Here is a 55,872-nt window from a genome sequence, read left to right on the forward strand (position 1 = left end):
GATGTAAGCCTGCCGGTTCGTCAGTCTCCTGCCGAGCGTGGCCGCATTCATCCAATCAGCCAGATCATTGATGAGATCACTGCGATTTTCGCCGATATGGGTTTTTCCATCGCGGAAGGCCCGGATATCGAAACCGACTATTACAATTTCACCGCGCTGAATTTCCCGGAAGGTCATCCGGCCCGCGAAATGCACGACACGTTTTTCTTCCCGCCGAATGAAAACGGTGAGCGTAAGGTGCTGCGCACGCACACGTCTCCCGTGCAGATCCGCACCATGGAAAGCCAGAAACCGCCGATCCGCATCGTCATTCCCGGCAAGACCTATCGTCAGGACAGCGACGCCACTCACTCGCCGATGTTCCATCAGGTCGAAGGTTTGGTCATCGACAAGAAGTCGCATGTCGGAAACCTGCGCTGGATTCTGGAAGAATTCTGCAAAACCTTTTTCGAAGTCGACAGCGTCGTCATGCGCTTCCGCCCATCCTTTTTCCCCTTCACGGAGCCAAGCTTCGAAGTGGATATCCAGTGTGATCGCTCCGGCCCCATCGTCAAATTCGGCGAAGGCAAGGACTGGATGGAAATCCTCGGTTGCGGCATGGTCCATCCCAACGTGCTGCGCGCTGGCGGGCTGGACCCGGATGAATATCAGGGCTTCGCCTGGGGCATGGGGCTGGACCGCATCGCCATGCTGAAATACGGCATGCCGGATTTGCGCGACTTCTTCAACGCCGATGTCCGCTGGATGAACCATTACGGCTTCCGCCCGCTCGACCTGCCGACCTTGTTCGGCGGTTTGAGCAGTTAAGGAGAAAAAACGATGAAATTCACACTCTCCTGGCTGAAAGAGCATCTGGAAACCGATGCCTCTCTGGAACAGATTTGCGAACGCCTGACCGCCATTGGCCTTGAGGTCGAAGACGTGGATGACAAGTCTGCTTACAAGCCTTTTGTCATTGCCAAGATTTTGACGGCTGAAAAGCACCCGGAGGCGGACCGCCTCAAGGTGCTCTCCGTTGATGCGGGTGATGGCAAGCCGGTGCAGATCGTGTGCGGTGCGCCAAACGCGCGTGCCGGTCTGGTTGGCGCGCTGGCGCGTCCCGGCATGTATGTGCCGGGCATCGATGTGACGCTGGCGATTGGCAAGATCAGAGGCGTGGAAAGCCACGGCATGATGTGCTCTGAAAAAGAGCTGAACATGTCGGACGATCATAACGGCATCATCGATCTGCCGGAAGATGCGCCAATCGGCACGTCTTTCGCGGCCTATGCCGGTCTGGACGATCCGATGATTGAGATCAATCTGACGCCAAACCGCCCGGATTGCACCTCGATCTACGGTATCGCCCGCGATCTCGCAGCCTCCGGCCTTGGCAGGCTCAAGACGAAGCCTGCCCCTGATTTCAAGGTAGAAGGCGTAACGCCGGTTGACGAGACTTTGGAACTGGACGATGCGGCCCTTTGCCCCGGCTTTTCGTTGCGTATCGTGCGCGGCGTGAAGAACGGCCCAAGCCCGAAATGGATGCAGCAGCGTCTGTCGGCCATTGGCCTGCGCCCCATCAATGCGCTGGTGGATATCACCAACTACATGACCTTCGATCAGGGTCGCCCGATGCACGTCTTCGACGCTGCGAAGGTGACGGGCAATCTCGTCGTGCGCCGCGCCAAGGAAGGCGAAACCATTCTGGCGCTCGACCAGCGCGAATATAAGCTCGGCCCCAACAATGTGGTCATTGCCGATGATAACGGTCTTGAGTCCATCGGTGGCGTCATGGGTGGCGAACATTCCGGTTGCGACGAAAACACCGTCGACGTGCTGATCGAATCCGCCCTTTGGGATCCGATCAACATCGCCAAAACTGGCCGCGCGCACGGTATCATCACGGATGCGCGTTACCGGTTCGAGCGTGGTGTCGATCCTGAATATATGGTGCCCGGTCTCGAGCGCACGACCGAACTGGTGCTGGAGCTGTGCGGTGGTACGGCGGGTGAGGCCAAGGTTGTCGGCTACAAGGGCTTTGAACCGAAGTTCGTCGACTTCCCATTGTCGGAAGTGAAGCGTCTGACGGGTCTGGAAGTTTCCAGCGAAGAGAGCTTGAGTATTCTTAAGGGTCTTGGTTTCGGCATCGAAGGCTCGGGCGAGCGCGTCAGCGTGTCCGTTCCTTCATGGCGTCCCGATGTGGATGGCAAGGCCGATCTGGTGGAAGAGGTTATGCGTATTCATGGCGTCGATAACATCAAGCCGGAGCCGCTGGAAAACCTCGGTGCGGTCAATGGCCGTATTCTCACCACGCTGCAAATCCGCACCCGCATTGCGCGTCGTGCGCTGGCCAGCCGTGGAATGCTGGAAGCGGTCACATGGTCCTTCATCCCGGAGGCACATGCAAAGCTGTTCGGCGGCGGTTCGCCCGCGTTGAAACTGGCAAACCCCATTGCTGCCGATATGTCGGACATGCGGCCTTCACTGCTGCCGGGTCTTTTGACCGCTGCACAGCGCAATGCCGATAAAGGCCATGGCGACGTGGCAATTTTCGAAGTGTCGGGCACCTACGAAGGTGATACGCCAGAAGCCCAGCGCCGCGTTGCCGGTGGTGTTCGCCGTGGTACTGCATCTCTGGCAGGATCTGGCCGGGCATGGTCCAACGTTGCCAAGGGCGGCGGCAAGCCGGTAGATGTTTACGATGCAAAGGCCGATGCGCTGGCTGTCATCGAAGCCTGCGGCCTGCCCATGAGCAATGTGCAGATCGAAGCGGGTGGACCAGACTGGTATCATCCGGGCCGCTCCGGCACCATCAAGATGGGGCCAAAGGTCATCCTTGGTTACTTCGGCGAATTCCACCCGAAAACCCTGTCCGAACTGGATGTCTCCGGCGTGTACAGCGGCTTCGAAATCTATCTCGACGCCATGCCGGAGCCAAAGAAAAAAGCGACCCGCACAAAGCCAGCATTGGAACTTTCACCGTTCCAGACGGTCAAGCGCGACTTCGCTTTTGTGGTGGATAAGACAGTTGAAGCCGGTGCCATCATCAAGGCAGCAACCAGTGCCGACCGCAAACTGGTAACGGGCGTCAACGTTTTCGACGTCTTTGAAGGTGCATCCGTTGGCGAAAACAAAAAGTCCATCGCCATCGAAGTGCAAATCCAGCCGGTCGACAAAACCCTGACGGATGAGGATTTCGACGCGCTGACAGCCAAGATCGTCGGCAATGTCGAGAAATCGACCGGTGGTGTTCTGCGCGCCTGAGACCCGTATCTTGTGAAATCAAAAAAGGCCGAGGAAATGCTTCCTCGGCCTTTTCGTTTAGCGGTTCGCCATCGCCGCCATTTGCTCAGGATATCGCCCGCCAGCCACCTTGGCAGGAGATAAGAGATCACCGAGTTTGGCGGCTTCTTCTGCGCTCAGGGACAGGTCGGCGGCGGCCACGTTCTTTTCCAGGTTTGCGATCTTGGTGGTGCCGGGAATAGGCACGATGAAATCGCCTTGTGCCATGACCCATGCCAGCGCCAGTTGACCGGCGGTCACGCCTTTCTCTTCCGCCATGTCTTCCAGCAGCGTAATCAGCGCCAGATTGGCGTCGAAGTTTTCGGCCTGAAAGCGAGGCAGGGAGCGGCGGAAGTCGGTGTCTGACAGACCATCGAGTTTCTTCAAGGCGCCTGTTAATACACCGCGACCAAGCGGGCTGAACGGCACGAAGCCAATGCCGAGTTCACGGCAGGTGTCCAGCACGCCGTTCTGCTCCACGTCTCGCGTCCAGAGGGAATATTCGCTCTGGAGCGCGGCGATGGGGTGAGTGGCATGGGCTTTGCGGATGGTTGCGGCATTGGCTTCGGAAAGGCCAAGGTGTTTTACCTTGCCCGCTTGCACCAGTTCCGCCATCGCGCCAACCGTCTCTTCAATGGGCACATTCGGATCGACGCGGTGCTGGTAGAACAGATCAATGACGTCGACGCCCAAACGTTTGAGGGATGCTTCGGCGACGGCGCGAACGTTTTCCGGTCGGCTGTCGGTTCCCACCATCATCTGCCCGGCTGGTTTGGTGGCATCGATCTTGAAGCCGAACTTGGTGGCGATTGAGACCTTGTCGCGATAGGGCTTCAGGCCTTTTCCGACCAGAACTTCGTTGGTGTGAGGACCATAAACCTCTGCCGTATCGAAAAAGGTCACGCCGAGTTCCACGGCCCGGTGCAGCGTCGCAATCGCGCCCACTTCATCTCCCGAAGGGCTGTAGGCGTGGCTCATGCCCATGCAGCCGAGGCCGAGGGCGGAAACGGAGAGATTGTCTCCGAGAAGTCTGTTGTGCATCTGTCTGGCCTTTCCATAAAGGAACCGCCCGTCGTTACGAGCGTGAGGACACGATACTCCGCCAAGACGGCAAAAATAATCGCTGCAAATCCACTTAGCTTGTTCTATTATTTAGAACAATGAACCGTGTGCAACTGTCCCAACTGGCTGTTCTGGCCGCCGTCGCAGAAGGCCGAAGCTTCCGAAAAGCAGCGGCAGAGCTTGGCATTGCGCCTTCTGCCGTCAGCCATGCTGTGTCTTCGCTGGAGGCAAGCCTTGGCCTGCGCCTGCTTCACCGCACCACGCGCAGTGTCTCTCCGACGGAAGAGGGCAGGCGGCTGCTGGAAACGCTGGCACCGGCTCTGGCCGATATCGATGCCGTCATCGGCGCGCTTGCCGAACATGGAGGCCGTCCTGCGGGGCCGCTACGCATTACCATGCCGCGCCTTGCCGCTGAAGATTTGATCGTGCCGAAGCTCGGCGAATTTCTACGCCTCTACCCGGATATTTCTCTCGAAATTTCCACCGATGACCGGTTCGAGGATATCGTTGCCAAGGGATTTGACGCGGGCGTTCGGCTGGGCGAAAATCTGGAGGCCGATATGATTGCCGTTCGCGCCAGCGGGTCTTGGCGCGGCGCAATTGTCGGTTCACCCGCTTATTTTGAGGACCACGCCATCCCGCAGCATCCGCGGGACCTGATGCAGCATCGCTGTATCCGCCGCCGGTTTTCAAGTGGCCTGCCATATCGGTGGGAACTGGAAAAAGACGGAAAGCCGCTGGTGGTGGATGTGCAGGGGCCGCTCATCCTCTCGGATCAAAGCCTCATCCGTAGCGCCGCGATTGATGGCGCAGGCCTTGCTTTTGTTTTCGAACAGCGGATCGAACAGGATATAGAGCAAGGAACGTTGCTGCGCGTTTTGGGAGACTGGTGCGCGCCGTTTGATGGCTTTTACATCTATTACCCCTCGCGCCGGCAGATGCGCCCGGCGCTGAGGGCTTTTGTGGATTTTTTCCGCTTCAAAACTTGATGCGATAACGAATATGGCCATCGCTTGTCGTGTAGCTATCATACAGCTTGCGGGCTTGGGCGTTGTCCTCATTGGTGTGCCAGTAAAGACGCGACCATCCCTTATCTTTGCAGATGACAATCAGGTCATCGATCAGCGCCCGGCCAATGCCTTTGCCGCGAATGGTCGCGTCAATGAACAGGTCTTCCAGATAACAATCCGGCGTTTTGACCCAGGTGGAATCATGGAAATGGTGGATGGCAAAACCCACCACCTGTCCATCGAGCACTGCAAGGCGTGCGGCAACCCGCGAGTCGGGATCGACGATCCGCGCCCATGTGTGGGCGGTGACATCGTCGGCCAGATCGACATTATAAAAAGCCAGATAATCATTCCACAGCTTCAGCCATTCCGCCCCATCTTCGGGGCGGGCATCACGAATTGAAAGGACCATTTATGCGCCAGCCTTGTCGAGAAGAGATATCATTTCGTCCGTCAGTTTTAGATCGACGGCCCGCTTGAAGCTTTCAAGCTGCGAAAGGCTGGTGGCGCTGGCAATCGGTGCAGTCACGGCCTTTTTGCTCAACAGCCAGGCGAGCGCGATGTCGGCAAGCTTCGCGCCCGTTTCGACGGCAATCGTATCCATAACGCCGAGAATGGCCAGACCGCGGGTGTTGATATAATCGCCAACGCGATAGGAACGGGCCACACCTTCCGTATCCGCCTTGCTGCGATACTTGCCGGTCAGAAAACCGGCGGCAAGGCCAAAGTAATTGATGACGCCAATATCCTCTTTTACGCTCAGATCAGCCAGCGGCCCTTCGAAGCTTTCGCGCGTGTAGAGGTTATATTCCGGCTGAATGACATCGTAACGGGACAGATTGTTGTTTGCCGCTACGTCAAGCGATTCCTGAAGCTGTTCGGCATTATAGTTGGAACAGCCGATAGAGCGAATTTTGCCCTGTTCCTTCAACTTAGAAAAGGCGTGAAGCGTTTCCTCGAGCGGGACATCCGCATCCGGCTTATGGGCGAGATAGAGATCGATATAATCCGTCTGCAACCTTTTCAGCGAAGCATCGACAGCCTCGGCGATCCATTGGGCGCTCAAACCCGTCTTGCGTTCATTATTGTCGAACCCGACCTTGGTAACGATGATGGCATCCTCCCGGCGAAGGCTGCTCTGCTTCAGCCATTTGCCGATGATGGTTTCGGACTCGCCGCCCTGATGTCCCGGAACCCATGCGGAATAAACATCTGCCGTATCGATGGCATTGAACCCGGCGTCGAAGAACGCATTCAGCAATTGGAAAGAGGTTTTCTCATCCGCTGTCCACCCAAACACGTTTCCGCCGAAAACAATTGGGGCAATGGAAAGGCCGGTGCGGCCAAGTGCGCGTTTCTCCACGAAAAATACTCCTTATCGGGTTTCTGTTGCGCGCGACGTTAGCAACCGCGCCAAGACATAACCATCGAATTTCCTTGATGGCTGGGTATAGCCTGCGTGATGGAAACGTTATTCAGCTTGAAAGGGTTCGGTAAAAACTTGGCGGCTCGGCGTGATGCTGTTGCCAGACGCGGCGAAGATGGCGCGCAGACGCAAAACCAGACCGCTCCGCCACCGCTTCCATATCCAGCCGCGAGTGTGCGAGAATATCACGGGCAAGATTGACGCGCATGAGATTGATGTAGTCCACCACCGTCATATCTGTGTGCTCTCGAAACAGCCGCGAGAGATGCCGTTCGCTCAAATGGGCCGTTCGCGACAATATCGGCAACGACCAGTCATGGGCGGGGTCCGCCATAATGGCATCCTGCGCCTTGTGGATGGCGGGGTGAATATGGTTGCGACCAAAAAGCCAGGGCGAAATTTGCGGATCGTGTCCGCTGCGGCGCAGATAAATCACCATTGTTTTGGCAATGCCAGCCGCAACCACCGGGCTGGTCGCAGCCGCCACGAAATGCAGCAGAAGATCAATGCCCGTGGAAATGCCAGCACTGGAGAAACATCGGCCATCCTCCACGAATAGCCGGTTTTCCAGCACCTGTGCCAAGGGCGCGATGCGCCGCAACTCGGCGATACAATCCACATGGGTGGTGCATTGATGGCCATCCAGCAATCCGGCTTCGCCCGTGATCAGGGCACCGGAGCAGATCGAAATTATTGTCGTGTCGTTTCTCACGGTCTTGCGGAGCCAGTGGGACAATACCCGCCGCTCTTCGATAGCGCCGGGGTCTAATGCATTTTGTGAGGCACCGCCAGAAATCAGAACCATGGCGTTTTCTGGCAGCGTTTCGGGCAAAGGCTCCAAGCCTGCCAGAGAAAGGCCAATGGTTGTCGTTTGGCTCGGGCTGACGGCCACATAATGGCAATCGAAGTGAATGTCGTTCTGTTGCTGGTTGGCATAGCGCAACACTTCCAATGGACCTGCCACATCAAGCAGCAATGTCTGCGGCGGCAACACCACAAAAACGGGGGTGATTTGGGTGGGCATGCCGCCGCTTGTCATCATCAGGCCACTTCTTTTCGGTTTTCCAACACCTCGTCCACAGTGACGATGCGCGCAAAACGACCGGCAAGAACCAGTTCTGTACGGGTCGCAATCTGTGCCGCAGAAAAGACCTCGCCAGACGCATGTGTCATGGGGAAGGTCAACGTCGCCTCAGTCACGAAATCCACCGCGTAGCCCAGATCAGCACCTTGTCGCGTTGTTGTTTCGCAGCATTGTTCGGTGCGAATGCCGGAAACAATTAGCCTGTTGATGCCGTGTTGCGTCAACCAGACATCGAGCCCCGTGCCGATGAAAGCGGAGTGGCGGTTCTTGCGGAAGATGGCGGCAGGTGCAATGCGAATGCCATCCAGCGCCCGAACAAATTCACTGTCTTCGGCAAAAGCGCTATCCCCATCCACATGGAAGATTTGAACCACTGGAATGCCCGCCGCCTGCGCGCCATCGATCAACCTTTGCTGTGCCGCCAGATAGGCGGGCAAACCGCTTTCGTCGAAATAGGGCGTATGGCGAAATGATTCCTGCACATCGATAACCAGAAGCGCTGTGTTCTCATAGGACATTTTCTGTATCTCCGGTTTGTTAGAAATACAGTTTTTATCATTCCATAGAAAGCGGAAAGACAGGTAAACGCCGAATTGAGGACGTTTTCGGCCATCGCGACAATGATCAGGCATGGCCCGCGCATAGTGTTGCTTGTCAGTTTCGGCGTGGTAAGGTGCCGCCAGCATAAAGGGAGATGAGAATGCTGCGTTTCGGAATTCTATCAACGGCGAAAATTGGTCGGGAACTGGTGATTCCCGCCATTCAGGATGCGGAAAACGCGGTGGTCACTGCCATAGCCAGCCGTGATTTGGCCAAGGCGCGGCAACTGGCAGATCGTTTTTCCGTGCCGCACGCCTTCGGTTCCTATGAGGAAATGTTGGCCTCCGACCTGATCGATGCCGTCTATATTCCGCTGCCCACCGCGCAACATGTGGAATGGACGATCAAGGCGGCGGATGCAGGCAAACATGTGCTCTGCGAAAAGCCGATTGCCCTTAAGGCAGACCAAATCGACAGCCTGATTGCCGCGCGAGACCGCAACAAGGTGCTGATTTCCGAGGCCTATATGGTCGCCTATGCGCCGGTGTGGCTGAAAGTGCGTGAGTTGTTGGCGGCTGGTGCCATTGGCACGCTGAAACATGTGCAGGGCGCATTTACCTATTTCAACCGCGACCCGGCCAATATGCGCAATATTCCCGAACTGGGTGGCGGCGTTTTGCCGGATATCGGTGTCTATCCCACCATCGCGACCCGGTTTTCGACCGGTAAAGAGCCGCAGCGCGTTCAATCCGTGGTGGAGCGCGATCCGGTGTTTGGAACCGATATCTACGCCAGTGTGAAGGCCGATTTCGGAGACTTCGAGCTGAGCTTTTATATCTCTACCCAGCTGGCGGCACGGCAGATCATGGTGTTCCACGGCACGGAAGGCTACATCGAGGTCAAATCACCGTTCAATGCTGACCGATGGGGTGCGGAAGAGGTCGAACTGACCAACCAGAACCACGGCCAGTCGCAAATCTTCCGCTTTCAGGATAGTCGCCAGTATCGTCGCGAGGTGGAAGCCTTTGCCACCGCAGCGCAAGGCGGTAATGCGGACGTCGTTTCCCTCGAAAGCTCCCAAAACAGCCAGCGCTTCATCGATGCAATCTATCGCGCCGCCGAAAAGGATGGCTGGGAAACGGTCTAAACGACCATCACGCGTCGCTTCAACGCTCGGCGGTAACCAATCGCGCCGAGCAGTAGCGCCGCAACGGCGCTGGTCGCATAAGCGACAGGCCATTGCAGTATGGGGTTGCGTGCCAAAATCAGCGCGAAAAGCCCGTAACTGACGATGATGGTCATGGTGCTGATGGCGGTCGCCAGAAAGCTGCCGGACGGGTGTGTGCGGCGCAGTATGATGGAAATGCCGACGACAGCGAAAAGCGCGCCAAAAAAGCGCGCAACGAGAACATTTATGCTGGCAAAATCAACCAGGCCATATGTGACGACGCCGTCCACCACCACAAACGCGGCATTCAACACGATGAAAGGCAATAATTTCACATCTAGCGTCCCGTCATCCCCTATGTGACGCGGGCACTATAACGCAATTTCCACTGGCACAAAGCGCTCAGGCCGTCCGCATCTGCTGAATTACCAATGTCGCGGCAAAACCACCCGCCATGCCGGCGTTATAGCCAGCCAAAGCGATCAACAACGAAAGCAGATGAAAGCCAGTCTGCGAGACAAATGCGGCGGCGATAAATGCAGCGACGATCAACAGGCCCACGCCCGCGATGGCCACGGCAGAGCGCAGCAAAAGTGCGGTGATACCAAGCGAGATTCCGAGAATAAATACCATGATGCCGCTCCTCCTCCTAAGGGCCTGAGGAAAGGCATCTTCATCCTCAAAAACCCGCATTCTCCTCCAAGCATGCACTCTTAACGCCGAACCCTAACATCTTGTCGCAAATTTGTTAAATTCAATTTTGCTAAAACGGAAAAATCATCGTGATGAGCCGGATTTGCGAATCGCGTGCCTTAAGGTAGAAACGGGCATGAGCGATATTTTCAGCCAGCCACCACTCAGCAATCTCACCGAATTCTCCGTCTCGGAGCTTTCCGGTTCCATCAAACGCACGGTGGAAACCGCGTTTGATCAGGTGCGTGTGCGTGGCGAGATTTCCGGTTATCGCGGCCAGCACACCTCCGGCCATGCGTATTTTTCGCTGAAGGATGATCGCGCCCGCATCGATGCCGTCATCTGGAAGGGCAGTTTTTCAAAACTGAAATTCCGCCCGGAAGAGGGCATGGAGGTGATTGCAACAGGCAAGATCACCACCTTCCCTGGCTCGTCCAAATACCAGATCGTCATTGAAAACCTGGAGCCAGCCGGTGCCGGTGCCCTGATGGCGCTGTTGGAAGAACGCCGCCGCAAGTTGGCTGCCGAAGGCCTTTTCGATCAGGCCCGCAAGCGCCGTCTGCCTTACATGCCCAGCGTCATCGGTGTCGTCACCTCACCAACCGGTGCCGTCATTCGCGATATTCTGCACCGCATTTCAGATCGTTTTCCCGTGCATGTGCTGGTCTGGCCGGTCAAAGTGCAGGGCGAAGGTTCGGGCGAGGAGGTGGCAAACGCCATTCGCGGCTTTAACGCGCTCGAATCCGGCGGAGCCATTCCGCGCCCGGATGTTCTGATTGTCGCCCGTGGTGGCGGCAGTCTGGAAGATCTCTGGAGCTTCAACGACGACATCGTCGTGCGTGCTGCGGCGGAAAGCGAAATCCCACTGATCTCCGCTGTCGGCCATGAGACGGATACCACACTTATCGACCACGCCGCCGATGTGCGTGCGCCAACACCCACCGGCGCTGCGGAAATGGCTGTGCCTGTGCGCGCCGATCTGGAAGCTCAAATTGCGGGCCTTTCTGCCCGTCTCTCCGGCTCCATATCTCGCCAAATGGACAATCGCCGCCAAGGCTTGCGCGCTTTGGTGCGGGCGCTTCCCTCGCTCGATCAACTTCTCGCTTTGCCGCGCCGCCGTTTCGATGAGGCGGCAAGCGGCCTTGGTCGCGGGCTGGAATTGAACACACTCAACAAACGCCGCAGCTTCGAGCGCACCGCATCCGGTCTGCGCCCCGATGTGCTTGCCAATGGCCTCAGGCAATTGCGCCAGCGTGTTCAGGAGCGTATGCAGCGCGCCGAAGGGCTGGTGGAGCGTCGCCTCCTGCAAGCGCAAGCGCGAGTATCATCCTCGGATTCATCCCTGCGTTCTCTGCCCGCCCGTCTTCTCGGCCAGCTGGAACGCCAGAAGGAAAGGGTGTCAGGCGCATCCCGCCGCACGGATACCGCCGTGCTGCACCGCATGGCCCAAAACCGCTCCGGCATCGTCGCCCATGACCGCATCCTGCAATCGCTATCCTACAAAAACGTCCTGAACCGTGGCTATGCCGTCATCCGCGACGAAGAAAACCGCCCGCTGACCCGCGCCTCTGCCGTGGCATCCGGCGTTGTGGTGTCGATGGAGTTTGCCGATGGCCGTGTTTCTGCCGTCGCTGGTGGTGCGGATGTTCAGCAAGGTGAGGCGGTGACTTCTGCACCAAAAAAGAAGCCAGTCAAAGCACCACCATCAGGTCCGGTTGATCAGGGCAATTTGTTTTAAGAATACCGCGGGTCTGTCGTCCCTAGCCTACGCCAAGCCCACCGTCGTCATGCTCGGGCTTGTCCCGAGTATCTGCTACGTCGCAATTTTAGAGACGTGATGAGATCCTAGGGACAAGCCTTAGGATGACGAGGCACAAAAGAGCATAGCTTGCTATCAATCTCTCTTTTGGCATATTTTAGCGGATCACTCCTCACTCAAAATCCGCCAAAAACACCTTCAGCAGCCGGTTAAACTCACCTCTGTCTTCCACACTCATGTTTCCAATCAGCCGATGCTGGTTCGCCACATGCCCCGTGACAGCCTCCTCCACTGTCGCAAACCCCTTGTCCGTCAAGGCAATCAGCACACTGCGCCTGTCATCAGGGTTGTTGATGCGCTCCACGAAGCCTGCTTTTTCCAACTGGTCGATACGGTTGGTCATGGTGCCGGAACTTACCATGGTCATGGCCAGCAGTTCGCCCGGCGAAAGCCGGTAAGGCGTGCCCGCCCGCCGCAATGTCGCCAGCACATCGAAAGCGGAAGATGAAAGCCCGTGTTGCAACAGCACGGCTTCCACCTCACGGCCAAGATGCGTGGACAGCCGGTGCAGGCGCCCGATGATGCCCATCGGCTCGACATCCAGTTCGGGCCTTTCCTGCGCCCACTGGGCCAGAATTCGGTCGACATGATCGGGTGCGGGGTTTTCTTCCATAGGAAATGGATATCATCAGGTGTCTTGACGTCAAGATAAAACGGCGTATCCTGAATTTATCTTGAAGTAGAGAATCTTGAAATGAAGAAAAATACACGCCACGTCACGGATGTGGCTCTCACTGCCATAGCGCCGGCCATTTGGGGCAGCACTTACATCGTCACGACATCGTTTCTGCCGCATGGATACCCCATGCACGTCGCCATGCTGCGTGCCTTGCCCGCCGGGTTGTTGCTGCTGCTCTTCGTGCGCAAACTGCCATTCGGCATCTGGTGGGGTCGCGCCTTTATTCTGGGTGCGCTGAATTTTGCATTCTTCTGGGCGATGCTTTTCGTCTCGGCTTACCGTTTGCCGGGTGGCGTGGCGGCAACCGTGGGCGCAGTGCAGCCTTTGATCGTCATTGCTCTGTCGCGGTTTTTTCTGGGCAGAACCATCCGCTCCCTCGCCATCGTCGCGGGCCTCATCGGCATGGCAGGGGTTGCATTTCTGGTGGTGACGCCAAGTGCGGCGCTTGACCCGGTAGGCATAGCGGCGGCGCTTGCCGGTGCGGTTTCCATGGCTTTCGGCACGGTGTTGACCCGCCATTGGCAGCCGCCTGTTTCCAGCCTCACATTTACGGCGTGGCAACTCACGGCGGGTGGTCTGCTTCTGGTGCCGGTCGCCCTTTTCCTGGAGCCTGCTCTGCCCACGCTCACCGCGCAAAACATGCTGGGCATGGCCTATCTGGGCCTGATCGGCGCTGCCTTCACCTATATTCTGTGGTTCCGTGGCCTGTCGCGCATCGAACCATCCGCAGCGGCATCACTCGGTTTCTTAAGCCCGGTCACCGCCACGCTCTTGGGCTGGCTGGCGCTCGGTCAAAGTCTTGCGCCAGTCCAGATCGCCGGTTTCGTCATGGTTATGTTCAGCGTGTGGCTCAGCCAGAAAAGCCAGGCCCCACGCTAGAGCATGTCGCGCAAAAGTGCGAAGCGGTTTTGCGATAACGACATGCGTAAAACTTAAAGCCTTATCAGGCCCATTCGCCCTTGCGCATGACAGGCACTTTCGAACCATCGGCTCTGACACCGTCAATATCGACCTTGTCGGAGCCGATCATCCAGTCGATGTGGATCAGGCTGGAATTGCCGCCCTGCGCCTTGATCTGCTCCTGGCTCAGCGATGCGCCATCAAGGAAGCACTTGGAATAGCATTGGCCAAGCGCGATGTGGCAGGAGGCATTTTCGTCAAACAGGGTGTTGTAGAACAGGATGCCGCTGGCCGAGATCGGCGAGGAATGCGGCACCAGCGCCACTTCGCCCAGACGCCGCGCACCTTCATCCGTATCCAGAACCTTGTTCAACACCGCTTCGCCCTTTGAAGCCTTAGCCTCGACAATACGCCCGCCTTCGAACTTCACCTGAATATTGTCGATCAACGTACCCTGATGAGACAGCGGCTTGGTGCTGGACACATAGCCATCCACCCGCAGCGCATGAGGTGTGGTGAAGACTTCTTCGGTCGGAATATTCGGGTTGCAGGTCACGCCATTTTTGGCGGTGGAAGCGCCGCCATGCCATTCATGGCTGTCCGCAAGGCCAATCGTCACGTCCGTGCCGGGCCCGGTGAAATGCAGCGAGGCAAAACGTTCGCCGTTCAGCCATTTGGAGCGCTTGGCAAGGTTGGCATTGTGCTCTGCCCATGCGGCAACCGGGTCTGCCACATCCACACGCGAAGCTGCGAAAATCGCATCCGCAAGCTTCTTCACGGCCTCGTCTTCCGGCAGATCAGGGAAGACCTGCTTTGCCCAGGACGGGTTGGGATAGGAAATGATGTTCCAGTTGATGTCAAAGTTGGAAATCTTCTCCAGTGCCGGCTTGTAAGCCATGGAGTTTGCCTTGTTGGCACGCGCCACCTTGGCCGGGTCTTCATCGGCCAGCAGCATGGGATTGTCGCCCGAAATGGCAAGGCGCGCCGCGCCATTGGCATAGGCCTTGGCCATGCCCTCATAAAGCCAGCCGGACGCCCGATCGAAATTCGCATCGCTTGCGTGGCGGTAACGCGCCAGCGTGGTTTCCTCATCGGAATAAAAGGTGGTCACGAGCCCGCTGCCCGCCAGATAGGCGTGCTTGGTCAACTGTCGCACCAGCGGCAACGCGGCCAAAGGCGCGGTGATGACCAGATCCTGATCCTTCTGTAATTGCAGCCCGACCTTGACGGCCACTTCGGCCAGTTTTTCGAGTTTGACGGGATCAATGGGGGGAATCGTCATGGCATACCTTCATCTGTCTTTATCGCGAGGCGCAAAACATAGCCCATTCACCACGAAAGCCAACCGTGTTTTGCTTCAATCGGCAACGAGTGGCGCGACGATGGCTTTCAGAACGGCTAGTGAGTCTTTCGGCGAAAGCCGCACCTGCAAACCGCGCTGACCGCCGTTGATGTAAACATGGTCGTGGTCGATGGACTGCGCTTCGATGGCAGTTGGCACCAGCTTTTTCTGGCCGAAGGGGCTTATCCCGCCGACGTGATATCCGGTCGCACGTTCGGCATCCGCAGGCTTCATCATATTGGCAGACTTGCCGCCAAACGCCGCCGCCAGCTTTTTCATACTCACTTCACGATCAGACGGCACGACCACACACACCGCTTTGCCATCTACCTCGGCCATCAGCGTTTTCAACACCAGATGCGGTGCCGCCCCAATTGCTTCCGCCGCCTGAAGGCCAATGCGGTCCGCAGTCGGATCATAATCATAAGTAACAGCCGTGAAGGCCACGCCTGCCTTGGTCAGTGTCTGCGTGGCACGTGTGGTTTTTGACATGGTCGTTCTCGCTCAACCAAACAGCGTGGCATAGGTTTCGGGCTTGAAACCCACCGTTATCTTGCCTTTGGCCTCGAGTACGGGCCGCTTGATCATGGAGGGCTGCGACCGCATCAGGGCGATCGCCGTGTCGCGGCTCAGATCAGCCTTCTGCGCATCATCCAGCTTTTTGAATGTCGTGCCGGCGCGGTTCAACACCGTTTCCCAACCGGCAGCATCACACCATGCGTTCAGATGCTCCGCATCGATACCAACGGTTTTGTAGTCATGAAAAGCATAATCGATGCCGTGCGCTTCCAGCCACGTGCGCGCCTTTTTCATCGTGTCGCAATTCTTGATGCCGTAAATGGTGATCGTCATTCCGCTCGCCTTTTCCTATTCAAACTATCGCATAACAAAATATCCGGTGCATTCAAATGTCGATAAGCTATGCGAATTTGCAATGGCTGGCATCCAAACCAGTTCGAGCTAAGCTGCATGGCTTCCTTGCTGCATCATGCGTTGTAGAAAGATCTTTCAATGCTCATATTCTGTGCAACACAAGGAGATCAAAATATGCGTTCCGTTGCTAAGACATCCCGTAAGTTTTTTGGCGAAACCTTTGCCGTTTTCGGCGCCGCAGTCGCAGTATCTGCGGCAGTTCGCGCTCACCGCAAGCCTACAGGCGCAGACCTCGACGCACTCGGCATCGATCGTTCCGCCTTCGACAATGTTAATCTCTAAGATGTGAGTGTTTGCTGGCGAGGCGCCATTGCCTCGCCTTGGTCGTGGGAGATGTAAATCCCTCAGTCGCCACAGGCATTAAGCCTCTCTAATCGTCTCGAAGCCTGCTGCTCTGGCAGTCCTGACGAATTTTCGGTCGAAGGTCACAAAGCCATCGCAATGCGAAGCCCTTGTCAAATGCAGGGCGTCAGCAAAGTCCATACCTTGTTCTGATAGATCGAGCGCTGCCGCAACGGCATCAGCATCCTCAATGGTCACGGTTGGCAACCCTCCGAGTGCGCGCAGGCCACGAATAATGTCTGCACAAGCGTACTCATATGCGCCTCGCAAAACCCATTCCACTTCCAGCAGAATTGTCACGGTTACGAAAACCATTTGCCCGTCTATGATCGTGCGTGCACGGCTGGCCTGATCCGGGTCATCGCCGGTCAGGTAGCGGATGATGATGTTGGTATCAATCGCGATCATGGCGTCTGCGGGATTCGGCGAGAATGGCTGAATCCATCTCATCCAGCGTTTTGGGCTTTCCACTGAATGGCAACATGCCAAACACGCTGCCTGCTTCGCTTGCAGGGAAAGCAGGCGCGCGTCTTAAAAGAATGCCTTCGGGTGTTTCCTCAACAATCAGCCGCGTTCCGGCCTCCCACTCCCGACGCTGCCGCAGAGCTTTGGGAAGAATGACCTGTCCCTTCGTCGATACTGTGGTTGTGAGTGTTTCAGTCCGCGCCATCATATTCGCCATAAAGGTAAGACGATAGTAAGATAACGGTTTGGTACCAATATTTCAAGGCAGTTGACCGCAAACAAAAAAACGGCCGATGCTTTTCAACATCGACCGGCTGATTTTACAAAACTGCCGCAGCAATCATTCCCACTCGATCGTGCCCGGTGGCTTGCTCGTTACATCGTAAACCACGCGGTTGATGCCCTTGACCTCGTTGATGATGCGGGTTGCCGCACGGCCAAGGAAGTTCATGTCATAAGGGTAGAAATCCGCCGTCATGCCGTCCACTGAGGTCACGGCGCGGAGCGCGCAGACGAAGTCGTAGGTGCGGTAATCGCCCATGACGCCCACGGTCTGCACCGGTAGCAGCACGGCAAATGCCTGCCAGATGGTGTCGTAGAGACCGGCCTTGCGGATTTCATCGAGATAGACGGCATCCGCCTTGCGCAGAATGTCCAGCTTTTCGCGGGTGACAGCGCCGGGGCAGCGGATGGCGAGGCCTGGACCGGGGAAGGGGTGGCGGCCGATGAAGCTTTCCGGCAGGCCGAGTTCGCGGCCAAGGGCGCGGACCTCGTCCTTGAACAGTTCACGAAGCGGCTCCACCAGCTTCATGTTCATGCGTTCCGGCAGGCCGCCCACATTGTGGTGGCTCTTGATGGTGACCGATGGACCACCGGAGAAGGACACGCTTTCGATGACGTCCGGGTAGAGTGTACCCTGCGCCAGAAACGAAGGTGCGCCCTTGCCATCAGCGGCAATCTTTGCCGCTTCTGCCTCAAACGTTTCGATAAACAGACGGCCGATCGTCTTGCGCTTGGCTTCCGGGTCCGCCACGCCAGCCAGTTCCGAAAGGAACAGGTCAGCCGCATCCACATGCACCAGTGGAATGTTGTAGTGGTCGCGGAACATGCCAACGACCTGTTCGCTCTCGGCCAGACGCATCAGGCCGTGATCGACGTAAACGCAGGTCAGCTGATCGCCAATCGCCTCATGAATGAGGATCGCAGCCACAGACGAGTCAACGCCGCCGGAGAGTGCGCACAATACGCGTTCATCACCAACCTGTTCACGAATCTTGCGGATCATCTCGGCGCGGTAGGCCGCCATGGTCCAATCGGATTTCAGGCCGACGATCTTGTGGACAAAGTTGGAGAGCAACTTTGCGCCATCTGGCGTGTGCACCACTTCCGGGTGGAACATGGTGGTATAATACCGGCGTTCTTCATTGACGGCGATGGCGAAAGGCGCGTTTTCGGAGGTCGCGGCCACTTCAAAGCCTTCAGGCAGTTGCGTGACGCGGTCGCCATGGCTCATCCAGACCGGATAACGTCCGCCCTGTTCCCAGAAACCTTCGAACAGCGGGCTTGCCTTTTTGATTTCGATATCGGCGCGACCGAATTCCGCCGCATGGCCACCTTCAACAACGCCGCCAAGCTGGGTGCAGAGCGTCTGCTGGCCGTAGCAAATGCCAAGGATGGGAATGCCCGCATCAAACACCGCCTGCGGTGCGCGTGGGCTGCCTTCCGCCGTGACAGATGCCGGGCCACCGGAGAAAATCACGCCTTTCGGCTGCAACTTCTCGAATGCTTCTGCCGCGCTCTGGAACGGGTGGATTTCGCAATAGACTCCGGCTTCGCGAACACGGCGCGCAATAAGCTGCGTCACCTGGCTGCCGAAATCGATGATGAGGATGCTGTCGGGATGGGCTATCTGGGTCATGGCGAGCCTTTAAAGAAATCCGGGGCTTTAGGCAACCCGGCAGATGGCCTGAAAAGCCAGAAAATAAGCCTTTATGCAAGCGCCTAAAGGGTAATCGCCCCATCTTCGATGCCATGGAACAGTCTGTCCACCGCATCCGCCAGCTTCTCATCGATGATGTGCAGATACTCCGTCCAGTCATTGATGTGGTGTACATCCGCCTTGCCATCGGAAATGCCGCGAAGCCCGATCAAGTGAACGCCGAAGCGCTGGCAGGCGCGCAGAAGGGCAAAGGTCTCCATCTCCACCATGTCGGCATCGATCTGGTCATACAGCGCGCTCGACGAAACGACATTGGCACCGGTGGAAAGCCGTGCTTCGGCAACGCCCGGAATGCGAAACGGCAAGGCAACTTCGGCCGGCAGGTCCAGAAACGGCGTGCGGCCCTTCTCAAAACCGAAACCCGATGCATCCATGTCGCGGTAGGACACGGAGCTTGCCTGATAAATTTCCGCCTGCTCCAGCACCCGTGACCCGGCAGACCCCAGCGAGATAACGAGATCAGGCAGATGGTCAGCTGCATCCAGACCCGTCAAAACGGCGGTCAGGGACACCGCGGCCTCCACCGGCCCAACGCCGGTCATCAGCGGCTTGAAGCGGGCTTTCAAATGCGGCCCATATTCAGCATCCGCAGCCATCACGAACAGCAGGCGTTTGCCCGCCACACGCACTATTTCATAGCTCATTCGTTGAAACCCTCGCGGCCTTTCACGACCATCATCGTGCCTGTCATGGAGGCGATCAGCTTGGCCGGACCATCGGAAAGCGCATAGGCGCGGCCATCCGCCACGATGATATTGCTGCCCGGTTTGGTAATTTCGCCGCGAAACAGAAACCGCTCACCGCGCCCCGGCGACATCAGATTGACTTTGAATTCGATGGTCAGCAACGAGGCTTCCGGCTCGATGATCGTATAAGCGGCATAGGTGCAGGCGGTGTCGAGGGCGGCGGCAATCACGCCTGCGTGCAGAATACCATGCTGCTGGGTCAGTTTCGCATGAAACGGCAGTTCGATTTCCACAAGCCGGTGTTCAATGCGCGAAATTTCCGCATTGATCGCCTGAACGACGCCCTGACTTGCAAAACTCTTCTTTATCCGCTGGCGATAGTCGCCGGGATCGGTCATCTCCATGCCCCTGCCTTTCACTGTCCTACCAAAATGACATGGCGTGTGGATTGCTTCAAGGCAAGGGCAGAGGCGTGATTAGTTTAGATAAACAATGCTGGCATTCAGTGCTGTGGCGAAGGCAACCCAGGCTGCATACGGCACGAAAAGCCACATGGACAGCCGATCGCGGCTGTAGGTCATGATGATGAAAGCGATGACGCAGACCAGCATCGGCACGATCAGGATCAATGCGCCAAGCGGGCTTTCCATGCCGAAGAAAATCGGTGACCACATGAAATTCAGCAGCATCTGGCTGCCCCAAAGCTGCATACGCCCGCCCATGCGGCTGCGTAGCCATGTGCGTGCACCAGCAATGCCGACCATCACATAAAGCGCGGTCCAGACCGGGCCAAAAATCCAGTTGGGTGGGTTGAAAAACGGCTTGTTGAGCGATTGATACCACTCGCCCGGCACGTTGTTGATGCCGATAACTGCACCGGTGGTTACGACGACAAAGACGAAGACGGTATAGACCAGCGCATTTTTCATGCGGCATGAATGCGCGGACGCAGGTTTGGTTCCGCTGCTTTTCCCAATAATCAGCGCACCAGTCTGACGATGTGCTGGTCCCAGGCCACATCGCTTGTGTTGGTGGAAAATTGCCCGTCATAGGACGAAGCGACGATGCCCCTTGCGGCGGCTGCCACGCCCGCGGCTTCCCGCAGGGTTTCCTGCGACATAACCTTTCCACTTTTTTCATCCAGCGTAATTTTTGCATTGCCATTGGGAGACGTCAGCCCGACGATGCCATCCCGCCTGTTGATGGCAATAGCGCCGACATAGTTCGCCAGCCGCTGGGTGGTTTCGTCCGGCAGATGGATGAAACTGATGTCATCGCCCTTGGAGAAATGCCCTACCAGTGGCGGAAGATCATTACGTGGACCCTCATATTGGCAGGCAAACCATATGCGTCCGTCACTGCCAAGATCGACATGGCGGGTGGAAAGCTGGCGCAGTTTTCCACTCAAGCCATGTTTCTGGATCGGACGTCCCGTTGCCGCATCCAGCAGCACCAGTGAGGGCTCCATGGCGTCTATGTTGAGCTTGGTACGGCCAAAATCCGGGTGCGTTTCAATGCCGCCATTGGCGATGATGATCATCTTGCCGTCATCGCTCACCGTCATGTCATGGGTGCCGATGCCGCCCGCATCATATTCACCGATGCGGCGAAAGCCGTTCTTCGCATCGTAAAGGCCGATAACGCCGCGATTTTTGTCGAAGTCGTTTTCGCTGGCATAGAGGATCGAACCATCCGGCGAAAATTGCCCGTGACCGTAAAAATGCCGGTTCTCCGGCGTGTGCATGACAATGGGTTCATGGCGTTTACGTGGATTAAACGCCATAAAAAACGTGCCGGGCCTGCGGGCAAAAGCAACCACCATGCCCGTCGCATGGCTGCTCGCCATGCCATGCGCGCGGGCTGGAAGCGTTTGCCGGTCGATGATTTCTCCCGCCTCGCTGACAACAGCCACGCCGTAAGAGCCATCGCGGGCGCGAAAGGCGGATGCAAAAACCGCATCTGCCCGCTCCAGCGCATACAGCGAGCGTGGTCCAAGCGACGCCAGAAACGGCAAGCCTGCCGCCTTGAGAAAGCTTCGGCGGTCTATCAGCAGCCGTTTATCGCGCGCCACGGTTCAATCTCCATCTGCAAAGGAAAAGCCGGAGCTGAGGCCAATGGCGCCGCCATATTGGTCATTCAGACGGTAGATCAGGTCTTTGCCGTTCAGCAGCAGGTAATCCACCTTGGCGCGTTCCTTGTCATCAGCCAGCGCCTTTTCCACATCCGGCTCAATCGTCCCGGCAACACGCACCATGGATTTCGACAGGAAATCGATGGAGCCGATGATGGAGCGCTGGTCCGGCGGTAGGAGGTCGGTCATACCCGCCTTGCGCAGCAGGGTTTGCACGGCGGAAATATTGTCGCCAATGCTTTTCCATGTCAGGCCGGAACGCCAATAAATGGCCGTGCGCGGAAATTTCGCATTATCCGGCCCTTTGTAAAAGGTTTCGATACGCTGGTCGCGAATGGCTTCGGCACCATGCACCAGCACACCCAGCAACGCGACGAGCACCTCCCGCTCGTCGCGGTAAGTTGGGTTATTCGGCCCCGGTGCTTTCCAGTTCTTCGCCACACCTTCAGGCGCGTTCCAAAGGTCGGAAAGCTCGGTGCCAATATTGGCGACATTGCCCGCAATGGCCGCGCCATAGCGGCAACGAAAACCACTTTTCTGGGCCAAAACATCGTCAGAGCCGGGGCCGTAAAGCACATATTCCAATGCGCCCAGCCCCTGTGCGGCAACGCTTTTGCCTTTCAGCCCATCCGCGGTCGTTACGCTCTCATCTTTTTCGGAGAGATAACGCTGCACCTGTTTCAGCCCAAGGCTTTTTTTGTCGGGATAATACAGCACCCGCTCAAACCGGTTCTGCTGGATAACTGGTCCGACGCGGACGATCTCTATGCCCGCCCATGCGTGCGTGGTGTCGGCAAAGCTTGCTTTTGCAGCGTCCAACGCCTCTTTCGAAGGCGCAGCGCACAACGCCTGCACTTTGCTTTCCAGCGCCTTCGCGCTGTCGCGAAAGCTGTCGTAACCGGGGCGGATAAAACCATCCACGGCCTTTTCCATCACGGTTCGCACTTTCACCGGGTCAAGCGGCGGCGGGGGCATCAGTTCCACATCCTGCGCCATGGCAGCGTTGAAGCTGACCAAAAAGGTCAGCGGCAGAAGAGCCAGATATTTTCGCATTGTGTGTCCCATCAAAGAGATCCCAGATAATTGAGCAAAGCCTGCCGGTCAGATTTTTGCAAGGCCGCAAAGGCGTCCCGCGCCTTTTGCGCTTCGCCTCCGTGCCACAAGATAGCCTCGGACACACTGCGCGCCCGCCCGTCATGCAAGTAAAAATCGTTGCCGTTGATGGTTTCCGTCAGACCGATGCCCCACAGCGGCTGCGTACGCCATTCCTGCCCGTTGGCGTCTCCGACCTGCTGGCCATCCGCCAGCCCTTCACCCATATCGTGCAGCAAAAAGTCGGAATAGGGCCAGATCAGCTGGAAGGAATGCAGCGGGTCATTGGTGTCGCGTTTGGTGACGAATTTCGGTGTGTGACAGGCCGCGCAACCGACGTCATAAAACATCTGCTTGCCGTGCAAAACGGTTGGGTCATCCACATTGCGTCGCACCGGCACGCCCAGATTTTCCACATACAATGTTACCAGATTCAGCACGGGGGAGGGCGCTTCCACATCGCCCAGCCGCTTTTGCACGCCATCAGGCATGGCAAGACAGTCAGGCTGTTTCTCCGTGCAATCGCCGTAGGAATTCGGCGCATCCGGCGTGGAAATACCGATGTCATGGGAAAATGCACTGGCGGCCTGATCCCGCACCGTGGCGTTCTGCGCCTTCCAGCCAAACCGTCCCAGTTTCACCTCGCCACTGCGGTGGTCGCGGACCCATGCGGGCTTGCCTGAAATGCCCTCGCTATCCGGCTTGGCAAGTGCGAGAATATCCTCGTCGGCTATAGCTTCGATCAGCCCAAGTCCAAGCGTTGGCTGCGCAATGCGCGCCGAAAGCGTTGTGTCCGCTTCAAGCGGCCCGTAAGGCAATCCCTCGACGTTGTAAGTCGGCTTTCGCAGGGAAACCACTTCACCACCGGCCAACGTCACGGTTTGCTTTTCATACGAAAATGCAAGCTTGCCTTCGGATTTCAATCCGGGAACGGCAAGGTTCTGCAACTGCCCGCCATAGGTCGCATCGGGGAAATTCAATATATTATGCTGGCGTATCGCCTGCTCTTCATCCGGCGTGCGTGCGGGTCGTGCCAGACGCAGGAACATCGAGACGGCGTCTTCGCCCTCTCTCGGCGGACGCCCGCGTCCATCCCTGATGTGACAGGCCTGACAGGACCGCGCATTATAAAGCGGCCCCAGCCCATCCGATGCCTGGGTGGAGGAAGGGGAGGACACCCATAGTTTTTGGAACAGCGCGTTGCCGAGCTTGAAATCCTGCTCCCGCTCAAACGTCATGTTGGCAGAAGGGTGCGAAAAAGCGCCGCTGTCCGGAGTTGCAACCGTGGTCGTTGCCCCGGCAGACATTGCTTCGAAAGGCTCCGCCTTGGAAAAATCCGTCGCGGGCTTCGTGACCTGACGCACGCGTTCGCGGTCTTTGGCGGTGAGGTCGGGACGAGCGGTGGTTTCAGCCACGGCAATGGTGCTGATGGCTACGATGAAGAGCGGACAGGCAAGGCGGATCGACCGCGAGAGTTTCATAAAAACGTGTCCGTAGCAGGAAGGCGCACAGTTACCCCTCCGCCGTCATGTGACCGTGCGTCTGCACGGTCAAAGAAACCCTTCGCACCGCAGACGCGGCGCTGCGGGATCCCGGATCAAGTCCGGGATGACGGAGTGTGAGGAACTGCATGCTGCGCAAAATGGCTCGCCTACACATATTTCGGCAGAGGTATGGGGCCGCATGTCATCCACGCGGCCCGCAGCGTCTTACTTGAACACCGCGTTCGGGTTGTCGAGGCTCTCGGAGCCTTCCAGCTGAATCTTGCCCAGATCAAGCGCGGCAATCACGCGCTCGATGGTCTTGGTCTGGTCCAGAAGCCCGTCGATGGCGGCTTGCACAACGGCGTTGCCGTCCTTGTTGCCTTCGCCGATCATCTGGTCGTAGGCTTCAACGGTCTGGCCGCGCTTTTCCATGGTGTGCATGGCGTCCAGCGTCTTGTTGAGCTTGCCCTGCATTTCTGCGTCCAGCGTCTTGTCGCTGGCGGCCACGAGCTGCGAAAGCGATGGGCCGGTCAATTTCTTGCCGTCCAGGGTGGTGTATTCGCCGGTATAGGCCGACGCGATGCCAACCGCGTCATAGAGGTGCGAGTTGTAGGTGTTGTCGGAGAAGCAATCATGCTCTTCTTCAGGATCGTGCAGCAAGAGGCCGAGCTTCATGCGCTCACCCGCCAGCTCGCCGTAAGACAGTGAACCCATGCCGGTCAGGATCGCAGTCAAACCCTTCTTCGGGTCGGCTTCCACGGTCTTGGCCGCTTCGCCGTCCGGTGCCCAGTTGTCGGTCATTTCCTTCAAGTCGGCCACCAGAAGCGTCGATGCCGCTTTCAGGTAATCGGCGCGGCGGTCGCAATTGCCGTTCGTGCAATTCTTGGTGTCGTAATCGGTGTAGGGGCGGTTGCCAGCGCCCGGTCCTGTGCCGTTCAAATCCTGTCCCCAGAGCAGGAATTCAATGGCGTGATAACCCGTCGTGACGTTGGCTTCCACTTCGCCGGCTTCGGCAAGGCTCTGGATCAGTTCTGGCGTAATCTTGGAGGCATCCACCTCTTCGCCGCCAACCTTGATTTTTTTGTTGGCGATGATGTTGGCGGTGTAAAGCTCGTTCTCATCGCTTTCGGTGCCGTAAGAGCTATCGACGTAATCGATCAAACCCTCATCCAACGGCCAAGCATTCACTTTGCCTTCCCACTCGTCGACGATCGGGTTGCCGAAGCGGTACACTTCCGTCTGCTGGTAAGGAACGCGAGCCTTTATCCACGCTGCCCGTGCTGCTTTCAGGTTTGCGTCGCTGGGTGTTGCAATCAGCGTGTCAATTGCCTTGTCCAGAGCCTGCGCCGTCGTCAGCGCATCCTGATATTTCACATGCGCCAGTTCCGCATAATGCTTGACCACGGCTGCCGGATCGGTCGCGGCGCGCGCAGGAAGGGCGGTGAACGTGGCCGAGGCGGCCAGAAGCGCGATACTTGCGCCAAGAACGGTTTTGCGGAACATGAAATCTCCTATCCAGCCCTCTCGTAACGAGGCTGTGAAGGCGAGTTCTGAACCAATCACAAACTTGTGTCAAACATTCTAGTTTAGAAGCTTTCCAAGCAAGCCGCCGGATTTTGATCCGGCGGGTCACAACGGTTGCAGCGTGTTTAGACGGCGCGCTTCATGGTGCAGAAGAAGAAGCCGTCCGTATCGGTGCTGGCAGGTGTCAGCGTCACGGTTTCGCCATCCGGCGAATGTGGTTTTGCGGCCTGCGCACCGAATATGCCGGTCCAGCGGTCGAGTGCCGATTGGATGGAAAACTCCGGATTGTCCGCACAGAAGCGGCGAACCTGACGTTCGTTTTCTTCCGGCAAAACGGAACAGGTCACATAAAGAAGCTCACCACCGGGACGCACGAACAGTTTTGCCTGATCCAGCGCCGCGGCCTGCTGCTCGACGCGCTCTTCCAGGTTCCGCTGCGTCAGACGCCATTTGGTGTCAGGCCGACGACGCCATGTGCCGGTGCCGGTGCAGGGCGCATCGACCAGAACGCGGTCGAATTTGCCTTGATACCGTTCAAGACCGTCAGAGCGATCATGCACCTGCACATTGCGGGTACCAGCACGCTTCAGCCGTTCGATGATCGGTGCCAGTCGCTTGCGGTCCGCATCGAAGGCGTGCACCTGGCCCTTGTTGTTCATCGACGCAGCCATGGCCAGCGTCTTGCCACCACCGCCCGCGCAATAATCGAGAATCTGTTCGCTTTCCTGCGCACCGGCCAGATCGGCGACGATCTGCGAACCCTCGTCCTGAACTTCGAACCAGCCCTTCTGGAAGGACAGTTCGGCAGTGACGTTGGGCAGGCGCGATGGGCCAGCGCCTGCGGCAATTCGCACGCCTTGGCGGGCAATGCGCGTCGGCTCGGCACCAGCGTCGGCCAAGGCTTTAACGACCTTCTCGCGGTTGGCTTTCAGCGTATTGGCACGCAGATCAAGCGTCGGGCGCTCGTTCAGCGCCTGCGCCTGTCGCAGCCAGTCGTCACCAAAGGTCGCTTCAAAGGAAGCCTGAACCCAATCGGGAATGTCACCCTGAATGTACAGCGGTGCATCAGAGAGGGAGCGCGATGAGAAGGCTTTGATCGCGTCTTCTGACAGCGGCGCTGGCGCAAACTTGTCGCCATCGAATTCGGCGGTCAGTTGTTCAACTGTTTTGCCCCATTGGCGCAAGGTCACGGCGTAACCCAGCGCATGCGCGCTATCGTCATCCATCAGCCATGCGTGGGAAAGTTTCATGCGCAGAGCATCGTAAACGATGTTGCCAATCGCGGCTCTGTCACCGGAACCGGCAAAACGATGCGCCAGCCCCCAGTCTTTCAGTGCATCGGCCACCGGGCGCCTGCGCGCTTCGATATCTGCCAATACTTCGATTGCTCCGGCTAAACGCCCGCCCAAACGCATTGTCTACCTCTTTGTGTGAATAGCCCGGTAGGTAGACGTGAATGGCGGCGAGGGCAAGTCCTAGAGCGCCATGCGTCTGAAAAGACGCATAAAGCATAATGCGCTTATCAAGAATTCGCGAAGATGAGCGCATTCCGGCTTAGTTGGACGCCATCACTTCATAACAGATCTTGGCAGTGCCGGAATTGATCATGCCGACTTCCTTGGCAGCAGCCTTGGAAAGATCAAGCACGCGTCCCTTGATGAACGGGCCACGGTCGTTGATGCGCACCACGACAGCCTTGCCGTTGCGTGCGTTGGTCACCTTTACCTTGGTGCCGAAGCGCAAGGAGCGATGTGCAGCCGTCAGGTTGGAAGGGTTCATCCGCTCGCCGGAAGCAGTCTTGGAGGTCAGTGCATACCAGGATGCACCGCCGCAGCCATTAGCCGCATTGGCTTCAAGTGGAGCTGTGAAGGAACAGACGGCTATAGTTGCCGCTGCAAGAGTCATGTTTCGAATATACGTCAAACTGTGCTTCCCCGATACTCGGCCCCGCGCCGATCGATTAGGCTGGCTGAATTGAAATGATCTAGGGCGAGGGAAAAATGGCAAAAAATGGCCAAGCGCTAATCACGAAGTGTTACAGTCTGTAACATTCGTGATCGATCGGCGACGAATCAATTTAGATAGCTTTCGATGTTTCCAGAAAAAATTTCTTTAGAATCAAGGCGGAACGGGAATTCCATTGCAAAACCACGATTGCGTGAGTCAGATCACGAAAACCCTGTGAAATATTTTTCCAACCCATGAAAATTTTAGCCAAATTTGCGCATTAACAAAAGGTTAAATGCTCAAAATGCGATGAGAAACGTTCTGAAAATTGGCTTTGGAAGGATTTTTCATTCGAAATGAAGATGAACGTTTATTCATCTCGCCACACGCCATCCCGCCACAGTTGACGCAGCGACTGGCGATAATTGGGAAAGCTGAAGCTGAAACCAAGGTCACGCAATTTGCGGTTCGAGACGCGTTTGTTCTCGCCGTAGAAGGATCGCGCCATGGGGCTCAGCTCAGCGGTGTCGAACGCCTGTTCGGCGGGGGGCTGAACACCCATCAGGTTTGCGGCAAAGGCCACGACATCCTGTGGCGGGGCAGGCTCGTCATCCGTCACGTTGAAAATACCGCCGGCATTTTTTGCAACCAGAAAGGCTGTGGCCGCGCCAATATCCTCAACGCGGATGCGGTTGAAAACCTGGCCCTTTTTGACCAGACGGCGCGCCGTACCTTTTTCCATATTGATAAGCCCGTTGCGTCCCGGTCCGTAAATGCCGGAAAGCCGCAACACGCAAAGCGGCACATTTGGCTTGTTTGCCGCCTCTGCCCACGCCGCTTCCGCATCCACACGCTCTGTGGAGCGCACGGAAACCGGGCGGCAGGGCGTGTCCTCGTCCACCCAGTCGCCATCATGGTTGCCATAAACGCCAACGGTGGAAAGATAGGCCGCCCATTGCAGCTTGGGCATCAGGCTTTTGATGTCGCCATCGCACAGCCGCAGCAACGGATCGCCCGATGCGCCGGGCGCGATGGATTGCACGAGATGCGTGACATGCTTCAGTTCAGCCCGCAATTCGTCGCTCAGCGCTGCGCCACTAAAGATAAAGGGGGCGATGGCCAGAGATTGCAGGTTGGAAATATTGTCGTCGCTGCGTGTGGTCCCGGAAATGCCGTCCATCGTGTGCTGAAGGGCTCTGGCGATGGCCTTGCCGGAATATCCGGCTCCGAAAATCATCAGATGCGACATTTACACTCCTGCTATCAACCACTCTTCCAGCACATCCGAATCGTCTTCGGGTGGGCGTGCCGCAGCGTAGGCATTGAAGCTCGGCCTGTCCATCAATCTGGACAGCGCCCACACGGCCATGCCGCGCACATCGGGCGATGCATCCTGCGCAAGCGCCTTGCATTGGTCGATAAAGCCCGCATCGCCGGAGTTTCCCGCCGCCACCAGAACATTGCGCACAAACCGGTTTCGGCCAATGCGCTTGACGGGTGATCCGCTGAAGAACGTGCGAAACGCCGCATCGTCCAGCGTCAATAGAAAGGCGATGGACGGTTCTTTCAGGTCTTCGCGTGCTTGCAATTTCATCTCGGAGGCGCTGGCCGCAAACTTGTTCCACGGGCAGGCGGCAAGGCAATCGTCGCAGCCATAAATGCGGTTGCCGATCATCTGGCGGAACTCGAACGGGATTGGCCCCTTATGCTCGATGGTGAGGTAAGAAATGCAGCGCCGCGCATCCAGCTTGTAAGGGGCGGGAAACGCATTGGTCGGGCAGGCATCCAGACAGGCCCGGCAGGAACCGCAATGGTCCCGCTCCGCCTCATCCAGACAAAGCTCGGCGGTGGTAAACATGCTGCCCAGAAACAGCCATGCGCCATGGGTGCGGCTGACCAGATTGGTGTGCTTGCCCTGCCAGCCCAGCCCCGCCGCCTCTGCCAGCGGCTTTTCCATCACCGGGGCCGTGTCCACAAACACCTTCACGTCTTCACCGGCGCGGGCGGCAAAGCGGGTAGCGATCTCCTTAAGCCGTCCCTTTATGATGTCGTGATAGTCGCGGTTGCGGGCATAAACGGAAATCGCTGCCTTGTCCGGCTTGCCCAAAATATCGCGCGGGTCTTCGTCCGGTCCATAATTCAGGCCGACCATCACCACGGACCTCACATCGCCCCACAGCGTCTTGGGGTTGGCGCGGCGCTCCTCGGTCTCTTCCATCCAGCCCATCGTGCCATGGAAGCCATTGGCCAGAAATTCGCGCAGCCGTTCCGGTGCCAGCGGAATGCTATCAGGCGTGGTGATACGACAGAGATCAAAGCCAAGTGCCGCCGCTTCCGCCCGGACGAAATCGGTCAGCTTGCGTGCGCGCAGTTCTTTCTTGGCCAATGCCGTGTCGATGGCTTTTCTCCGGATGCATCTGGCAGAAAACCAGCCTTTAGCACCATTATATATAAAGCCAATATTTCAGGCTTAAAAATCGAGATCGGCGTAGTGGGAAGAGGGCGCGAGGCGCGGCACGCGTTCGGCCAGCAGAGGACGGAACGACGGGCGGGATTTCAGCCGCTGGTACCATTCCTTGGCAATCGGCGCTTCCAGCCAGTTGATTTCGCCCAGATAGTCAAGAATGGACACGGAAGCCGCTGCTGCCAGATCGGCATAGCTCAAACGGTCGCCCGCAAGCCATGTGCGCGAACCTGCCAGCCATTCCAGATATTTCATATGCTGGCGAATATTGGAGCGTGCCGTGCGCAACAGCTTGCTGTCTGGCGGACCGCCGCCCTGCGCGGTGGACATTTGCAGCTTGTAGGCCCGCTCGCGCACCAGCGGACGGGTAATGTCATTTTCCATCTTCTGCAAAAACCATTCCGTCAGGCGGCGAATTTCCGCCCGTTGAAAGGGGTCTTCGGCCAAAAGCCGACGGTCGCGCTTCAGCACGCCATGGGTTTCGTCCAGAAATTCCGCCAGCACATAGGCGCCACAGAGCGAGCGCATATTATCGTCGAGATAGACCGGCAGCGTACCCGCCGGGTTCAGTGCCAGAAACTCGCGCCGCTTTTCCCACACCTGTTCCTCTACCAAATCTGTCTGAAAACCGTATTCGGCCAGAATCAGCCGCACGAAACGGGACGCAGTCGACATGGGAGAATGAAAGAGAGTTGGCATTGGTACTCGAATGTTTGGATTGCGGTGAGCTGTTTGTCTGTGGCTAAAAAAAGCTCAAAATGCGGCCTGCACAGAAATTATAAGTACAGCTTTTTAAGACAACTTTAATGTTGCACCGCAAACGATATGTCTTTCGCATAAAATGCGATTTTTCCACGAAAAAAGCGCCGTCGGTTGAGCGAGGGCGCTTTTAGCAGAAAAACCGGCGAACCAAGGTCGATAGACCTTGCGCGCGTCGAGGCAATCAGTTTGCGCTGATCGAGCTCGTCGCGCAGGGATCGATGCCGTAAGCTGGCGAACAACCGCTCTTGCCAGCGGCAACTGTACCCGGTGCCATGAACGAACCTGCCAGAACAACCAAAGCCGCACACGCAAAAAAGAGTGCGATAGACCTGCCCATTTTATAATTGCCTTTCAGACGATGAACGAAGACGATCTATGTCGTCATGCGTTGATTGATATGTTCTGGATTGTGTGTTGGATGTGGCGTTTAGCAATAAACCACCTTGCTGAACACCGGGTTAATGTGAACTCTTATCCACCGTTGCTCTTGTGCCACGCTTACGCAAACCGATAATAATTTTCATGATGTGCCCCCACATTTGAAACAGGGCATTGAGGCCCGTTGGGAGCATAACTCACGATTTTGAGTTTGGTTGCATGCCTAAAAACAAGGCGAACGCAGATCGGCTAAAAGTTCCCTATAGAGGAAATCTTTTCCTCATCCGTCGTGCCGGGCTTGACCCGGCATCCAGCAGCACCGCGTCTGCGGTACGAAAAAGTCTACGCTCCTTGCAGACGCAAGAAGGACGGATCCCGGATCAAGTCCGGGATGACGAAGAAAATATCAGCGCTGTTTTACGCAGCCTTCCCGGCATTCTTGAACTGGCCGTTCACACGGTAGCTCACCAGATAGGACGGCAGAACCGAGGCCACGCTGACGGGCGTGATGCCGATGCCGTGCAATGTCAGGCCAGCCTTTTCGGCGTCTGCGGACACGACATTGTCCTTTTTCAGCAATGTCACCTGATCTGCTGTCAATGGCGGCGTGATCAAAGGCACGAGCGACGCGATCTTGCCGATCAGCGTTGCAATGCCGAAGGGCAGGTTGACCAGCGGGCGTTCGCGATAGGTCGCAGCCAGAACCGCCTCGAGACAGTCACGGAATGTCATCACATCCTGTCCGCCCAGCTCATAGGTCGCGCCTGCGTTCAGCTTGCCGTCCACGGCGCGGGCCACGGCTTCCGCCACGTCCTCGACATAAACCGGCTGAAATTTCGTATGGCCGCCGCCGATCAGTGGCAGGAATGGCAGGCGCTGCGCCATGCCGGCAAATTTGTTGAAGAAATCATCTTCCGGGCCAAAAACGATGGAGGGGCGCAGAATAATCGCGTCCGGCAGAACCGCGCGAATGGCCGCTTCGGCACGGCCCTTGGTGCGGGCATAACCCACGGATGAATTGGCATCCGCACCGATGGCGGAAATATGCGTCAGCGTGGCACCAACATTTTTGGCGGCTTCGGCCACGGCGCGTGCGCCAAATTCCTGCACGGCATCAAATGTGTTGCGACCGTTTTCCAGCAGCAGGCCAACGCAGTTGACCACATGGTCGGCACCCTCAACGGCCTTGTTGATGGAATCCTTGTAACGCAGGTTGGCCTGCGCAAAAGAAATCTGCCCGACATTGCCAATCGGCTGCAAAAAACCAGCCAGATCAGGGCGGCGCACCGCGACGCGAATGCGGTAACCACGCTTTGCCAAAATGCGAACCACATGCCGTCCGACAAAACCCGAACCGCCAAAAACGGTGACGAGAGGGGGAAGGTTGGCCAAGGGCATGGGAGGCTCCTGCAAAGCGTTGAATTGGGGCGTTTTCCGTCTCTTAGCGTAAAGCCACGACAACGGGAAGAGAGAACAGCATCCGCACGGTCCAAGAACGCACGGATGCCTTAAAGCATCACGCGCAAAACTGTGCAGCGGCTTTGCGATAACGGGATGCGACAAAAAAATCCAACATCATGCGCCTTCGATAATCATCAGTTCGGAATCGGCGGTATCCTGACGGATTTTGACCGCTTCCTGATATTCTTCCGAATTGTAGCAATCGAGCGCGTGCTGCACCGAAGGAAATTCGATCACCACATTGCGCGCCCGGCCTTTGCCTTCAAGCTGCGTCACCGCACCACCGCGTGCCAGAAAATTCGCGCCAAACCGCTCGAAAGCCGGTTTCGCGGTGGAGACGTAGTCTTTGTAACGTTCCGCGTCGCGCACATCGACCTGTGCAATCCAATAGCCTTTTGCCATGGTGTTTCCTCCTGGTTTTACTGATTGGCTGGATAGCTTGCCCGCAACATCTCATCCAGAATAGCGCGTGCCGCAGCCTTCGGTTCGGATGCCCGAACAATGGGGCGAGCCACAACCAGATGGCTGGACCCTGCCTTGATGGCGTCATAAGGCGTCACGACGCGCTTCTGGTCGCCCGCATCCGCGCCGGTGGGGCGAATGCCCGGGGTGACGACCGCCATATCGGGTCCGAGGATTTCGCGAACGGCAGTGGATTCTTCCGCCGAGCAGACAATCCCGCCCATGCCGGACTCACGCGCTTGCGCGGCGCGTTTCAGCACCAGCGACCGCGCATCGCCGAGATATCCGGCCTCGACCAGATCGTCATTATCCATGGACGTCAAAACAGTCACACCCAACAGCGTCAGACCGGAGCCTTCCGCCGCCTTCACCGCCGCCCGCATCGCTTTCGGATAGGCGTGCAATGTCAGCATCGACATGCCCATTTTGGCGATGTTTTCCACGCCCGAGGCAATCGTGTTGTCGATATCCAGCAGCTTCATGTCGAGGAAGATTTTTTTGCCGCTCTGCGCCAACTCCTTGGCAAATTCCAGTCCGCCCGCAAAGGCCAGCTGATAGCCGATCTTGTAATACAGAACATCATCGCCCAGCGTGTGGACGATGGTTTCGGCTTCCTTCACAGTCGGAAGGTCAAGCCCGACAATCAAACGCTCGCGTGCGGTCATAAAGTCATCCCTTTCCATGATTCCCCGGCCATGCTTCAATCGCCGTCCAGTCGCATGTGATGCGACGCTCCGCAAGGGAAAAACAGAAGAGATGACCACCACCCGGCGGCTGGTCGCCATCACGCCTGATAGCATCACGCGCCAGATGGCATTTCAGCAAAGTGCCCACGCCGCCATGCCCTACAAAGGCAATCGGCTTTGTCGGATCATGGGTGGAAAGAACGGCGTTGATGGCATCCACGATACGGCTTTGTGCATCGGCTGCCGTTTCCCAACCCTTGTAGCTTGAATGCGGGTGGGCAAAAAACCAGTCCGCCGCCCGCTCGAACTGCTCCGGCGGCAGAAAGCCCGTCGCGCTGCGATCATTCTCATGCATGTCGGCGGCGGTCTCGACGTCGATGCCGCTGACCGAGGCAAAAATCCGTGCCGTCTCTATGGCCTTGTTTTCCGCGCTGGAAACAATCCGCTCCAAGGTTTTGGCCCAGGGCAAAGCGGCAGCCTTGCGGGTGCGCTGAACGCCAATGTCAGACAGTCCCCAATCGGGAACCGGCACATTGGCATCAATCTTGACCTGCGGATGGGTGATGTAAAGCGCGAACATGGCCAAAGCTAACTCAGGCGCGGGTATAGGTCCACAATTGGGCTGGCGGAATGTTGCGCACCACGAAGTCGAAATGGCGGATGTGATAAAGATGTGGCTGGGCAACGATGGGCGATACCGGGCCGTAGGAAATCTGGATCACCGGGCGTCCATGCGGCACACGCTTCAGCAACTCATCCAGCAGCTTGATGCGCGCTGCCATCGGGAAGTTCAGCATCGGCACGGCTGATATCACACAGTCGAACATCTGGCCTTTGTGCTCGCCCAATGTCGCATCCAGATCAAAAGCATCGCCATTGATGAAGTTGACGCCCGGATAGCTGCGCAAAAGCTGCTGATAAAAATCGGTGGAATATTCGATGGCCGTTATCGCTTCCGGCTTCACGCCCCGCCCCAGAATGGCCTTGGTGATGACGCCGGTTCCCGGTCCCAGTTCCAGCACGGGAAGACCCGAATGGGTGTTGACGATGCTGGCCATGCGCCGCGCGGTAATGCCGGATGTCGGAACGATGGCGCCGACGTTTTTGGGCTGGTTGACCATGCCCTTGAAAAACCGAATTTCCTCTTCGAATTTTTTTCCGAAGCGCTCTTTTAGGCTCAGTCCCATCCGGTTCCCCTTTGTTCACGTCGAAACAACATTTGTTGAAACTGTGGCGATATGTTGTTTCGTTCTGTCGTAAAGACAATGAAAAATGTCGCAATGGGAAAATCTTAATAAAATCTGAAAAATGCGCAAACAAAAACGCCGGTGATGGGCATCACCGGCGTTTCGTTTTTCTCATCAATAAGAAAGACCTTAAACCCGCATCGGCATCAGCACGTAAAGCGCGTCATCGCCTGCCGTGTCGCGCACCAGTGTCGGCGAGCCCGCATCGGCCAGAAGGAAGATTGCATCTTCGCCGGAAAGCTGGGCGGTAATATCCAGCAGATACTTGGCGTTAAAGCCAATTTCCATGCCTTCATGCTCGTAGCCCACGGCCACTTCTTCGGTCGCACTGCCCGAATCCGGGTTGTTGACCGTCAGCGTCAACTGTCCGTCGGCAATCGCCAGCTTCACGGCGCGTCCGCGCTCGGACGAAATGGTCGATACGCGGTCGACGGCCTTGGCGAATGTCTGGCAATCGACGCGCATTTCCTTGTCGTTGCCGGTCGGGATCACGCGCTGATAGTCCGGGAAGGTGCCGTCGATCAGCTTGGAGGTCATGACGATGTCGCCGATAGTCACGCGGATTTTCGCGTCGGACACTTCGACGGTGACTTCCTGCTCCGGGTTGTCGACCAGCTTTTGCAATTCGCCAACGGTCTTGCGCGGAATGATGATGCCCGGCATGCCTTCGGAGCCGGAGGGTGCCTTGAGGTCGGCGCGGGCCAGACGGTGTCCGTCTGTCGCAACGGCGCGCAGCTTGAGGTCGCCTTCGCTTTCGATGGTGTGGAAGAAAATGCCGTTCAGGTAATACCGTGTCTCTTCTGTCGAGATCGCAAACTGCGTGCGGTCGATCAGCATTTTCAGATCGGTCGCCTTCAGCTTGAAGCTGTGGCTGAACGTGCCAGCGGTCAGATCAGGAAAATCCGTTTCCGGCAGGCATTGCAGCGAAAATTTCGAACGGCCGGAGGCAACCGTCATCGTGGAGCCGTCCGGGTTGGTGGCCAAAAGAACTTCCGAACCATCCGGCAGCTTGCGCACGATTTCATAGAGCAGATGCGCTGGCACGGTGGTCGAACCGGCCTGTTCCACCAGAGCCGGTGTGGCTTCGGTCACTTCCAGATCGAGGTCAGTCGCCTTCATGTCGAGGCTGGCACCAGAGGCGCGCAGCAACACGTTGGAGAGAATAGGGATCGTGTTACGCCGTTCCACCACGCGATGAACGTGGTTCAGCGATTTCAGAAGGTTCGACCGCTCGAGAGTAATACGCATGGGACACTACCGCTTTCAACCGATGCGATCCGTTGGGGCAGATCGCCAAGATAGTTTCTCCGGCAGATCGCCGGATAATGTGGACGGGCAAAATGGCAGAGTTATCGAGGAAAATGCAAGAGGTGTTGAGGCATCCTCCCGCGCATTTTCACACTATACAATATGTTCCACAGGCTGGCGGCACACAACTGCCCTTGTTCGCGGCCTCCGTCTTGACCATAAAGACACTGAAATCAGACAAATGATCGGAATAAAGCGGTGACAGACGAGATATCGACCGAAGAGGGTGCAGAGGGCTTTCAGCGCGGGTTCAAGGTTGGCGGCTTTACCGTGCCTGCCCGACCGATTGAAGCGGCCCTTTATCTGGTGGCGACACCCATCGGCAATCTGGGCGACATCACCGTGCGGGCACTGGAAACCCTGGCCTCTGCCGATGTGCTGGCCTGCGAAGACACCCGCGTCACCCGCATCCTGCTGGACCGTTACGGCATCCGCAACCGTCCCTATTCCTATCATGAACACAATGCCGAAGAGGTCGGCCCACGGCTGATCGCCGCACTGGATGCCGGAAAATCCGTGGCTCTGGTCTCGGATGCCGGTACGCCGCTGATTTCCGATCCCGGTTATCGTCTGGGCCAATTGGCGCTGGAAGCGGGCCACCGCGTCGTGCCCATTCCCGGTGCGTCTGCCCCGCTGGCCGCGCTGGTCGGTTCCGGTATGCCAAGCGACGCCTTTCTGTTTGCAGGCTTCTTGCCGGTCAAAGACAAGGGCAAACGCGACCGTTTTTCGGAACTCGCAAAAATCCCGGCCACGCTCATCTTCTTTGAATCTCCACACCGCATCAGCGCCACGGTCAAGGTCGCGTCCGAAGTGCTGGGGCCAAACCGCCGCGCTGTCGTGTGTCGCGAATTGACCAAGACCTTCGAGGAATTTCGTCGCGGCACGTTGGGCGAACTGGCGGAGTATTACGGTGAAGACCGCATCGTCAAGGGCGAGATCGTCCTTCTTATCGAACCGCCGTCCTACGACGAAATCCCCGATATGGAAGACGTGGAAAAGCTGCTGAAAGACCTTATCTCCACCATGTCTGCGGCAAAAGCAGCGGGCGAGGCGGCAAAGCTGACCGGCCTGCCGCGCAAGGAGCTTTACCAGCGCCTACTGGATATGAAGGACAGCGATGGCGCCTGAGCAACCGGCGAAAAGACGGCGCAGCGCAGAAAAGCGCGGCCATGCCGCTGAATATTGGGCGGCACTTTATCTTATGCTCAAAGGCTATCGCATTCTGGCACTGCGCCACCGCACGCCACTGGGAGAAATCGATCTTATCGCCCGCCGCAAGGACGTCATTGCCTTCGTCGAGGTCAAAGCCCGCCGCACCGAGGCGGGGGCGGTTGATGCCGTCAGCTACGCTTCGCAAAAACGCATCCGCGCCAGCGCCGATCTGTGGCTTTCACGCCGCCGCGACGCCCATGCGCTGTCCCTGCGTTTCGATATCGTCGCCGTCCTGCCGCGCCGTCTGCCAAAACACTTCATCGGCGCTTTTTAGAGCATTTCCAGCAAAAGTGCGAAGCGGTTTTGCGTCTGGACAATGCGTCAAAACAAAGAATGAGAGTGTTTTCGCGTTTCGAAGAAAGCGGAAACGCTTTAAGGAAGAGATCATGCTGAGCGAACGCGAAAAAATGGCAGCGGGAGAATGGTATCGCTGCATGGACGAAGAGCTGGATGGGCTGCGGGAAAACGCCCGTCGCGCCGTCCATCAACACACTGTCATGCCGCCGGATGAGCGCGGTTCGATGGCACCTTTGCTCCGCTCGCTTTTCGGATCCGTTTCAGACAATGCGTTCATCGAGGCACCCTTCCATTGCGCTTATGGCTTTAATATTTTCCTTGGCGAAAAAGCCTATCTGAATGCCGGTTGCGTCATTCTCGATTCCGCGCCGGTGCATATTGGCGAGGGCGCAATGCTGGGGCCGGGCGTCCATATTTATTGCGCGCAACATCATAAGGACGTTGCCCTGCGTGCCGATGGCATGGAGATCGCAAAACCCGTGATGATTGGCAGGGATGTCTGGATCGGCGGCGGCGCTATCATTCTTCCCGGCGTGTCGATTGGCGATGGTGCCATTGTCGGGGCAGGGTCGGTCGTGACGAAATCCGTGGCCCCCGGCGTCACGGTGGTGGGTAATCCGGCCAGAGCCATAGGGCCGGCAGCACTCTGATAGACACGCCCGTCGTGTTTTCAAATCGCGCGAACCCTGTATGAGTTTGCTCTGTAACAAATCTGACATGAAACTGTAAAAGGCGCGTCATGGAACGGGCCTATTCGCATCCTCACCCAAACAAGGGCGGTAAAGGATCGAAACTATGATCAAGAAGTTTTCCATGGCTGCTATGGCCATCACGTTTTCCGCGACGTCTTCCATGGCCGCAACCAACATCACTTGGTGGCACGGCATGGGCGGTCGCAACGGCGAAGTCATCAACGAGGTTTCGCAGAAGTTCAACGCAGCCCAGACAAACTGCGCGCTGACGCCGGTTTCCAAGGGTTCTTATGAAGAAGCTCTGGCCAGCGGCATCGCTGCTTTCCGTTCTGGCGAACAGCCAAACATCCTTCAGGTGTTCGATGCCGGTGCCGCCACCATCATCAATGCCAAGGGCGCAACCATTCCTGCCGAAGACATCATCACCAAGGCCGGTTACAAGTTTGATCGCGAAGCCTTCATTCCTGGCGTGCGCAGCTTCTTTGCTGCTGCCGATGGCAAGTTCGTTGGCATGCCGTTCAACTCCTCTGCGCCAATCATGTATTACAACACCGACGCCTTGAAAAAGGCTGGTGTCGAAGCGCCAAAGACATGGGAAGAATTCGAAGCCGCAGCGCCTAAGCTGAAAGAAGCCGGTTTCATCCCGCTCGTTCAGTCGCAGCTCACATGGCAGTTCACCGAGAACTTCTTCTCGCGCAACAACATCCAGTTCGCCACCAACAACAACGGTTACGACAGCGCGGTTGATACCAAGCTGAAGGTCACCGACCCGAACCTCATCATGATGTTCGAAAAGCTGAAGGCCTGGAAGGATCAGGGTTATTTCGCCTATTACGGCGCGACCTGGAACGATAACCAGAAGCCGTTCGAAGAAAACAAGGTCGCTCTCTGGATCGGTTCTTCCGGTTCGTTCGGCGGTCTTCAGAAGACAGCGAAGATGCCATTCTCGGCAACCTTCCTGCCATATTGGGGCTCCATCAAGGGCGCTGGCACCAACTCCTTCATCGGTGGCGCTGCCCTGTTTGCCATGTCCGGCAAGTCGGAAGCAGAAAACAAGTGCGTTGCGGACTTCTTCCAGTTCCTGACATCGCCTGAAATCCAGAAGTTCTACCACCAGGCAACTGGCTACGTGGCCATCACCAAGGCGGCTTACGAGCTGACCAAGAAGGAAGGCTATTACGAGAAGCAGCCTGTTGCCGAAGTTGGCATCAAGCAGCTGTCCCTTCCAGGCGGCGAATGGTCCAAGGGTTATCGCCTCGGCTTCTACCCACAGATCCGCACCGTTATGGAACGCGAATACGGCCGCATCTTCTCCGGTGAAGTTTCCGTCAAGGACGCTTTCGACATCATCGAGAAGGAAGGCAACGAGCTTCTGGCCCGCTTCGCCAAGACCGCTGGTTGATATCTGACCTCTGAAAACAAACGGACCTCCCTTCATGATGAGGGGAGGTTTGTTGGTTATTGCGACGCTTTTTGCAAAGTGCAGTTCTCCACTCTCCGTCATCCCGGCCTTGATCCGGGATCCAGTGCGATCAAGTCCTTGATCGCGAAAGACCGTTATGCACCGCGGACGCGGCGCTGCTGGATACCGGCTCAAGGCCGGAATGACGGAGAGTGGAGAACTGTGCTCGGCACAAATGGGCAGTCCAAGACCTTGGCATTCATCCCGACCTCCCTTCCTCCCCGAAGAGAAGTCCACAACCAAGAAAGTTTGCGCGCGTGGCCTATACGTCCTCACAACCGCGTACCCTTCGTTTCCTTCCCGGCTTCATGGCCAAGGCAAGAAAACCTGCGGTGGTCGCTGACTCGGCACCCATGAAACGGGTGCAGTTCTCATCATCCTACCTGCCGTACCTGCTGATTGCGCCGCAGCTTCTGGTCATCTTCGTGTTTTTCTACTGGCCGTCCGTGCAGGCCGTTCAGTCCTCGTTTTATATCGAAGACCCTTTCGGCTTCGGCTCCACCTTCGTCGGTCTTGCCAATTATTCCGATGCGCTGTTCAGTCCGGAATATCTGAATATTGCCAAGTTCACGGTGGTCTTCACCGCTCTTGTGACCGTCTTTTCGCTGGCGCTTGGTCTGCTTTTGGCCGTCAAGGCAGACGCGATCATTCGCGGGGCGTCGGCTTACAAAACCCTGTTGATTTCGGTTTACGCCATCGCACCGCCGGTGGCGGGCCTCATCGGCATGATGTTTTTCGATCAGCACATCGGCCCCTTCGTCAAGATCGCCGCCTTCTTCGGCTGGCATATGCAGGTCGGCGTCACCTATTTCGACACCGCCTTCGCGATGATCTTCGTGTCGGTCTGGAAGCAGATTCCCTACAACTTCATCTTTTTCCTGTCGGGCCTGCAAAGCGTGCCGGTCTCGGTCCGTGAAGCGGCCTTTATCGACTGCCGCTCCGGCCTTCGCCGGTTCTGGACGGTCATCATGCCGCTTCTGGCACCCACCGCGTTTTTTCTGCTCATCATCAACATCACCTACGCCCTCTTCGATACATTCGGCGTCATCGACGTGATGGTGAAGGACAAGGCTGCCAACAATCCCATCACCCTTGTCTACAAGGTGTTTCTGGATGGTTTTCGTGGCAACGATATCGGCGGGTCGTCGGCGCAATCGGTCATTTTGATGGTCGTGGTCTTCGTGCTGACGGTCATCCAGTTCCGCTTCCTCGAAAAACGCATCCACTACGGTTGAGGGATAGTCACCATGTATAAAACCAAACCCCTCGACCATCTGGTGCTGATTATCGGAGCGCTGTTTCTGGTGCTGCCGGTCATCGTCGCCTTCATGACGTCGACGCACACGGCCGCCGAAATTCACATGAATGGTCTGGCACTGGTTCCCGGCGATAATTTCATCGGCACCTACGAGAAGGTTTTGACCCAGAAGGGCGGCTTCACCGGCCAGATCACCGGCTTCAGCATGTTGGTCAATTCGCTCATCCTCGGCGTCGGTTTTGCCGTCGGCAAGATCGTGCTGTCGATGTTGGCGGCTTATGCCATCGTTTATTTCCGCTTCCGTTTTGCGACCTTTGCGTTCTGGATCATCTTCACCACGCTGCTTCTGCCGCTCGAAGTGCGCATCATGCCGTCCTACGAGGTCATGAGCAAACTGGGCCTGCTAAACTCCTATACCGGCCTCATCGTGCCGCTTCTGGCATCGGCCACCGGCACCTTCTATTTCCGGCAGTTCTTCAAGTCCGTGCCGGATGAACTTCTGGAAGCCGCCCGCATCGATGGCGCAGGTCCGGTCAAGTTCTTCATCGATATTCTGCTTCCCCTGTCGCGCACCATGATGTCCGCCATCTTCATCATCATGTTCGTCTACGGCTGGAACCAGTATCTCTGGCCGATGCTGATGACGACCGATGAGAGTTTCTTCACGCTCATGCGCGGCATCAAGTCGATCCTGCAAGTCTGGATCGGTTCGCAACTCCCCGATTACAACGAAGCTTTCGCGCTCGCCGTTCTGGCCATGCTGCCGCCGGTGATGATCGTCGTCATCTTCCAGCGCTGGTTCATCAAGGGCCTCACCGAAAGCGACAAATAAAGGACAACGACAATGGCCGAGATTGAAATCAGTCAAGTCTGCAAGGATTACTCCAACGGTATGCGCGCCGTTCACAGCGTCGATATCTCCATCAAGGATGGCGAATTCATCGTGCTCGTTGGCCCGTCGGGCTGCGGCAAGTCCACATTGTTGCGCATGGTCGCGGGCCTGGAGGAAATCTCCGAAGGCACGGTGAGCATCGGCAACCGCGTCGTCAACGACATGGAACCCGCCGACCGCGATATCGCCATGGTGTTCCAGAACTACGCGCTTTATCCGCATATGTCGGTCTACGAAAACCTCGCTTACGGCCTGAAAAACCGTAAGACGCCGAAGGCCGAAATCGATGCGCGCGTCGCGGAAGCCGCTCGTATGCTGGAGCTTCAACCCTATCTGGAGCGCAAGCCACGCGCGCTCTCCGGTGGTCAACGCCAGCGCGTCGCCATGGGCCGCGCCATCGTGCGCAAGCCGGCCGCCTTCCTCTTCGATGAGCCGCTGTCGAACCTCGATGCCAAGCTGCGTGTCTCCATGCGCGGAGAAATCAAGCGCCTGCAACGCCGCCTCGGCACCACCTCCATCTACGTCACCCATGACCAGCTGGAAGCCATGACCTTGGCAGACCGTCTGGTGGTGCTGAATGCCGGTCGCATCGAACAGATCGGCGCGCCGCTGGAGGTCTATCACAAGCCCGCCTCCACCTTCGTCGCCAGCTTCATCGGCTCACCCGCCATGAACCTGTTGTCCGGCGATCTGCACGGAGACCGCCTCGCCATTGGCCCAGCGGTCCTGTCTCTCAATGGTTACGCACCAGTTTCCGGCCCGGTTACAATAGGCATCCGCGCCGAAGACCTGCACCCCGCCAGTGCTGATGAGCACGGCATGCCTTTCCGCGTCGATTATGTCGAGGAACTCGGCTCGCAACGCCTCATCCACGGCACGGTGGGTGACCAGCCGTTGACGCTGGCATCGGCTTCCGAAACCGAAGTGCCACACAATCTTTCGCTATCGGTCGCGCCGGAAAAACTGCACTTCTTCGACAAGGAAACCGGCAAGCGCATCGAAGGCAGTGCCAACGCCAACACGCAGCAACCCGCCCAACACCTGGCTGCCGCCCATTAAAAAATACGGGAAAATGCCGATCCATTAAAATTGATGCAATTTATGGAAGAGCATTCTTACTCCATTTGTGGTATTGCATCCCCATTGCAAAAGCATTTCCAGCAAAAGTGCGCAGCGGTTTTGCGTCCGGATAATGCGGAAAATGCTCTGGTGGGGACGCAATATGGTTCTGCATGTAGTAATAGCAAGTGTAGCTGCGATGGCGGGCCGTTCCGTGCCGTCGATACCGCTCTCAAGGGGCGGTGTTAAGGCCAAGCCCGTGGTGTCCGCCACCGCCCATGCCATGGATATGCAACCAGCCCCGATCAATCCGGACTGGATCATCTCAGGCACCCCGCACGCCCGTATGGCGGATCATTCCCGCAGCGGCGACCGCGCCGCCCAGACAGCCCTTTGGGATTGCACGGCGGGCAGCTTCCGCTGGTTTTTTGGCTGGGACGAAACGGTCCATATTGTCGAAGGTGACGTGCACGTCACCGCCGAGGACGGCTCCGTGCACCATCTGCGGGCTGGCGATGTCGCCTATTTCAAAGCGGGCACATGGGCCACATGGCGGGTTGACGCTTACGTGCGCAAGGTCGCTTTCCTGCGCCGTCCGTTCCCCTGGCCGATTGCCTTGGCCTATCGCGTCAAGAACAAGCTGCTGCCGTCCAAGGCACCCTCGCTTGCGGGCTGATAGTCTTCAATAAAACTCATAGATGCGCAATCTGGTAGCAGTTGCCTTTGAAGTCCCTCTAGCCTAAACCTTTCGGGCTTTTGAAAGGGAAATGCGCATGGCCAAAATCAAGAACGTCGCGATCCAGATGGATCATGTCTCCGGCATCAACATCGCTGGCGATAGCACCTTTGCGATCAGCCTTGAGGCGCAGGCCCGCGGTTATCGCCTGTTCCATTATACGCCGGATCGGCTGTCGATGCGCGATGGCAAGATTTTTGCCACCGTCGAGCAGATGGAACTGCGCGATATCAAGGGTGATCATTTTTCTCTGTCTGAACCGGAGCGCATCGACCTGTCCACCATGGATGTCATCCATCTGCGCCAGGATCCGCCCTTCGACATGGCTTATATTACCTCCACGCATCTGCTGGAGCGCATTCACCCCAAAACGCTGGTGGTGAATGATCCGGCATGGGTGCGCAATTCACCGGAAAAGATTTTCGTCACCGAATTCGCAGACCTCATGCCCGCCACGTTGATCACCAAGGACGTGACCGAAATTGCCCGCTTCCGGGAAGAAATGGGCGATATCATCCTCAAGCCTTTGTACGGCAATGGCGGCGCTGGCGTGTTCCACTCCACCCGTGATGACCGCAACTTCTCCTCGCTTCTGGAAATGTTCGGTCAGATGTTCCGTGAACCCTATATCGCCCAGCAATATCTGCCGGATGTCCGCAAGGGCGACAAGCGCATCCTGCTGGTGGATGGAGAGCCGGTCGGTGCGATCAACCGTGTGCCTGCGGAAAACGACGCGCGCTCCAACATGCACGCCGGCGGTCGCCCTGAGCCAACGGAACTCACGGCCCGCGAAAAAGAAATCTGCGAACGCATCGGCCCAGCCCTTCGTGAGCGCGGCTTCCTCTTTGTCGGCATTGATGTGATTGGCGATTACATGACGGAAATCAACGTCACCTCCCCAACCGGCATCCGCGAAACCCGCAAATTCGGCGGCGCAGACGTCGCCAGCTTGCTGTGGGACGCCATTGAGCGCAAACGCGATGCGCAGGGCTGATTCCAGCCCGCACGCCGTCACCCCGGACTTGATCCGGGGTCCAGCGTGATCAACTCCTTGATCACTAAAGACTCTTGGCTTCAGTGCCCGCCCACTGACGTCACCACCTGCAACCAAAAGCAATTTTACACACCAAGAACGAGAAATAACTGTCGTTCCGTTCTTGTTTTATTCTCGTCTGTGTGCAAGGTTGCAGGTGCGGCCACGTACACGTGAGATCATGTGCGAAACCCTGGCCGCTTGCTTGGGGGCAAGCCATGGTCGCGCGGGTGAATACGGTGGCATTTCAGGGCATAGAGGGTGTGCCCGTTGACGTACAGGTCATGGTCGCACCCGGCAAGGTCGGCATACAGATCGTCGGCCTGCCGGATAAGGCCGTGGCCGAAAGCCGCGAGAGGGTGCAGGCCGCACTCCATGCCTCCGGCCTGGCGCTTCCCGCCAAAAAAGTCACGGTCAATCTCGCCCCCGCTGATCTGCCCAAGGAAGGTTCCCACTTCGATTTGCCGATCGCCCTTGGCCTGATGGCCGCTCTCGGCGCAATCCCCGCGAATGCGCTCGATGCCTATGTCGTGTTGGGAGAGCTTAATCTGGATGGCACCATCGGCGCTGTCACCGGCACGTTGCCCGCCGCAATCGGTGCCAACGCTCAAGGCAAAGGCCTCATCTGCCCGGCAGAGAGCGGTGGAGAGGCCGCATGGGCTGGTGCGGATATCGACATTCTCGCGCCCCGCAGCCTCATTGCCCTCGTCAATCATTTTCGCGGCACCCAGCGCCTCTCACGTCCGGTTCCCGCCATCCGCGCCAATCCCGCAAACCTGCCGGACCTTGCCGATATCAAGGGGCAGGAAAGCGCCAAACGCGCTTTGGAAGTGGCCGCTGCCGGTGGCCACAATCTTTTGATGGTCGGCCCGCCGGGGTCTGGAAAATCCATGCTTGCCTCCCGCCTGCCATCCATTCTGCCGCCGCTGTCGGCAGCGGAGTTGCTGGAAGTGTCCATGGTGCATTCCATCGCCGGTCAGCTTTCGGGCGGCAAATTGTCGGATCGCCGCCCGTTCCGCACGCCTCATCATTCCGCCACCATGGCAGCCTTGGTCGGCGGCGGCCTGCGTGCCAGACCGGGCGAAGCCTCGCTTGCCCATCATGGTGTTTTGTTTCTCGATGAGTTTCCGGAGTTTTCGCCCCAAGCGCTGGACGCCCTGCGCCAACCGCTTGAAACCGGCGAATGCATCATTGCTCGCGCCAATCACCGGGTCAGCTATCCGGCGGAAATCCAGCTTGTCGCCGCCATGAACCCCTGCAAATGCGGCATGGCGGGGGAGCCCGGTTTTACCTGCGCCAGAGGACCGCGTTGCGTGACCGATTACCAGACCCGCATTTCCGGCCCGCTGATGGACCGCATCGATATTCGCATCGAAGTCCCCGCCGTCTCCGCCGCAGACCTCATCCGGCCAATGGCGGCGGAAGCCAGCGCCAATGTTGCAAAACGTGTGGCGTCGGCTCGGCACACGCAGGAGGAGCGCTATGCGATGGAAGGATTGAGAGGCATCCGCACCAATGCCCGCTGCTCCACCGCCCTCATCGAAAAATTCGCCGAACCCGATGCCCCCGGCCTGCAATTGCTGCGCGATGCTGCCGAAAAACTGAAATTTTCCGCCCGAGGCTACCACCGCATCCTCAAGGTCGCCCGGACCCTGGCCGATCTCGATAACAAGCCCACCGTCACCCGTATCCACCTGGCCGAAGCCATCTCCTACCGCATCGCAGGCGAACGCCTGACGGCGGCTGCGTGATGGGTTGGAATATGCGGAAACGTCAAGCAAAGAAGCCCACTCGTCTTGGGAACGGGCAATAGTCTCGACTGGATTGCTGTAAGGTGCGCCTTCTTCATCCCTCCGTCATGCCGGACCCGATTCGGCATCCAGCGCCGCGTGTCCACGCGGCAGAAGACTCCTCCTGTTGACAGCGACAATAAAGGCGTTTTTCCCGTCGTCCCCCCACCCTCAATGTCATCATTTGGCTGGTCCCACCTCTCCTCCGTCACCCCGGACCTGATCCGGGGTCCAGCCGCCTTGCGTCTGCAAGGCGAGAGAACCCCTCTCCGTGCGTTGCGTCGGCAAAGGGTCTCTCGCCGCGCAGACGCGCGGCACTGGATCCCGGATCGGGTCCGGGATGACGGAGGTTGGAGTGGTCGCCGGAGTGAAATGGATAGCTAATATGATAAATTATTTAATGAAATCAATATTTTATAATAATAACCACCGAAGTAATAATAAATTTTCGCACTTTTCTCCACACGCCCAAAACTGCGCGCACAATGGTGCTGTTCCGCCCTCGGATACACCGCAAGGCGTTGCGGCGAGGCGGGATCGGTGCTGGTGGTGAAGGGGTTACGCAAACCTTCACCGCCGGGGCCGGACAGCAAATCCCCCCGGCGGCAACGGGAGGAGGATGACGCCGGTTGCGGACCGGCTGGCGTTGTCTTCCCGATGCCCGACAGGCTTAACCGCCGCCGGGTGTACCGACAGCTCATCGTCTTGTGGTCGAACGCGACCATCGGGATGGAAGCGAAAGTCAGGCGGTACACAGGAACACGCTGCATCTGCCCCGCACCGTAGCGATACGGCGCGGACGGATCGCGAGGACGATCCGCAGCCGTTGGTGCAGCGGGACGTCTTTGCGAAAAACGGATCGATCCTCCCGCCCCTTGATTATCGGCGCGGGAGCAAATCGAAGGCAGATGGGGCCGAACTGGCAGGCGGTGTTCTGGAAACAGGATATTGCCACCCGGATGGGAAGGGTTGGACCTTGGCTATGTCCGACCGGTTCTCCGGCAAGGTTTCCCCTTCGCCCTCCGGGATTGCCAGCCATGGCAAGTGGATTGCTGTCCGGCAACAACAGCCGAGCGGGGCGCTGAGAGGTGCCATTTTATACTACCCAACGAGGCAACTTTCTGCGCCCCGTCCGACATACCATGGCCGATCAGGCGATGGACACTGAATGAAGATCACACCACGGGCAGATGATGCCGCGTGAACGGCGAAGCTTGGGTACGAGCAAGGCCGGGATTTTTGACATGGACATGAGGCAAGATTTGAGATGCAAGATGCAGAGCGCGACGGCAGTAACCCTCATCCTGAGGTGGGAGCGAAGCGACCCTCGAAGGACGAGGGTTACGGGCAGAGTGCGTGGGGCCGGATGCTTCGAGGGCGCTGCGCGCCACCTTGTATAAGAAAACCGTTGTAACATAGCCTCGCACTGAGGGGGCGGCCGCTTCCTGGGTGCGGCTGGTTTCGGATCGTTGCCACCTTAGCCTTCAGGGCTGTTGCTGAGCCGGATCGGACTGGCCTTTTCCCACAGGACCCGAATGGTTGTCTGAACTTTAGGTTCGCATGAACGCAAGGCGGGGTCGACGGAGAGGATCGCATGATCATGAAACATTCTGGTATCGACGTTTCCAAGAACAGACTGGATATTGCAATCGAAGGCATGAAAGCGGTGTTGAGCGAGAGCAATGACAGTGCCGGTCACCAGCGGCTGATTGACCGTTTCGCCAGCGAAGGCGTCACACGCATCGGCCTTGAGGCCAGCGGCAATTATGAGGCAGCGGCTGTTGCTGCCCTGCGAAGGGCGGGCTTTACCGTGCTTGTCCTTGATCCGCGCCAGATCCACGGCTTTCGCAAATTCCGCAATGGCAAGGCCAAGACCGACCGAATCGATGCCCAGCTCATTCTGGCTGCCGTCAGCCTCCTGGCTCCCGACCGTCAGGCACCGGACCCGCGCATGCCGTCGTTTGCAGAGGATCTGACCATGATCGAGCAGATTGCCGAGGATATTTGCCGTCTCAAAACACGGCGCGAGCGTTACAGTGCAAAGGCCAATCTGCAGCTCATCGATGACAATATCAAGCGGCTGGTCAAGCTCAAGGTCAAGCGGATGGCGCACCTGACCAAACGGCTGAAAGCCCATCCCGATCTGGCTGAAAAGCTGGACCTGCTGCAAAGCATCCCCACGATCGGACCGGCAACGGCGGTGACCTTCATCATCCGCATGCCCGAGCTCGGCCATCTCAGCCGAGCCGAGGCTGCAGCCCTTGTCGGCGTTGCGCCCTACAACAAGGACAGCGGCGCGTCCTCGTCCGACAGGCATATTGCCGGAGGGCGCGTGCGGCTGCGCAAGGTCGTCTTCATGGCCGCCTTCTCCGGCAGCCAGAAACACAATCCGGCCCTGCGCATTCTTTACAGGCGCCTCATCGATGCCGGCAAGAGCCACAAGGTCGCCGTGATTGCCTGCGCCAGAAAGCTCGTCCACTTCGCAAACGCTGTCCTCGCAAGACGCAAGCCGTGGACCGAAATTCCCCAATGACAGACAAACTTTGTCTCATGGTTGCTCAGCATGAGGGTGGAGGGTGTGGCGAGGAATGCAACGGTGACAGGCAGAGCTAACGGCGGGGAGTGCAACGTAACGGCAACGGGTGCGACAGTAGTAACCCTCATCCTGAGGCGGGAGCGAAGCGACCCTCGAAGGACGAGGGTTGCGGGACGCAAGTGCGCCAACCAACGGATGCTTCGAGGCTTTGCCCTTCGGCCAAAGCACCTCAGCATGAGGGTGGAGGGTGTGGCGAGGAGTGCAACGGTGACAGCCCGAGGGTGTGGCTCATCCCCCTCTGCTTTGCCGGGCATCTCCCCCACAGGTCGGGAGATCGGCTAGAGGTCACCATCTCGCCCATCTTGAACGTTGCGAATAAAGCGAAAAGCGTGCCACTTGCTAATCTCCCCACCTGTGGGGGAGATGCCCGGCAGGGCAGAGGGGGGCGAGCTTGCGCCAACACCCAACACCCATTGCCACGAAACACAAAAGGGGCGGCCATCTCTGGCAACCCCTCAGCGCACGTCCAAACCGAGCAGCCCCTTAAAGCCCCAACCCTTCAAACAATGCCGTCGAAAGATAACGCTCCGCAAACGATGGAATAATCACCACGATGTTTTTGCCCGCATTTTCTTCACGCAAACCGATCTTGATCGAAGCCGCCAGTGCCGCGCCGGAGGAGATTCCCACGGGCACGCCCTCGATGCGGGCGACCAGACGGGCGATCTCGAAGGCTTCGTCGTTGGTGACGGTGATGATCTCGTCGTAGATTTTCGTGTCGAGAATGGCCGGTGCAAAACCCGCGCCGATGCCCTGAATCTTGTGCGGGCCGGGATTGCCGCCGGATAGAACCGGGCTGTCGGCAGGCTCGACGGCCACGACCTTGAGGCCCGGTTTGCGCGCCTTCAGCACTTGGCCCGTACCGGTAATCGTGCCCCCCGTACCGATGCCGGATACGAAAATATCCACGTCGCCATGGGTGTCGTTCCAGATTTCTTCCGCCGTCGTTTTGCGGTGAATGTCCGGGTTGGCCGGGTTTTCGAATTGCTGGGGAATAATAGCGTCCGGCAGGGTTTCAGCCAGCTCCTGCGCCTTTAAAATAGCGCCCCTCATGCCCTTCGGGCCTTCCGTCAGAACCAGTTCGGCACCCAAAAGCGCCAGCATTTTGCGACGTTCGATGGACATGGTTTCCGGCATGGTCAGGATCAGCTTGTAACCCTTGGCCGCCGCCGCGAAGGCCAGCGCTATGCCGGTGTTGCCGGAGGTCGGTTCCACCAGCGTGGTTTTGCCGGGGGTGATCTTGCCCTGTGCTTCCAGCGCTTCGATCATGGCAACGCCAATGCGGTCCTTGACCGATGCGATGGGGTTGAAAAACTCAAGCTTTGCCAGAATGGTGGCGTGCACGCCCTTTTCCTTCGCCAGCTTGTCGAGACGCACCAAAGGCGTGTCGCCAATCGTTTCGGTGATCGAAGAATAAATCCGCCCGCGTCCGGGTTTTCTGGCTTCAGTCATAGTGCACTCCCACGGCAAAATTTGGCGCAGAATAGGGCGAATGAAGCGGCGACACCAGAGAACGGGAATGCGTATATTGGGCGGATCGTGGGATATAATTCTCTAGCTCTCGTGTGCGCTAGAAGAATGATCTCAACTTGTCCGGGTTGCGATCATCGCAGCCGTTCCGGCCAGAATGCTGGCGGCGGTGCGGTTGAGGATCGTCAAGGCGGTCGGTCTTTTCAACAGCAACCGCGCTTTGGAGGCCAGCAAAATATAGGGCAGCAAAACCGCCATCAGCACGGCAAACGTCACCGCCAGAAGTGTGGCATATTCGGTGGTGCCAATCATGCGGATATCGATCAGCGTCGGCACCAGCGCCACGTAAAACAGCATGGTTTTGGGGTTGCCCAGCGTGATGAACAGGCCGGACAAAAACGACATGGTCATGCTGGTGCTTTTTTTCGCCTGCAAATCCTGCGGCAGAAGACCGGCCGTCCAAAGCTTCCATGCGATATAAAGAAGATAGGCGGCGCCTGCGAATTTCAGCACCATAAAGGCTTCCTGAAATGTCTGCGCAACAAAGGCCAGACCGAGAATAACGGCGGTGAGATAGACCATGTCACCCAGCACCAGACCCAGACCCATGAAGAAGGTTTCGCGGAAACCGGAACCCAGCGCCCGCGCCACGATGGCCGTCATGCCGGGGCCGGGAATGGCAGCAGCGATAAACAGGGCGGTGGCATAGGTCAGGAGAGTGGCAATCGTCATGGCATATCCTCGGTCGGTCGCCGAGCGATACACCAAAACGTTTTGCCCGACAACGCACCCAATCGGGCGAAATGATCAAACGCCGGTGGAGCCGAAACCGCCAGCACCGCGGGCGGTGGCGGAGGTCTCGCTGACCTCGATCACCGTCACCTGCGTCACCGGTGCGATCACCATTTGGGCAATGCGCATGCCGCGCTCGATCACGAAATCCGCGTCACCGAGATTGGCGAGAATGACTTTCACTTCGCCGCGATAATCGCTGTCCACCGTGCCGGGGGAATTCAGGCAGGTGATGCCGTTTTTGATGGCAAGGCCGGAGCGGGGGCGGATTTGCGCTTCATATCCAACCGGCACTTCGAAAATGAAACCGGTTGGCACCATCGCCCGCGCACCCGGCTTCAACACCAGCGGTTCGGCGGCCAGCACAGCAGCGCGCAGGTCCATGCCAGCGGCACCGCTGGTTTCGTAAGAGGGCAGGTCGATCCCTTCGGCGTGGTCGAGGCGCAGAAGGTTCAGGGCGGGGCGATTGTTGTTTTCTATGGTCATGCGGCATTCATTTTCCGTCCTGGCGCCAAGGTCAATTGCAAAAGCGGCCCTGAAACGTTAGATAGCCCGCAATTCCACAGGATTTGTCAGATGCCCGAAACACTCGCAGAGGCGGTTTCCCGCCGCCGCACCTTCGCTATTATCGCGCACCCGGACGCCGGTAAGACCACGCTGACCGAAAAACTGCTGCTGTTCGGCGGTGCCATTCAGCTGGCCGGTGAAGTGAAGGCGAAGAAGGATCGCATTCAGACGCGCTCCGACTGGATGAAAATCGAGCGGGAACGCGGCATTTCGGTCGTCACCTCGGTCATGACGTTCGAATATGATGACAAGGTCTTCAATATTCTCGATACGCCGGGCCACGAAGACTTTGCGGACGACACCTACCGCACGCTGACGGCGGTGGATGCGGCGATCATGGTCATTGATGCCGCCAAGGGTATCGAGCCGCGCACGCTGAAGCTGTTCGAAGTCTGCCGTATGCGCGATATTCCGATCATTACCTTCGTCAACAAGATGGACCGCGAAAGCCGCGATATCTTCGAAATTCTCGACGAGATCGAAGAGAAGCTGGCGCTGGACACGGCCCCCATCACCTGGCCGATTGGCCGCTCCAAGAGCTTCTGCGGCTCTTATTATCTGGCCAGCAACAAGGTGCGCGGTTCCGATAACGAAGTGGAGGCCACGCAGGTTGACGGCCCGAAGGATGTTGCCAACCGTCTGCCGGAAAATGAGCGGGTCGCCTTTATCGAGGAAACGGAACTGGCGCTGGAAGCCTGCCGCCCGTTTGACCGGGAGGCGTTTCTTGAGGGTCATTTGACGCCGGTATTTTTCGGCTCGGCGCTGCGCAATTTTGGCGTTCGAGACCTTATCAACGCCCTGGGCGATATCGCCCCGCCACCGCGCGATCAGGTGGCCGACACCAGAACGGTCCATGCGGACGAAGACAAGATGACGGCCTTCGTGTTCAAGATTCAGGCCAATATGGACCCGAACCACCGTGACCGCATTGCCTTTGCCCGCATCTGCTCCGGCAAGCTGGAACGTGGCATGAAGGCGCGTCTGGCCCGCACCGGCAAGCAGATGGGCCTCACGGCACCGCAATTCTTCTTCGCGTCGCAGCGCCACATTGCCGATACCGCCTTTGCGGGCGACGTGGTGGGCATTCCCAACCACGGAACCCTGCGCATTGGCGATACGCTGACCGAAGGCGAAAATCTCGTGTTTCAGGGCGTGCCGAACTTCTCGCCGGAAATTCTGCGCCGTGTGCGGCTGGAAGATGCGATGAAGGCCAAGAAGCTGAAAGAAGCGCTGCACCAGATGGCGGAAGAGGGCGTCGTGCAGCTCTTTTCGCCGGAAGACGGCTCACCGGCTATCGTTGGCGTGGTCGGCGCGTTGCAGCTGGACGTTTTGAAAGAGCGCCTGATGGGTGAATACGGGCTGCCGGTGTCATTTGAAATGTCACGCTTCTCCATCTGCCGCTGGATTTCCTCGGACCAGCCTGCGGATATGGAGAAATTCCTGACCGTCAAGCGCGGCGATATCGCCCGCGATCTGGATGGCGATCCGGTGTTTCTGGCGCAGGATGCGTTCTCGTTGCGCTACGAGTCGGAACGTTATCCATCGATCAAAATGGTTGCCATCAAAGAATATCACGTCGCCAAGGCGGCGTGATAATTCACGCGATTGCACTTTGAATGCCAACGGCTTAGTTTCCCCGTCAAACAGGAAACTGGTCGGCATCATGGCACTTTCGGATAAGCATATCCTTCTCATCATCTCCGGCGGCATCGCAGCTTATAAGAGCCTCGACCTTATTCGTCGTCTGAGAGAACGCGGCGCGAAGGTGACGCCGGTGATGACCAAGGGCGCGCAGGAATTCGTGACCCCGCTGGCCGTCGGCGCATTGTCCGCCACCCATGTATTCACCGAGCTTTTTTCACGGCAGGATGAGCAGGACGTTGGCCATATCAGGCTGGCGCGCGGCTGCGATCTGGTGCTGGTTGCGCCCGCCACCGCTGACCTGATGGCAAAGATGGCGAACGGGCTGGCGGATGATCTGGCCTCCACCGTTCTGCTGGCGACAGACCGCAAAGTGCTGGTCGCTCCGGCCATGAACCCGAAAATGTGGACCGCCAAGGCAACGCAGCGCAACGTTGAGACGCTGAAACGCGATAGCATTCATTTCATTGGGCCGATGGCCGGTGAAATGGCGGAAAAGGGTGAGGCGGGGCTTGGCCGCATGGCAGAGCCTTTGCAGATTGTCGCGGCGGTAGAAACGCTGCTGGATGATGGGCCAAAGCCATTGGCCGGAAAAAAAGCCATCGTGACGTCAGGCCCGACGCATGAGCCGATCGACCCGGTGCGCTACATTGCCAACCGTTCCTCCGGCAAGCAGGGCCATGCGATTGCGGCAGCGCTCGCTGAACTTGGCGCAGATGTGACGCTGGTGTCCGGCCCGGTGACGATTGCCGATCCGGCAGGGGTGACAACGATCCATGTGGAGCGTGCCGAGGACATGCGCGACGCGGTTCTGTCGCACCTGCCTGCCGATATTGCGGTGATGGTGGCAGCCGTTGCCGACTGGCGCGTTGCGACATCGGCGGATCAGAAGATCAAGAAACAGCCGGGCGATCAGACACTGGCACTTCAACTCACGGAAAATCCGGACATTCTGAAAACCATCGGCCACCATGAAAACAGGCCGAAACTCGTCATCGGTTTTGCTGCCGAAACGCAGGATGTCGAGACCAACGGGCGCGCCAAGCTGGAGCGTAAGGGTGCGGATTTGATTGTCGCCAATGATGTTTCTGCGGCCACCGGTGTCATGGGCGGGGATCGCAACAGCGTGAAGATCATTTCCAAAGACGGTGTCGAGGCTTGGCCTGACCTCGATAAAACTGAGGTGGCGAAACGCCTTGCGGCTTTGATCGCGGAGAGATTGGCATGAGCCTGTTCGACCGCACAACATTCGATGCGATCTTGGAGAAATGGCCCGGCGTGCGCTTTGTCGATCAATGGGATTCCCATGTCGCCAAGGTGGGAGACAAGGTCTTTGCTGTGCTGGGGGAGCGTGAAGACTGGCGGCTGGTGGTGAAATGTTCTGAGGAGAGCTTTGAGATTCTCACCTCGCTCGAAGGGATCGGGCAGGCCCCGTATTTCGCCAAACGCAAATGGATTTCGATTTCCGATCACTCCCGACTGGAGCAGTCAGAGCTGGAGCATTATGTGCGCCGGTCTTATGAGTTGGTGGCAGCTGGGTTGACGAAGAAGTTGCGGGCGGAATTGGGGATTGTGCTGGAGTGAGCCCGATGCTTCGAGACGGCCCTTTGGGCCTCCTCAGAGTGAGGGACCTGAGGGTGGGGCGTCCCTAGCTAATCCGCACCGCAATATACACCAGCACCAGGGCAATCACCCAGAGCGCCAAGCGACCCGAGCGCGTATGACGGGCTTCCGCCTTGCCAATTGCTTCTGCCGTGGTGGGATCAAAGCGCAGGCCGTTTTCGCTCATATAGACCAGATCGGCGTGCAGCTTTTCGGTCTTGGCGGCGATTTCGGGAGCGGCTTCGGCGAGTTTGACGGCGGCTTTGAGGCCGTCTTTCAGGTCGGTGACGATGCGTTTAGGTCCGAGATTGTCGCGAATCCATTTGCTGACGACAGGGTCTGCGGCTTTCCACATGTTGAAGCGCGGGTTGAGAATGCGCGATACACCTTCCACCACCACCATGGTCTTTTGCAGCAT

The 55,872-nt window shown here is 57.7% G+C and carries 59 protein-coding genes (2 of these 59 cut by a window edge); 21 read left to right on the plus strand and 38 right to left on the minus strand.

The annotated features are described in order from the left end of the window. Positions 1–807, plus strand: partial view of a phenylalanine--tRNA ligase subunit alpha gene (gene pheS / locus RMR16_RS14655; protein ID WP_320200172.1) — the 3' portion only. Its footprint begins 276 nt before the window's first position; only the last 807 of its 1,083 coding nucleotides appear in the window; its start codon lies beyond the left edge, outside the window; it ends in the stop codon at positions 805–807. A 12-nt stretch (positions 808–819) separates the two neighbouring features. Beyond that, positions 820–3,243: a phenylalanine--tRNA ligase subunit beta gene (gene pheT, locus RMR16_RS14660; protein WP_320200171.1), complete on the plus strand. Its 2,424-nt coding sequence runs from the start codon at positions 820–822 to the stop codon at positions 3,241–3,243. Positions 3,244–3,300: 57 nt separating this feature from the next. Here the strand turns inward: pheT and RMR16_RS14665 are convergent, their stop codons facing one another. Continuing rightward, positions 3,301–4,302 carry an aldo/keto reductase gene (locus tag RMR16_RS14665; RefSeq protein WP_320200170.1) on the minus strand — a complete coding sequence of 334 codons (1,002 nt, stop codon included), beginning with the start codon at positions 4,300–4,302 and terminating at the stop codon, positions 3,301–3,303. 119 nt (positions 4,303–4,421) lie between these two features. Between RMR16_RS14665 and RMR16_RS14670 the strand changes: the two genes are divergently transcribed. Beyond that, positions 4,422–5,312, plus strand: a complete 891-nt coding sequence (locus RMR16_RS14670) for a LysR family transcriptional regulator (protein WP_320200169.1) — start codon at positions 4,422–4,424, stop codon at positions 5,310–5,312. Here the strand turns inward: RMR16_RS14670 and RMR16_RS14675 are convergent. From RMR16_RS14675 to RMR16_RS14690, 4 genes are all read right to left on the minus strand, one after another. Next, positions 5,302–5,745 (minus strand): GNAT family N-acetyltransferase, encoded by a 444-nt coding sequence (locus RMR16_RS14675; protein WP_320200168.1) that lies wholly within the window; start codon positions 5,743–5,745, stop codon positions 5,302–5,304. The genes RMR16_RS14670 and RMR16_RS14675 overlap by 11 nt on opposite strands. After that, a complete protein-coding gene (locus RMR16_RS14680; protein ID WP_320200167.1) occupies positions 5,746–6,696 on the minus strand; it encodes an aldo/keto reductase in 951 nt (316 codons plus the stop codon). A gap of 112 nt (positions 6,697–6,808) precedes the next feature. Further along, entirely contained in the window at positions 6,809–7,798 is a 990-nt protein-coding gene (locus RMR16_RS14685; protein ID WP_320200376.1) for a GlxA family transcriptional regulator, read from the minus strand. 2 nt (positions 7,799–7,800) lie between these two features. Then, positions 7,801–8,361, minus strand: a complete 561-nt coding sequence (locus RMR16_RS14690; protein WP_320200166.1) for an isochorismatase family protein — start codon at positions 8,359–8,361, stop codon at positions 7,801–7,803. A 182-nt stretch (positions 8,362–8,543) separates the two neighbouring features. Here RMR16_RS14690 and RMR16_RS14695 point away from each other — a divergent pair, with 182 nt between their 5' ends. Then, positions 8,544–9,530: a Gfo/Idh/MocA family protein gene (locus tag RMR16_RS14695; protein WP_320200165.1), complete on the plus strand. Its 987-nt coding sequence runs from the start codon at positions 8,544–8,546 to the stop codon at positions 9,528–9,530. Here RMR16_RS14695 and RMR16_RS14700 read toward each other — a convergent pair. After that, on the minus strand, positions 9,527–9,886 hold the full coding sequence (locus RMR16_RS14700; RefSeq protein WP_320200164.1) for a hypothetical protein: 360 nt from the start codon (positions 9,884–9,886) through the stop codon (positions 9,527–9,529). The two genes, RMR16_RS14695 and RMR16_RS14700, sit on opposite strands and share 4 nt — an antisense overlap. Positions 9,887–9,953: 67 nt before the next feature. Beyond that, entirely contained in the window at positions 9,954–10,184 is a 231-nt protein-coding gene (locus tag RMR16_RS14705; RefSeq protein WP_320200163.1) for a hypothetical protein, read from the minus strand. 196 nt (positions 10,185–10,380) lie between these two features. Between RMR16_RS14705 and xseA the strand changes: the two genes are divergently transcribed. Then, positions 10,381–11,982, plus strand: a complete 1,602-nt coding sequence (gene xseA / locus RMR16_RS14710) for an exodeoxyribonuclease VII large subunit (RefSeq protein ID WP_320200162.1) — start codon at positions 10,381–10,383, stop codon at positions 11,980–11,982. A 193-nt stretch (positions 11,983–12,175) separates the two neighbouring features. Here the strand turns inward: xseA and RMR16_RS14715 are convergent, their stop codons facing one another. Further along, entirely contained in the window at positions 12,176–12,676 is a 501-nt protein-coding gene (locus RMR16_RS14715) for a MarR family winged helix-turn-helix transcriptional regulator (RefSeq protein ID WP_320200161.1), read from the minus strand. A gap of 81 nt (positions 12,677–12,757) precedes the next feature. On the opposite strand from RMR16_RS14715, the gene RMR16_RS14720 reads away from it, so the two are divergent. Further along, entirely contained in the window at positions 12,758–13,621 is an 864-nt protein-coding gene (locus RMR16_RS14720; protein WP_320200160.1) for an EamA family transporter, read from the plus strand. Positions 13,622–13,685: 64 nt separating this feature from the next. Here RMR16_RS14720 and RMR16_RS14725 read toward each other — a convergent pair whose 3' ends face one another. From RMR16_RS14725 to RMR16_RS14735, 3 genes are all read right to left on the minus strand, one after another. Continuing rightward, positions 13,686–14,924, minus strand: coding sequence for an aminopeptidase (locus RMR16_RS14725; RefSeq protein WP_320200159.1), 1,239 nt, complete (start codon positions 14,922–14,924; stop codon positions 13,686–13,688). Between the two features lie 75 nt (positions 14,925–14,999). Next, positions 15,000–15,476, minus strand: coding sequence for a Cys-tRNA(Pro) deacylase (gene ybaK, locus RMR16_RS14730; RefSeq protein ID WP_320200158.1), 477 nt, complete (start codon positions 15,474–15,476; stop codon positions 15,000–15,002). A 12-nt stretch (positions 15,477–15,488) separates the two neighbouring features. Beyond that, positions 15,489–15,836 (minus strand): ArsC family reductase, encoded by a 348-nt coding sequence (locus tag RMR16_RS14735; RefSeq protein ID WP_320200157.1) that lies wholly within the window; start codon positions 15,834–15,836, stop codon positions 15,489–15,491. Positions 15,837–16,031: 195 nt separating this feature from the next. On the opposite strand from RMR16_RS14735, the gene RMR16_RS14740 reads away from it, so the two are divergent. Next, complete coding sequence (locus RMR16_RS14740) at positions 16,032–16,199, plus strand: hypothetical protein (protein ID WP_320200156.1); 168 nt, start codon at positions 16,032–16,034, stop codon at positions 16,197–16,199. Between the two features lie 78 nt (positions 16,200–16,277). Here the strand turns inward: RMR16_RS14740 and RMR16_RS14745 are convergent, their stop codons facing one another. The 22 genes from RMR16_RS14745 to dnaN all read right to left on the minus strand — a co-directional run bounded on the left by RMR16_RS14745 (position 16,278) and on the right by dnaN (position 36,295). Next, entirely contained in the window at positions 16,278–16,667 is a 390-nt protein-coding gene (locus RMR16_RS14745) for a type II toxin-antitoxin system VapC family toxin (protein WP_320200155.1), read from the minus strand. Further along, positions 16,654–16,929 (minus strand): AbrB/MazE/SpoVT family DNA-binding domain-containing protein, encoded by a 276-nt coding sequence (locus RMR16_RS14750; RefSeq protein WP_320200154.1) that lies wholly within the window; start codon positions 16,927–16,929, stop codon positions 16,654–16,656. Before RMR16_RS14750 ends, RMR16_RS14745 begins: the two co-directional genes overlap by 14 nt. Before the next feature lie 135 nt (positions 16,930–17,064). Beyond that, positions 17,065–18,642, minus strand: a complete 1,578-nt coding sequence (guaA, locus tag RMR16_RS14755; RefSeq protein WP_320200153.1) for a glutamine-hydrolyzing GMP synthase — start codon at positions 18,640–18,642, stop codon at positions 17,065–17,067. Positions 18,643–18,725: 83 nt separating this feature from the next. Then, positions 18,726–19,367, minus strand: coding sequence for a 5'-methylthioadenosine/S-adenosylhomocysteine nucleosidase (locus tag RMR16_RS14760; protein ID WP_320200152.1), 642 nt, complete (start codon positions 19,365–19,367; stop codon positions 18,726–18,728). Continuing rightward, on the minus strand, positions 19,364–19,813 hold the full coding sequence (locus RMR16_RS14765; RefSeq protein ID WP_320200151.1) for a PaaI family thioesterase: 450 nt from the start codon (positions 19,811–19,813) through the stop codon (positions 19,364–19,366). Before RMR16_RS14765 ends, RMR16_RS14760 begins: the two co-directional genes overlap by 4 nt. A 72-nt stretch (positions 19,814–19,885) precedes the next feature. Beyond that, a complete protein-coding gene (locus RMR16_RS14770; protein WP_320200150.1) occupies positions 19,886–20,338 on the minus strand; it encodes a TspO/MBR family protein in 453 nt (150 codons plus the stop codon). Positions 20,339–20,388: 50 nt separating this feature from the next. Beyond that, a complete protein-coding gene (locus tag RMR16_RS14775; protein ID WP_320200149.1) occupies positions 20,389–21,480 on the minus strand; it encodes a DUF1513 domain-containing protein in 1,092 nt (363 codons plus the stop codon). Between the two features lie 3 nt (positions 21,481–21,483). After that, the gene (locus RMR16_RS14780) at positions 21,484–22,605 is read right to left on the minus strand and encodes an imelysin family protein (RefSeq protein ID WP_320200148.1); all 1,122 of its coding nucleotides are present in this window, start codon (positions 22,603–22,605) and stop codon (positions 21,484–21,486) included. Further along, positions 22,605–24,113, minus strand: a complete 1,509-nt coding sequence (locus RMR16_RS14785; protein WP_320200147.1) for a di-heme oxidoredictase family protein — start codon at positions 24,111–24,113, stop codon at positions 22,605–22,607. Before RMR16_RS14785 ends, RMR16_RS14780 begins: the two co-directional genes overlap by 1 nt. A 228-nt stretch (positions 24,114–24,341) precedes the next feature. After that, positions 24,342–25,619 carry an imelysin family protein gene (locus tag RMR16_RS14790; protein WP_320200146.1) on the minus strand — a complete coding sequence of 426 codons (1,278 nt, stop codon included), beginning with the start codon at positions 25,617–25,619 and terminating at the stop codon, positions 24,342–24,344. A gap of 146 nt (positions 25,620–25,765) precedes the next feature. Further along, a complete protein-coding gene (locus RMR16_RS14795; protein ID WP_320200145.1) occupies positions 25,766–27,055 on the minus strand; it encodes an RsmB/NOP family class I SAM-dependent RNA methyltransferase in 1,290 nt (429 codons plus the stop codon). Positions 27,056–27,194: 139 nt separating this feature from the next. Continuing rightward, positions 27,195–27,545, minus strand: a complete 351-nt coding sequence (locus tag RMR16_RS14800) for a septal ring lytic transglycosylase RlpA family protein (RefSeq protein ID WP_320200375.1) — start codon at positions 27,543–27,545, stop codon at positions 27,195–27,197. 412 nt (positions 27,546–27,957) lie between these two features. Beyond that, positions 27,958–28,836, minus strand: a complete 879-nt coding sequence (locus RMR16_RS14805; protein WP_320200144.1) for an NAD-dependent epimerase/dehydratase family protein — start codon at positions 28,834–28,836, stop codon at positions 27,958–27,960. Continuing rightward, entirely contained in the window at positions 28,837–29,973 is a 1,137-nt protein-coding gene (gene queG / locus RMR16_RS14810; RefSeq protein WP_320200143.1) for a tRNA epoxyqueuosine(34) reductase QueG, read from the minus strand. Between the two features lie 84 nt (positions 29,974–30,057). Further along, positions 30,058–30,750, minus strand: a complete 693-nt coding sequence (locus RMR16_RS14815; protein WP_320200142.1) for a glutathione S-transferase family protein — start codon at positions 30,748–30,750, stop codon at positions 30,058–30,060. A gap of 244 nt (positions 30,751–30,994) precedes the next feature. Continuing rightward, a complete protein-coding gene (locus RMR16_RS14820) occupies positions 30,995–31,150 on the minus strand; it encodes a hypothetical protein (RefSeq protein ID WP_320200141.1) in 156 nt (51 codons plus the stop codon). Positions 31,151–31,608: 458 nt separating this feature from the next. Beyond that, positions 31,609–32,589, minus strand: a complete 981-nt coding sequence (locus tag RMR16_RS14825; protein WP_320200140.1) for a complex I NDUFA9 subunit family protein — start codon at positions 32,587–32,589, stop codon at positions 31,609–31,611. A 177-nt stretch (positions 32,590–32,766) separates the two neighbouring features. Further along, positions 32,767–33,054 carry a DUF1330 domain-containing protein gene (locus RMR16_RS14830; RefSeq protein WP_320200139.1) on the minus strand — a complete coding sequence of 96 codons (288 nt, stop codon included), beginning with the start codon at positions 33,052–33,054 and terminating at the stop codon, positions 32,767–32,769. A 17-nt stretch (positions 33,055–33,071) separates the two neighbouring features. Continuing rightward, complete coding sequence (gene pyrF / locus RMR16_RS14835; RefSeq protein ID WP_320200138.1) at positions 33,072–33,779, minus strand: orotidine-5'-phosphate decarboxylase; 708 nt, start codon at positions 33,777–33,779, stop codon at positions 33,072–33,074. A gap of 4 nt (positions 33,780–33,783) precedes the next feature. After that, the gene (locus RMR16_RS14840) at positions 33,784–34,380 is read right to left on the minus strand and encodes a histidine phosphatase family protein (RefSeq protein ID WP_320200374.1); all 597 of its coding nucleotides are present in this window, start codon (positions 34,378–34,380) and stop codon (positions 33,784–33,786) included. Between the two features lie 13 nt (positions 34,381–34,393). After that, on the minus strand, positions 34,394–34,987 hold the full coding sequence (pmtA, locus tag RMR16_RS14845) for a phospholipid N-methyltransferase PmtA (protein ID WP_320200137.1): 594 nt from the start codon (positions 34,985–34,987) through the stop codon (positions 34,394–34,396). A gap of 189 nt (positions 34,988–35,176) precedes the next feature. After that, complete coding sequence (dnaN, locus tag RMR16_RS14850; RefSeq protein WP_320200136.1) at positions 35,177–36,295, minus strand: DNA polymerase III subunit beta; 1,119 nt, start codon at positions 36,293–36,295, stop codon at positions 35,177–35,179. 270 nt (positions 36,296–36,565) lie between these two features. On the opposite strand from dnaN, the gene rsmI reads away from it, so the two are divergent. From rsmI to RMR16_RS14900, 10 genes are all read left to right on the plus strand, one after another. Then, positions 36,566–37,483: a 16S rRNA (cytidine(1402)-2'-O)-methyltransferase gene (gene rsmI, locus RMR16_RS14855; RefSeq protein WP_413786009.1), complete on the plus strand. Its 918-nt coding sequence runs from the start codon at positions 36,566–36,568 to the stop codon at positions 37,481–37,483. After that, the gene (locus RMR16_RS14860; protein ID WP_320200134.1) at positions 37,473–37,841 is read left to right on the plus strand and encodes a YraN family protein; all 369 of its coding nucleotides are present in this window, start codon (positions 37,473–37,475) and stop codon (positions 37,839–37,841) included. The genes rsmI and RMR16_RS14860 overlap by 11 nt, the downstream gene beginning before the upstream one ends. Positions 37,842–37,953: 112 nt before the next feature. Further along, on the plus strand, positions 37,954–38,514 hold the full coding sequence (locus RMR16_RS14865) for a sugar O-acetyltransferase (protein ID WP_320200133.1): 561 nt from the start codon (positions 37,954–37,956) through the stop codon (positions 38,512–38,514). A gap of 145 nt (positions 38,515–38,659) precedes the next feature. After that, positions 38,660–39,958, plus strand: a complete 1,299-nt coding sequence (locus tag RMR16_RS14870) for an extracellular solute-binding protein (RefSeq protein WP_320200132.1) — start codon at positions 38,660–38,662, stop codon at positions 39,956–39,958. Between the two features lie 317 nt (positions 39,959–40,275). Next, the gene (locus tag RMR16_RS14875) at positions 40,276–41,253 is read left to right on the plus strand and encodes an ABC transporter permease subunit (RefSeq protein WP_320200131.1); all 978 of its coding nucleotides are present in this window, start codon (positions 40,276–40,278) and stop codon (positions 41,251–41,253) included. 12 nt (positions 41,254–41,265) lie between these two features. Then, positions 41,266–42,108 carry a sn-glycerol-3-phosphate ABC transporter permease UgpE gene (gene ugpE, locus RMR16_RS14880; protein WP_320200130.1) on the plus strand — a complete coding sequence of 281 codons (843 nt, stop codon included), beginning with the start codon at positions 41,266–41,268 and terminating at the stop codon, positions 42,106–42,108. 12 nt (positions 42,109–42,120) lie between these two features. Next, positions 42,121–43,227: a sn-glycerol-3-phosphate import ATP-binding protein UgpC gene (locus tag RMR16_RS14885; protein ID WP_320200129.1), complete on the plus strand. Its 1,107-nt coding sequence runs from the start codon at positions 42,121–42,123 to the stop codon at positions 43,225–43,227. A 163-nt stretch (positions 43,228–43,390) separates the two neighbouring features. Continuing rightward, a complete protein-coding gene (locus RMR16_RS14890) occupies positions 43,391–43,903 on the plus strand; it encodes a cupin domain-containing protein (protein WP_320200128.1) in 513 nt (170 codons plus the stop codon). 97 nt (positions 43,904–44,000) lie between these two features. After that, complete coding sequence (gshB, locus tag RMR16_RS14895) at positions 44,001–44,957, plus strand: glutathione synthase (RefSeq protein WP_320200127.1); 957 nt, start codon at positions 44,001–44,003, stop codon at positions 44,955–44,957. Positions 44,958–45,214: 257 nt separating this feature from the next. Next, positions 45,215–46,747 (plus strand): YifB family Mg chelatase-like AAA ATPase, encoded by a 1,533-nt coding sequence (locus RMR16_RS14900; RefSeq protein WP_320200126.1) that lies wholly within the window; start codon positions 45,215–45,217, stop codon positions 46,745–46,747. A 419-nt stretch (positions 46,748–47,166) separates the two neighbouring features. On the opposite strand, the gene RMR16_RS14905 is transcribed toward RMR16_RS14900, so the two are convergent. Next, entirely contained in the window at positions 47,167–47,556 is a 390-nt protein-coding gene (locus RMR16_RS14905) for a hypothetical protein (protein ID WP_432353919.1), read from the minus strand. Positions 47,557–48,380: 824 nt separating this feature from the next. On the opposite strand from RMR16_RS14905, the gene RMR16_RS14910 reads away from it, so the two are divergent. Beyond that, positions 48,381–49,319 carry an IS110 family transposase gene (locus RMR16_RS14910; RefSeq protein WP_320202252.1) on the plus strand — a complete coding sequence of 313 codons (939 nt, stop codon included), beginning with the start codon at positions 48,381–48,383 and terminating at the stop codon, positions 49,317–49,319. Between the two features lie 546 nt (positions 49,320–49,865). Here RMR16_RS14910 and cysK read toward each other — a convergent pair. From cysK to dut, 3 genes are all read right to left on the minus strand, one after another. After that, a complete protein-coding gene (gene cysK / locus RMR16_RS14915) occupies positions 49,866–50,834 on the minus strand; it encodes a cysteine synthase A (RefSeq protein ID WP_320201180.1) in 969 nt (322 codons plus the stop codon). Positions 50,835–50,966: 132 nt separating this feature from the next. After that, positions 50,967–51,584, minus strand: a complete 618-nt coding sequence (locus RMR16_RS14920; RefSeq protein WP_320201181.1) for a LysE family translocator — start codon at positions 51,582–51,584, stop codon at positions 50,967–50,969. Positions 51,585–51,659: 75 nt separating this feature from the next. Beyond that, entirely contained in the window at positions 51,660–52,130 is a 471-nt protein-coding gene (gene dut / locus RMR16_RS14925; RefSeq protein WP_320201182.1) for a dUTP diphosphatase, read from the minus strand. Between the two features lie 90 nt (positions 52,131–52,220). Between dut and RMR16_RS14930 the strand changes: the two genes are divergently transcribed. From RMR16_RS14930 to RMR16_RS14940, 3 genes are all read left to right on the plus strand, one after another. Further along, positions 52,221–53,804, plus strand: a complete 1,584-nt coding sequence (locus tag RMR16_RS14930; RefSeq protein ID WP_320201183.1) for a peptide chain release factor 3 — start codon at positions 52,221–52,223, stop codon at positions 53,802–53,804. A 70-nt stretch (positions 53,805–53,874) separates the two neighbouring features. Next, the gene (gene coaBC, locus RMR16_RS14935; protein WP_320201184.1) at positions 53,875–55,080 is read left to right on the plus strand and encodes a bifunctional phosphopantothenoylcysteine decarboxylase/phosphopantothenate--cysteine ligase CoaBC; all 1,206 of its coding nucleotides are present in this window, start codon (positions 53,875–53,877) and stop codon (positions 55,078–55,080) included. Further along, a complete protein-coding gene (locus tag RMR16_RS14940; RefSeq protein ID WP_320201185.1) occupies positions 55,077–55,436 on the plus strand; it encodes an MmcQ/YjbR family DNA-binding protein in 360 nt (119 codons plus the stop codon). The genes coaBC and RMR16_RS14940 overlap by 4 nt, the downstream gene beginning before the upstream one ends. Before the next feature lie 64 nt (positions 55,437–55,500). On the opposite strand, the gene ubiB is transcribed toward RMR16_RS14940, so the two are convergent. Continuing rightward, on the minus strand, positions 55,501–55,872 hold the 3' end of the coding sequence (gene ubiB, locus RMR16_RS14945) for a 2-polyprenylphenol 6-hydroxylase (RefSeq protein ID WP_320201186.1). The gene runs 1,203 nt beyond the window's last position; the window shows 372 of its 1,575 coding nt (coding positions 1,204–1,575); its start codon lies beyond the right edge, outside the window — the gene reads right to left on this strand; it ends in the stop codon at positions 55,501–55,503.

The organism is Agrobacterium sp. rho-13.3 (assembly GCF_033957765.2).
Lineage (GTDB): Bacteria > Pseudomonadota > Alphaproteobacteria > Rhizobiales > Rhizobiaceae > Agrobacterium.

What these genes read in the sequence shown, in the direction of transcription:
- dnaN (WP_320200136.1), bottom strand. Translation starts at nt 36,295, where the DNA reads ATGCGTATTACTCTCGAGCGGTCGAACCTTCTGAAATCGCTGAACCAC.
- coaBC (WP_320201184.1), top strand. Translation starts at nt 53,875, where the DNA reads ATGGCACTTTCGGATAAGCATATCCTTCTCATCATCTCCGGCGGCATC.
- ugpE (WP_320200130.1), top strand. Translation starts at nt 41,266, where the DNA reads ATGTATAAAACCAAACCCCTCGACCATCTGGTGCTGATTATCGGAGCG.
- RMR16_RS14715 (WP_320200161.1), bottom strand. Translation starts at nt 12,676, where the DNA reads ATGGAAGAAAACCCCGCACCCGATCATGTCGACCGAATTCTGGCCCAG.
- RMR16_RS14840 (WP_320200374.1), bottom strand. Translation starts at nt 34,380, where the DNA reads ATGTTCGCGCTTTACATCACCCATCCGCAGGTCAAGATTGATGCCAAT.
- RMR16_RS14800 (WP_320200375.1), bottom strand. Translation starts at nt 27,545, where the DNA reads ATGACTCTTGCAGCGGCAACTATAGCCGTCTGTTCCTTCACAGCTCCA.
- cysK (WP_320201180.1), bottom strand. Translation starts at nt 50,834, where the DNA reads ATGACTGAAGCCAGAAAACCCGGACGCGGGCGGATTTATTCTTCGATC.
- RMR16_RS14860 (WP_320200134.1), top strand. Translation starts at nt 37,473, where the DNA reads ATGGCGCCTGAGCAACCGGCGAAAAGACGGCGCAGCGCAGAAAAGCGC.
- dut (WP_320201182.1), bottom strand. Translation starts at nt 52,130, where the DNA reads ATGACCATAGAAAACAACAATCGCCCCGCCCTGAACCTTCTGCGCCTC.
- RMR16_RS14675 (WP_320200168.1), bottom strand. Translation starts at nt 5,745, where the DNA reads ATGGTCCTTTCAATTCGTGATGCCCGCCCCGAAGATGGGGCGGAATGG.
- RMR16_RS14805 (WP_320200144.1), bottom strand. Translation starts at nt 28,836, where the DNA reads ATGTCGCATCTGATGATTTTCGGAGCCGGATATTCCGGCAAGGCCATC.
- RMR16_RS14865 (WP_320200133.1), top strand. Translation starts at nt 37,954, where the DNA reads ATGCTGAGCGAACGCGAAAAAATGGCAGCGGGAGAATGGTATCGCTGC.
- RMR16_RS14920 (WP_320201181.1), bottom strand. Translation starts at nt 51,584, where the DNA reads ATGACGATTGCCACTCTCCTGACCTATGCCACCGCCCTGTTTATCGCT.
- pyrF (WP_320200138.1), bottom strand. Translation starts at nt 33,779, where the DNA reads ATGACCGCACGCGAGCGTTTGATTGTCGGGCTTGACCTTCCGACTGTG.
- RMR16_RS14890 (WP_320200128.1), top strand. Translation starts at nt 43,391, where the DNA reads ATGGTTCTGCATGTAGTAATAGCAAGTGTAGCTGCGATGGCGGGCCGT.
- pmtA (WP_320200137.1), bottom strand. Translation starts at nt 34,987, where the DNA reads ATGGGACTGAGCCTAAAAGAGCGCTTCGGAAAAAAATTCGAAGAGGAA.
- RMR16_RS14820 (WP_320200141.1), bottom strand. Translation starts at nt 31,150, where the DNA reads ATGGGCAGGTCTATCGCACTCTTTTTTGCGTGTGCGGCTTTGGTTGTT.
- guaA (WP_320200153.1), bottom strand. Translation starts at nt 18,642, where the DNA reads ATGACCCAGATAGCCCATCCCGACAGCATCCTCATCATCGATTTCGGC.
- RMR16_RS14870 (WP_320200132.1), top strand. Translation starts at nt 38,660, where the DNA reads ATGATCAAGAAGTTTTCCATGGCTGCTATGGCCATCACGTTTTCCGCG.
- RMR16_RS14670 (WP_320200169.1), top strand. Translation starts at nt 4,422, where the DNA reads ATGAACCGTGTGCAACTGTCCCAACTGGCTGTTCTGGCCGCCGTCGCA.
- RMR16_RS14695 (WP_320200165.1), top strand. Translation starts at nt 8,544, where the DNA reads ATGCTGCGTTTCGGAATTCTATCAACGGCGAAAATTGGTCGGGAACTG.
- RMR16_RS14815 (WP_320200142.1), bottom strand. Translation starts at nt 30,750, where the DNA reads ATGCCAACTCTCTTTCATTCTCCCATGTCGACTGCGTCCCGTTTCGTG.
- xseA (WP_320200162.1), top strand. Translation starts at nt 10,381, where the DNA reads ATGAGCGATATTTTCAGCCAGCCACCACTCAGCAATCTCACCGAATTC.
- RMR16_RS14750 (WP_320200154.1), bottom strand. Translation starts at nt 16,929, where the DNA reads ATGGCGCGGACTGAAACACTCACAACCACAGTATCGACGAAGGGACAG.
- RMR16_RS14910 (WP_320202252.1), top strand. Translation starts at nt 48,381, where the DNA reads ATGATCATGAAACATTCTGGTATCGACGTTTCCAAGAACAGACTGGAT.
- RMR16_RS14940 (WP_320201185.1), top strand. Translation starts at nt 55,077, where the DNA reads ATGAGCCTGTTCGACCGCACAACATTCGATGCGATCTTGGAGAAATGG.
- RMR16_RS14765 (WP_320200151.1), bottom strand. Translation starts at nt 19,813, where the DNA reads ATGGAGATGACCGATCCCGGCGACTATCGCCAGCGGATAAAGAAGAGT.
- RMR16_RS14690 (WP_320200166.1), bottom strand. Translation starts at nt 8,361, where the DNA reads ATGTCCTATGAGAACACAGCGCTTCTGGTTATCGATGTGCAGGAATCA.
- gshB (WP_320200127.1), top strand. Translation starts at nt 44,001, where the DNA reads ATGGCCAAAATCAAGAACGTCGCGATCCAGATGGATCATGTCTCCGGC.
- RMR16_RS14885 (WP_320200129.1), top strand. Translation starts at nt 42,121, where the DNA reads ATGGCCGAGATTGAAATCAGTCAAGTCTGCAAGGATTACTCCAACGGT.
- RMR16_RS14685 (WP_320200376.1), bottom strand. Translation starts at nt 7,798, where the DNA reads ATGACAAGCGGCGGCATGCCCACCCAAATCACCCCCGTTTTTGTGGTG.
- RMR16_RS14795 (WP_320200145.1), bottom strand. Translation starts at nt 27,055, where the DNA reads ATGCGTTTGGGCGGGCGTTTAGCCGGAGCAATCGAAGTATTGGCAGAT.
- RMR16_RS14725 (WP_320200159.1), bottom strand. Translation starts at nt 14,924, where the DNA reads ATGACGATTCCCCCCATTGATCCCGTCAAACTCGAAAAACTGGCCGAA.
- RMR16_RS14780 (WP_320200148.1), bottom strand. Translation starts at nt 22,605, where the DNA reads ATGGGACACACAATGCGAAAATATCTGGCTCTTCTGCCGCTGACCTTT.
- RMR16_RS14905 (WP_432353919.1), bottom strand. Translation starts at nt 47,556, where the DNA reads ATGCAGCGTGTTCCTGTGTACCGCCTGACTTTCGCTTCCATCCCGATG.
- RMR16_RS14720 (WP_320200160.1), top strand. Translation starts at nt 12,758, where the DNA reads ATGAAGAAAAATACACGCCACGTCACGGATGTGGCTCTCACTGCCATA.
- RMR16_RS14745 (WP_320200155.1), bottom strand. Translation starts at nt 16,667, where the DNA reads ATGATCGCGATTGATACCAACATCATCATCCGCTACCTGACCGGCGAT.
- RMR16_RS14900 (WP_320200126.1), top strand. Translation starts at nt 45,215, where the DNA reads ATGGTCGCGCGGGTGAATACGGTGGCATTTCAGGGCATAGAGGGTGTG.
- RMR16_RS14665 (WP_320200170.1), bottom strand. Translation starts at nt 4,302, where the DNA reads ATGCACAACAGACTTCTCGGAGACAATCTCTCCGTTTCCGCCCTCGGC.
- RMR16_RS14930 (WP_320201183.1), top strand. Translation starts at nt 52,221, where the DNA reads ATGCCCGAAACACTCGCAGAGGCGGTTTCCCGCCGCCGCACCTTCGCT.
- RMR16_RS14705 (WP_320200163.1), bottom strand. Translation starts at nt 10,184, where the DNA reads ATGGTATTTATTCTCGGAATCTCGCTTGGTATCACCGCACTTTTGCTG.
- RMR16_RS14760 (WP_320200152.1), bottom strand. Translation starts at nt 19,367, where the DNA reads ATGAGCTATGAAATAGTGCGTGTGGCGGGCAAACGCCTGCTGTTCGTG.
- RMR16_RS14770 (WP_320200150.1), bottom strand. Translation starts at nt 20,338, where the DNA reads ATGAAAAATGCGCTGGTCTATACCGTCTTCGTCTTTGTCGTCGTAACC.
- RMR16_RS14740 (WP_320200156.1), top strand. Translation starts at nt 16,032, where the DNA reads ATGCGTTCCGTTGCTAAGACATCCCGTAAGTTTTTTGGCGAAACCTTT.
- RMR16_RS14735 (WP_320200157.1), bottom strand. Translation starts at nt 15,836, where the DNA reads ATGACGATCACCATTTACGGCATCAAGAATTGCGACACGATGAAAAAG.
- RMR16_RS14785 (WP_320200147.1), bottom strand. Translation starts at nt 24,113, where the DNA reads ATGAAACTCTCGCGGTCGATCCGCCTTGCCTGTCCGCTCTTCATCGTA.
- RMR16_RS14825 (WP_320200140.1), bottom strand. Translation starts at nt 32,589, where the DNA reads ATGCCCTTGGCCAACCTTCCCCCTCTCGTCACCGTTTTTGGCGGTTCG.
- ybaK (WP_320200158.1), bottom strand. Translation starts at nt 15,476, where the DNA reads ATGTCAAAAACCACACGTGCCACGCAGACACTGACCAAGGCAGGCGTG.
- RMR16_RS14830 (WP_320200139.1), bottom strand. Translation starts at nt 33,054, where the DNA reads ATGGCAAAAGGCTATTGGATTGCACAGGTCGATGTGCGCGACGCGGAA.
- RMR16_RS14790 (WP_320200146.1), bottom strand. Translation starts at nt 25,619, where the DNA reads ATGTTCCGCAAAACCGTTCTTGGCGCAAGTATCGCGCTTCTGGCCGCC.
- pheT (WP_320200171.1), top strand. Translation starts at nt 820, where the DNA reads ATGAAATTCACACTCTCCTGGCTGAAAGAGCATCTGGAAACCGATGCC.